46 protein-coding genes and 2 tRNA genes (2 of these 48 cut by a window edge) are annotated in these 56,958 nt (G+C 67.2%); 21 read left to right on the top strand and 27 right to left on the bottom strand.

Annotated elements, in window-relative coordinates; translation table 11 throughout:
• A protein-coding gene (locus tag ACH0AE_RS13775) for an asparagine synthase-related protein (RefSeq protein WP_406875807.1) crosses the window boundary here: on the top strand, positions 1-1,543 show its 3' portion. Its footprint begins 227 nt before the window's first position; 1,543 of the gene's 1,770 nt are visible here — the last part of the coding sequence; its start codon lies off the left edge, out of view; its stop codon occupies positions 1,541-1,543.
• Positions 1,544-1,563: 20 nt separating this feature from the next.
• On the opposite strand, the gene ACH0AE_RS13770 is transcribed toward ACH0AE_RS13775, so the two are convergent.
• The 3 genes from ACH0AE_RS13770 to ACH0AE_RS13760 all read right to left on the bottom strand — a co-directional run bounded on the left by ACH0AE_RS13770 (position 1,564) and on the right by ACH0AE_RS13760 (position 6,975).
• On the bottom strand, positions 1,564-3,579 hold the full coding sequence (locus tag ACH0AE_RS13770; protein ID WP_406875806.1) for an Atxe2 family lasso peptide isopeptidase: 2,016 nt from the start codon (positions 3,577-3,579) through the stop codon (positions 1,564-1,566).
• 92 nt (positions 3,580-3,671) lie between these two features.
• Complete coding sequence (locus ACH0AE_RS13765; RefSeq protein WP_406875805.1) at positions 3,672-6,248, bottom strand: TonB-dependent receptor domain-containing protein; 2,577 nt, start codon at positions 6,246-6,248, stop codon at positions 3,672-3,674.
• A 163-nt stretch (positions 6,249-6,411) separates the two neighbouring features.
• Positions 6,412-6,975: a helix-turn-helix transcriptional regulator gene (locus ACH0AE_RS13760; protein WP_406875804.1), complete on the bottom strand. Its 564-nt coding sequence runs from the start codon at positions 6,973-6,975 to the stop codon at positions 6,412-6,414.
• A 547-nt stretch (positions 6,976-7,522) separates the two neighbouring features.
• Between ACH0AE_RS13760 and ACH0AE_RS13755 the strand changes: the two genes are divergently transcribed.
• Entirely contained in the window at positions 7,523-9,499 is a 1,977-nt protein-coding gene (locus ACH0AE_RS13755) for a hypothetical protein (RefSeq protein WP_294443977.1), read from the top strand.
• Between the two features lie 226 nt (positions 9,500-9,725).
• Entirely contained in the window at positions 9,726-10,028 is a 303-nt protein-coding gene (locus ACH0AE_RS13750; RefSeq protein WP_406875803.1) for an ATP-binding protein, read from the top strand.
• A 51-nt stretch (positions 10,029-10,079) separates the two neighbouring features.
• Here the strand turns inward: ACH0AE_RS13750 and lepA are convergent, their stop codons facing one another.
• Positions 10,080-11,876, bottom strand: coding sequence for a translation elongation factor 4 (lepA, locus tag ACH0AE_RS13745; RefSeq protein WP_294443978.1), 1,797 nt, complete (start codon positions 11,874-11,876; stop codon positions 10,080-10,082).
• A gap of 382 nt (positions 11,877-12,258) precedes the next feature.
• Here lepA and ACH0AE_RS13740 point away from each other — a divergent pair, with 382 nt between their 5' ends.
• Complete coding sequence (locus ACH0AE_RS13740; protein ID WP_294443979.1) at positions 12,259-13,038, top strand: CsgG/HfaB family protein; 780 nt, start codon at positions 12,259-12,261, stop codon at positions 13,036-13,038.
• 39 nt (positions 13,039-13,077) lie between these two features.
• On the opposite strand, the gene ACH0AE_RS13735 is transcribed toward ACH0AE_RS13740, so the two are convergent.
• Together ACH0AE_RS13735 and pnuC are read right to left on the bottom strand one after the other, a co-directional pair.
• A complete protein-coding gene (locus ACH0AE_RS13735) occupies positions 13,078-13,596 on the bottom strand; it encodes an ATP-binding protein (RefSeq protein WP_294443980.1) in 519 nt (172 codons plus the stop codon).
• Positions 13,593-14,156 carry a nicotinamide riboside transporter PnuC gene (gene pnuC, locus ACH0AE_RS13730; protein WP_365928540.1) on the bottom strand — a complete coding sequence of 188 codons (564 nt, stop codon included), beginning with the start codon at positions 14,154-14,156 and terminating at the stop codon, positions 13,593-13,595. The genes ACH0AE_RS13735 and pnuC overlap by 4 nt, the downstream gene beginning before the upstream one ends.
• Positions 14,157-14,232: 76 nt before the next feature.
• Between pnuC and ACH0AE_RS13725 the strand changes: the two genes are divergently transcribed.
• On the top strand, positions 14,233-15,546 hold the full coding sequence (locus ACH0AE_RS13725) for an FAD-dependent oxidoreductase (RefSeq protein WP_294443982.1): 1,314 nt from the start codon (positions 14,233-14,235) through the stop codon (positions 15,544-15,546).
• 66 nt (positions 15,547-15,612) lie between these two features.
• Positions 15,613-15,689, top strand: a tRNA-Pro gene (locus ACH0AE_RS13720).
• 149 nt (positions 15,690-15,838) lie between these two features.
• Here the strand turns inward: ACH0AE_RS13720 and ACH0AE_RS13715 are convergent.
• From ACH0AE_RS13715 to ACH0AE_RS13700, 4 genes are all read right to left on the bottom strand, one after another.
• A complete protein-coding gene (locus ACH0AE_RS13715) occupies positions 15,839-17,149 on the bottom strand; it encodes a c-type cytochrome (RefSeq protein WP_294443983.1) in 1,311 nt (436 codons plus the stop codon).
• Complete coding sequence (locus ACH0AE_RS13710) at positions 17,146-19,473, bottom strand: xanthine dehydrogenase family protein molybdopterin-binding subunit (RefSeq protein ID WP_294443984.1); 2,328 nt, start codon at positions 19,471-19,473, stop codon at positions 17,146-17,148. The genes ACH0AE_RS13715 and ACH0AE_RS13710 overlap by 4 nt, the downstream gene beginning before the upstream one ends.
• Positions 19,473-19,943 (bottom strand): (2Fe-2S)-binding protein, encoded by a 471-nt coding sequence (locus ACH0AE_RS13705; protein WP_294443985.1) that lies wholly within the window; start codon positions 19,941-19,943, stop codon positions 19,473-19,475. The genes ACH0AE_RS13710 and ACH0AE_RS13705 overlap by 1 nt, the downstream gene beginning before the upstream one ends.
• Before the next feature lie 125 nt (positions 19,944-20,068).
• On the bottom strand, positions 20,069-21,511 hold the full coding sequence (locus tag ACH0AE_RS13700) for a M48 family metalloprotease (protein ID WP_294443986.1): 1,443 nt from the start codon (positions 21,509-21,511) through the stop codon (positions 20,069-20,071).
• 315 nt (positions 21,512-21,826) lie between these two features.
• Here ACH0AE_RS13700 and ACH0AE_RS13695 point away from each other — a divergent pair, with 315 nt between their 5' ends.
• On the top strand, positions 21,827-22,894 hold the full coding sequence (locus ACH0AE_RS13695; protein WP_294443989.1) for a fatty acid desaturase: 1,068 nt from the start codon (positions 21,827-21,829) through the stop codon (positions 22,892-22,894).
• A gap of 117 nt (positions 22,895-23,011) precedes the next feature.
• Here the strand turns inward: ACH0AE_RS13695 and ACH0AE_RS13690 are convergent, their stop codons facing one another.
• The 5 genes from ACH0AE_RS13690 to ACH0AE_RS13670 form a co-directional block, all read right to left on the bottom strand.
• Positions 23,012-23,656 (bottom strand): hypothetical protein, encoded by a 645-nt coding sequence (locus tag ACH0AE_RS13690; RefSeq protein WP_406875802.1) that lies wholly within the window; start codon positions 23,654-23,656, stop codon positions 23,012-23,014.
• 259 nt (positions 23,657-23,915) lie between these two features.
• Positions 23,916-25,850 (bottom strand): glycoside hydrolase domain-containing protein, encoded by a 1,935-nt coding sequence (locus ACH0AE_RS13685; RefSeq protein ID WP_294443992.1) that lies wholly within the window; start codon positions 25,848-25,850, stop codon positions 23,916-23,918.
• Between the two features lie 5 nt (positions 25,851-25,855).
• Entirely contained in the window at positions 25,856-27,415 is a 1,560-nt protein-coding gene (locus ACH0AE_RS13680; protein WP_294443993.1) for a sulfatase, read from the bottom strand.
• Entirely contained in the window at positions 27,415-28,839 is a 1,425-nt protein-coding gene (locus tag ACH0AE_RS13675) for a sulfatase (RefSeq protein ID WP_294443994.1), read from the bottom strand. The genes ACH0AE_RS13680 and ACH0AE_RS13675 overlap by 1 nt, the downstream gene beginning before the upstream one ends.
• A 194-nt stretch (positions 28,840-29,033) precedes the next feature.
• Complete coding sequence (locus ACH0AE_RS13670) at positions 29,034-31,517, bottom strand: TonB-dependent receptor (RefSeq protein WP_294443995.1); 2,484 nt, start codon at positions 31,515-31,517, stop codon at positions 29,034-29,036.
• A gap of 164 nt (positions 31,518-31,681) precedes the next feature.
• On the opposite strand from ACH0AE_RS13670, the gene ACH0AE_RS13665 reads away from it, so the two are divergent.
• From ACH0AE_RS13665 to ACH0AE_RS13655, 3 genes are all read left to right on the top strand, one after another.
• Entirely contained in the window at positions 31,682-32,722 is a 1,041-nt protein-coding gene (locus tag ACH0AE_RS13665; RefSeq protein WP_294443996.1) for an alpha/beta hydrolase, read from the top strand.
• A gap of 3 nt (positions 32,723-32,725) precedes the next feature.
• Positions 32,726-34,330 (top strand): alpha,alpha-trehalase TreA, encoded by a 1,605-nt coding sequence (treA, locus tag ACH0AE_RS13660; protein WP_406875801.1) that lies wholly within the window; start codon positions 32,726-32,728, stop codon positions 34,328-34,330.
• Between the two features lie 67 nt (positions 34,331-34,397).
• On the top strand, positions 34,398-35,123 hold the full coding sequence (locus ACH0AE_RS13655; protein ID WP_294445191.1) for an HPP family protein: 726 nt from the start codon (positions 34,398-34,400) through the stop codon (positions 35,121-35,123).
• Between the two features lie 36 nt (positions 35,124-35,159).
• Here the strand turns inward: ACH0AE_RS13655 and ACH0AE_RS13650 are convergent, their stop codons facing one another.
• Positions 35,160-36,794 carry a long-chain-fatty-acid--CoA ligase gene (locus ACH0AE_RS13650; RefSeq protein WP_406875800.1) on the bottom strand — a complete coding sequence of 545 codons (1,635 nt, stop codon included), beginning with the start codon at positions 36,792-36,794 and terminating at the stop codon, positions 35,160-35,162.
• A gap of 119 nt (positions 36,795-36,913) precedes the next feature.
• Positions 36,914-38,071 carry an acyl-CoA dehydrogenase family protein gene (locus ACH0AE_RS13645; protein WP_294444574.1) on the bottom strand — a complete coding sequence of 386 codons (1,158 nt, stop codon included), beginning with the start codon at positions 38,069-38,071 and terminating at the stop codon, positions 36,914-36,916.
• Between the two features lie 141 nt (positions 38,072-38,212).
• Here ACH0AE_RS13645 and ACH0AE_RS13640 point away from each other — a divergent pair, with 141 nt between their 5' ends.
• Positions 38,213-38,554, top strand: coding sequence for a hypothetical protein (locus ACH0AE_RS13640; protein ID WP_294444573.1), 342 nt, complete (start codon positions 38,213-38,215; stop codon positions 38,552-38,554).
• An 8-nt stretch (positions 38,555-38,562) separates the two neighbouring features.
• Here ACH0AE_RS13640 and ACH0AE_RS13635 read toward each other — a convergent pair whose 3' ends face one another.
• Together ACH0AE_RS13635 and galE are read right to left on the bottom strand one after the other, a co-directional pair.
• Entirely contained in the window at positions 38,563-39,399 is an 837-nt protein-coding gene (locus ACH0AE_RS13635) for a CoA ester lyase (protein ID WP_294444572.1), read from the bottom strand.
• A complete protein-coding gene (galE, locus tag ACH0AE_RS13630; RefSeq protein ID WP_406875799.1) occupies positions 39,396-40,409 on the bottom strand; it encodes a UDP-glucose 4-epimerase GalE in 1,014 nt (337 codons plus the stop codon). The genes ACH0AE_RS13635 and galE overlap by 4 nt, the downstream gene beginning before the upstream one ends.
• 65 nt (positions 40,410-40,474) lie before the next feature.
• Here galE and msrA point away from each other — a divergent pair, with 65 nt between their 5' ends.
• Positions 40,475-41,020 (top strand): peptide-methionine (S)-S-oxide reductase MsrA, encoded by a 546-nt coding sequence (gene msrA, locus ACH0AE_RS13625; RefSeq protein WP_046407003.1) that lies wholly within the window; start codon positions 40,475-40,477, stop codon positions 41,018-41,020.
• A 4-nt stretch (positions 41,021-41,024) separates the two neighbouring features.
• Positions 41,025-41,330: a hypothetical protein gene (locus ACH0AE_RS13620; RefSeq protein ID WP_294444569.1), complete on the top strand. Its 306-nt coding sequence runs from the start codon at positions 41,025-41,027 to the stop codon at positions 41,328-41,330.
• 3 nt (positions 41,331-41,333) lie between these two features.
• On the opposite strand, the gene ACH0AE_RS13615 is transcribed toward ACH0AE_RS13620, so the two are convergent.
• Positions 41,334-42,251 carry an L-threonylcarbamoyladenylate synthase gene (locus ACH0AE_RS13615; RefSeq protein WP_294444568.1) on the bottom strand — a complete coding sequence of 306 codons (918 nt, stop codon included), beginning with the start codon at positions 42,249-42,251 and terminating at the stop codon, positions 41,334-41,336.
• Positions 42,252-42,288: 37 nt separating this feature from the next.
• On the opposite strand from ACH0AE_RS13615, the gene ACH0AE_RS13610 reads away from it, so the two are divergent.
• Entirely contained in the window at positions 42,289-43,971 is a 1,683-nt protein-coding gene (locus ACH0AE_RS13610; protein ID WP_294444567.1) for an acyl-CoA dehydrogenase, read from the top strand.
• A complete protein-coding gene (locus tag ACH0AE_RS13605; RefSeq protein ID WP_294444566.1) occupies positions 43,968-44,795 on the top strand; it encodes an arylamine N-acetyltransferase in 828 nt (275 codons plus the stop codon). The genes ACH0AE_RS13610 and ACH0AE_RS13605 overlap by 4 nt, the downstream gene beginning before the upstream one ends.
• Positions 44,796-44,904: 109 nt before the next feature.
• On the opposite strand, the gene ACH0AE_RS13600 is transcribed toward ACH0AE_RS13605, so the two are convergent.
• From ACH0AE_RS13600 to ACH0AE_RS13590, 3 genes are read right to left on the bottom strand one after another with little or no spacing between them, the layout of a single operon-like run.
• Positions 44,905-46,758, bottom strand: a complete 1,854-nt coding sequence (locus ACH0AE_RS13600) for an AMP-binding protein (protein WP_294444565.1) — start codon at positions 46,756-46,758, stop codon at positions 44,905-44,907.
• A 52-nt stretch (positions 46,759-46,810) separates the two neighbouring features.
• Positions 46,811-47,029 (bottom strand): hypothetical protein, encoded by a 219-nt coding sequence (locus ACH0AE_RS13595; RefSeq protein ID WP_294444564.1) that lies wholly within the window; start codon positions 47,027-47,029, stop codon positions 46,811-46,813.
• Between the two features lie 41 nt (positions 47,030-47,070).
• The gene (locus ACH0AE_RS13590) at positions 47,071-47,868 is read right to left on the bottom strand and encodes a PaaX family transcriptional regulator C-terminal domain-containing protein (protein WP_294444563.1); all 798 of its coding nucleotides are present in this window, start codon (positions 47,866-47,868) and stop codon (positions 47,071-47,073) included.
• A 52-nt stretch (positions 47,869-47,920) separates the two neighbouring features.
• On the opposite strand from ACH0AE_RS13590, the gene ACH0AE_RS13585 reads away from it, so the two are divergent.
• From ACH0AE_RS13585 to ACH0AE_RS13565, 5 genes are all read left to right on the top strand, one after another.
• The gene (locus tag ACH0AE_RS13585) at positions 47,921-48,823 is read left to right on the top strand and encodes a fatty acid desaturase family protein (RefSeq protein WP_294444562.1); all 903 of its coding nucleotides are present in this window, start codon (positions 47,921-47,923) and stop codon (positions 48,821-48,823) included.
• Between the two features lie 51 nt (positions 48,824-48,874).
• Complete coding sequence (locus tag ACH0AE_RS13580) at positions 48,875-49,717, top strand: MaoC family dehydratase N-terminal domain-containing protein (protein WP_294444561.1); 843 nt, start codon at positions 48,875-48,877, stop codon at positions 49,715-49,717.
• A 39-nt stretch (positions 49,718-49,756) separates the two neighbouring features.
• Entirely contained in the window at positions 49,757-50,182 is a 426-nt protein-coding gene (locus ACH0AE_RS13575; protein ID WP_294444560.1) for a hypothetical protein, read from the top strand.
• Between the two features lie 91 nt (positions 50,183-50,273).
• A complete protein-coding gene (locus ACH0AE_RS13570) occupies positions 50,274-52,463 on the top strand; it encodes a TonB-dependent siderophore receptor (protein WP_294444559.1) in 2,190 nt (729 codons plus the stop codon).
• A 10-nt stretch (positions 52,464-52,473) separates the two neighbouring features.
• A complete protein-coding gene (locus ACH0AE_RS13565) occupies positions 52,474-53,859 on the top strand; it encodes a PepSY domain-containing protein (protein WP_294444558.1) in 1,386 nt (461 codons plus the stop codon).
• A gap of 63 nt (positions 53,860-53,922) precedes the next feature.
• Here the strand turns inward: ACH0AE_RS13565 and ACH0AE_RS13560 are convergent.
• A tRNA-Val gene (locus tag ACH0AE_RS13560) sits at positions 53,923-53,997 on the bottom strand.
• A 47-nt stretch (positions 53,998-54,044) separates the two neighbouring features.
• Complete coding sequence (cpdR, locus tag ACH0AE_RS13555; RefSeq protein WP_294442104.1) at positions 54,045-54,422, bottom strand: cell cycle two-component system response regulator CpdR; 378 nt, start codon at positions 54,420-54,422, stop codon at positions 54,045-54,047.
• Between the two features lie 119 nt (positions 54,423-54,541).
• On the opposite strand from cpdR, the gene ACH0AE_RS13550 reads away from it, so the two are divergent.
• A complete protein-coding gene (locus ACH0AE_RS13550) occupies positions 54,542-55,375 on the top strand; it encodes an N-formylglutamate amidohydrolase (protein ID WP_294442105.1) in 834 nt (277 codons plus the stop codon).
• Between the two features lie 257 nt (positions 55,376-55,632).
• On the opposite strand, the gene ACH0AE_RS13545 is transcribed toward ACH0AE_RS13550, so the two are convergent.
• Both ACH0AE_RS13545 and ACH0AE_RS13540 read right to left on the bottom strand, forming a co-directional pair.
• Positions 55,633-56,406 (bottom strand): SapC family protein, encoded by a 774-nt coding sequence (locus ACH0AE_RS13545; RefSeq protein WP_294442106.1) that lies wholly within the window; start codon positions 56,404-56,406, stop codon positions 55,633-55,635.
• A 54-nt stretch (positions 56,407-56,460) separates the two neighbouring features.
• On the bottom strand, positions 56,461-56,958 hold the 3' portion of the coding sequence (locus tag ACH0AE_RS13540; protein WP_294442107.1) for an FAD-binding oxidoreductase. Its footprint extends 951 nt past the window's final position; only the last 498 of its 1,449 coding nucleotides appear in the window; its start codon lies off the right edge, out of view — the gene reads right to left on this strand; the stop codon is at positions 56,461-56,463.

The following is a 56,958-nucleotide window of genomic DNA, read 5'->3' as shown; positions in this document are numbered from 1 at the left end:
CGAAGCGGTCGCAGTCGAGCGCGAGGGCGCCAGTGCGTTGCTCCACTCGCTGTGGGGCGGCTATGTGGCGCTGCTCGAGCGAGAGGGTGCGCTCGAAGTGATGCGTGACCCCTCGGGTGCGCTCGCCTGCTACAGGGGGGAGACGCGGGCGGGTACGGTGGTGCTAGCCTCCGACGTCGATCTGCTCCTCGCCGCCGGCGCGCAGATCGGCGGGATCGACTGGAGCGCCCTCGGGCGGATCCTCTATTCGAGCGGCCTTCCGACCCGTGAGACCGCTGTCGACGGCGTGACCGCGCTGCTTCCCGGTATGGCATGGGTGCTCACCCCGGAGGGCGAGCGCCATCTCGTGCGCTGGTCTCCGTGGGAGTTCGTCGAACGGCCCGTGGGCCGCGAGTTCGGCGCGGCCGCCGAGACGTTGCGCCGGGTGGTCGGCCATTCCGTCGCCAGTTGGGCGTCGCGGACGCGCCGGCCGCTGGTCAGCCTGTCCGGTGGGCTCGACTCGTCGATCGTCGCCGCCTGTCTAGCCCGCTCCGCGGCCACGCCCAGTGCGATCACCATGTTCACCGACGACCCCGCTGGCGATGAGCGCGACTTTGCGCAGCAACTCGCCGGGGCACTTCGCATACCCCTCACCGAGAGCCGCTACCGACTGGACATGATCGACATCGAACGGGCACTCGGCGCGCACCTGCCGCGCCCGTTCGGGCGCGTCCAGGCTCAGGCCTATGAAGCGGCGCATCGCGCAGCGGCCGCAGCACAAGGCGCCGACGCCTTCTTCACCGGCAATGGCGGCGACAATGTCTTCGGCTATTCGCAGTCGGCCGCGGCGCTGGCGGACCGGGCGCTCGCCGAGGGCCCGGGAGCCGGTGCCTTCGCGACGCTGCGCGACGTCGGGCGCCAGACCGGCGCCGGCCCGCTTCGCATCACGCGCGCAGCGCTGAGACTCATGCGGCAGCCGCCCGGCTATCGCTGGAAGCCGGATCCGCTGTTCCTGCACCCGGACCTGGTCGCATCGCTCGAAGGCCTGGCAATGGCACATCCTTGGCTCGATGCACCCGAGGGCGCGTTGCCCGGCAAGGCGGCACATATTGCGGGACTGGTCCGCGTCCAGCTGAATCTCGAGCCGGACCGCAGCCGCATGCTGCCGGTGATCAATCCGCTGCTCTCGCAGCCCATCGTCGAGCTCTCTCTGTCGATCCCCAGCTGGCAATGGCGCGAGGGCGGGCGCGATCGCGCGGTTGCACGCGCCGCCTTTGCGGCCGACCTGCCGCCGGCGATCGTCGCGCGGCGTGCGAAGGGGACACCCGATCCGTTCGGCGCTCAGATTGTGGAGCATCTGCGCGCCCCGATTCTCGCTCGACTGCGCGACGGTCAACTTGCGGGCCACGGCCTGCTCGATGTCCCCGCGATCGAGCCCGCTCTCTTGCCCGGGCGGCAGACCACCGGTCTCGAGAATGTGCGCCTGCTCGAGCTGATCAATGTCGAGGCGTGGCTGGAAAGCTGGACGGCGCGCTTGAATGAGGCTCCAGTGCGGTGCGCCTGACAAACACCTCCCCGCCGGTTCTACTGCGGCGGCGAACTCGCGTCCCGGGCAAGCGCCGCACGCAGTGCCTGCCAATGCGCCAGCTCGGCCGGACGTCCGCGAGGCGAGGCGCCGTTCAGCCAGAAGTCGAACCAGTCGATCGCACGGGTATAGACGGCGAGGCGATGCGCCGGCTGCCATTTGACGTGGTGCTCGCCCGGGAAGACGAAGAGGTCGATTGGCCGGTCGAGTTCGCGCAGCACGGTGTAGCTTTGCAACGCGTTGAGATATTCGTCGTCGGGCAGCTGCGCGAGGATGGGCGCGCGGATTCGCGCCGCGTTGGGCGAATAGGCAATCTCACGCCAGAAGGCTCGCGCAGCGGCGCTGTCGTCGCTGAGCCTCGGGTAGCCGACCTGATAGAATGCGGGCGCGGAGCCCGGTCCGACCCGCATCGGAAGCGTTGTGTCGGTGCAGCAGCTGCTCAGCGCAAAGGCCGAGAACAGGTCACTGTGTAGCAGCGCGAAACCGGCGGTCGATGCCCCGTCGCTCAGTCCGGTAATGCCGACCCGGGCGGGGTCTGCGATGCCGCGAGCGATCGCAGTCCGCACCGCGATCTCCACCGAGTCGAGGATACTGCGCCGCTCGGCGAAGTCCTTGAGGTTGATCCGATCGATCTCGGTATAGTCGTTCGAGTACCGCAACCCGATTGCGCTCGGCTTGTCGATGCTCAGCACGGCGAAGCCGCGGTTCGCGAAGCCCTGGATCGGATAGTCGTCGCCGGTACCCCCACGCAGGAAGCCGCGTGACGAATATTGCACCACGACCAGAGGGTAACGCTGGCCCGGACGATAGCCGACCGGCAGCACGATGTCGGCAAAGGATTCGAGTCCGAACCGGTTGCGGGTCAGCAGTCGCTCCACGCGGCCAAGGGTGAGCCGCGCAAATTCCGGATTGGGATCGAACAGGATGTCGCGCCGCCCGCTCGCCGGGTCGAGGCGCTCGAGCCGGCGCGGCTGGAGCGAGCTCTCACGCAGACAGACAAGTGACCCGCCATCAGGAACGCAGCCGAGCAGCAGATCCTCGGTGCGATAGAGTCTCCGGACCCGCGCGGTTCCCGGATTCCACTCGTAGATGGCGGTTTCGCTGTTGGCCCAGCCCTCGCGCCGCAGGAAACGCACCTTGCCCGCCACCCACCACGGGTAGCTCGCATCCGCGCATTCCGCCGCAGGGCAGACCCGGGCGCGACCGTCGGACGTAGCGCTGAGCTGGCCGCGGCCGGCGTAGATCGAGTCCGGCGGTACCGCGATCGTAGCGCGCCGCCCGCCGGCGTCGACCGCCTCGATCCAGCTCCCTTCCCGCATCGCACTCCCGTCGAGCAGCGCCGCCTCCGACTTGCTGGCCGCCCGGGTTGTGCCGCTGGCAAAGTCGAACACGGTGAAGCTTCTTGCGATCGGTGCAGGCGGGAACGGCCGATCGCTCGCAGCCGGAGCGAAGCGATCATCATAGTGAAAACCCGACAGGCCTTCGCGTTCTATTTCAGCGCGCGCTTTTCGGAGTCCCGGACGCGTCGCATAGATGACGCTTCGCCCATCGGCAGTGATGCGGAAATCCTCGATGTCGTCGGCGCTGGCCGTGATCGCCCGGCTGCCGCTGCCGTCTGTCTCGGCCCTCCAGAGCTGCACGCCGCCTCGGTCGCGACGGCGAAAGACGATGAATTTGCCATCGGGCGACCAGCGGGGGGTAATCGGATCGGCAAGGCCCGTTGGAAATCCGGCCTTGCCGCGAAAATCGTAGCGGGCACGGATAAAGTCGCCGCCGCGGTCGACGACGATCGCACGGCCCGGCCTGGCCAGATCGACGACCAGCATCGCGAGGCAATAGCCGTTCGCCTGCGGATCGGCTTGCCGCAGCTGAAAGGCTGCGTGCGTTCCGTCCGGCGAAACGGCGAACAAGCCTGCATATTGCTGCGTCGGGTCCGCCGGGCCGATATCGCGCAGGCGAACGAGGTCCTCCGGAGTCAGCGGGCGAATGGGAGCGCTTGCCGTCGCTTCGGGCATCAGCTGAGCACAGTCAGGCTCGGCGCGCGCAGTGCCCGCGCTCGCCACACAGCCCCAGACTCCGATGACGACAAGCAGTGTGCGGATCGCGCTTACCATTGCCTGGTCACCGAGAAGCTGAGGAAGCGGCCGATCGGCGACTGATTGGTCGAATCGAACGGGATCGCTGCGGGATCGGAAGTGCGGATCGGGTCCGGCGCTTCGTCGAGCAGGTTCTGAACCGTCAGTCGCAATTCGAGGCCGCGAAGCGGGCGAAACGCGCCGCTCAGGTCGATCGTTGTAAAGGACCCGATCCTGTCCAGGGTAGGGAAGCGCTTGTCGAGCGTGCCGCCGGCATAGCTGAGCGACGCCGACAGCTGCACTTCCGGCGTGCTCCAGCTCGCCGAGCCGTGCGCGCGGAAATGCGGAGGCGTGAAGATGAGCCCCGCCCGCTCCTCCGCCGGCTGGGTCGCAACGATCTTGCGGTCGGCGTCCAGATAACTGGCCGAGGCGGCGAGCTGGAGCGTGCTGCCATCCCCCAGCGCAGCGAGATAATCGAGTGCAATATCGACCCCTCGGGCGTGTTCGCGTGCGGTGTTGCGCAGGCTTGAGTCCACGATCGCAGCGACCTGCGACGGATCGTACGTCTGCCCGCTCTGGTTGGAGAGGCCGAGCGGCAGGCCGGCGACGAGTGCCTCAACCTGCGTCGATGTCGGCGCGCGCAGCACGAAGTCGGCAACGAGTGGATTGGCCAGCGCCGAGAGCACACTCGAGACCGGCGACGCGATGCGGTCGCGATAATCGATGTCGAACCAGCTTGCCTCTACGCGAAGGCCGTCGAGGAAGCGCGGCTTGAACTCGACGGTGAAAGTCGAGGCGGTTGCCCGCTCCGCACCAAGATCGGGATTGCCGCCCGCGAGCAGGAGCACTGTCGCGCCAGCTGGCAGGGGCGGCGTTGGCTGCGGCGAGAAGAGGCTGGCGCTGAACAGCACGCCTTCGCGGACCTGGTTGACCTGGTTCAGCGTCGGAATCTTGAACGAGCGGCCCCAGCTGTATTTGAACGTGATGTCCCGAGCGGGCGAATAGACGAGCCCGAGCTTCGGCGTCGCCACCTCGTCGATGCCCTCATAGCGCTCGTAGCGAACGGCTGCGCTGAGTCGCAGCGCATCGATCAACGGCATCCGGTTTGCCGCCCCGACGAGCGGCAGCGACAGCTCGCCATAGCCGAACACGCTTTCGCGATTTTCGGTCGCGTCGCGCGTCACCCGGGTCACACCTGCGACCGTGGTGGAGGTATCGATGTCGAGCGAGAAGCGCCGGTAGCCGCCGCCGATCGCCAGCCGCGCGTCGCCGCCGGGAAGCCGCGCCAGCGGTCCCTCTGCAGACCCTTCGAAGTTGGTCAGCCGGTTGTCGTAGATCAGCCGTCCGGGCGTAACGACGCTGTTGAGGATGCGCCGCGAGCGGATCTCGGTGCGGCTCTCGCCGTCAGTCGCCTCGAGCGTCGCCTCCCACGCACTGCCCAAAGAGAAATGAAGCGACGGAGTGACGGCGTAGGAGCGCACTACCGGGCTGTTGATCATGCCGTTCGCATCGACGCTCGAGGTCACGAAGAAGGCGTTGGCCTTGCGCGACCGACGATCGGCCAACTGGGCATCGAGTTCGAACGTGATGCCGGGCAGGAGCGCCTGGTGGCCGGCGAGCACACCGCTCACCTGCCGGCTCCACGTTGAGAGCATCTGCGAACGATCGAGCGTACGCGTATAGGACCGGTCGCCAGCGTAGATCGGCGTCGCCTTGCTGTAATCGAGCGCGGCCATGAAGCCACCACCGGACCAGCGCGCGCCGCCTGTTGCGTCGATTTGCTGCTGGGCGTTGCCGCCCTCGGTCGATCCGCCGATACGCGCACTGGTCTGCAGGCCGTCGAAGTCGCGCCGCAGCAGGATGTTCGCGACTCCGCCGACCGCATCCGACCCGTAGAGGGCGGATGCGCCATCGGCGATGATCTCGATCCGATCGAGCGCCGCAAGCGGAAGGGTCGAGATGTCGACTCCCTGGTTGAGCGCGTCATAAGGAAGGCGGTGACCATTGATGAGCGTCAGTGTCGCGTCCGGTCCCAACCCCCTGAGGTTGAGCGTCGTCGAGTTGTTGATGTTGTTCTGACCGCCCTGGTCACCGCCCCCCACCACCCCGGGATTCTGCCCGCCGGTGAAATTCTGAGGGATGATCCGCGAAAGAGAAACGAGGTCGGGTACGCCCTGCTCCTCCAGACTCCGACGGGTTATCACCGTGACCGGCGAGGGCCCCGTCGTTCCGCGGATGCGGGTGCCGGTTACCGTGATCTCCGTCTGCGCCAGCTCGCCCTGTTCCTGTTGAGGCCGCACCCGTACAACCAGCGCTCCGGCTTCCTCTGCGACCAACAGCCTGTCGCCGATGGCGAGCCGCACCGCCTGCTCGACCGTATAGTTGCCTCGGATCGCCGCGGACTGCCTGCCGCGGACGTCTGCGTCCGCGAACAGGATCTCCCTGCCTGCCTGTCGCGCAATCGCGCGCAGCGTCGTCGCGAGATCCTGTGCAGGCAGGTCAAAATTGTTCGATGCTGCCTGAGCATAGGCCGGCACGGCAGACAGGCCGGCATAGGATGTCGTTGCCGCGAGCAACGCAGCGCACAATGCTCTTTTCGAGATCATCATTCTTTTCCCTCCCACCGCCGGTGGCCCCGGCGTTGGGTGGATTGACGCGGCGGGCGCCGAACTACGGGGCAGGGCTGCAAAAAAATTTCGGTGGCGCTGCCTCGGCGCCTGTCAGTGTCGCGCGCGCCCCACGGAGGACTGATCGCGCGGCCCGCCCGGACCTCTAACGCCCTCGCCCCTCACGCTTGAGCAAGCGGGCAAGCGCCGCATCGATCTCCTCGCGGCTCCACGATTGCCGGCCTCCCAGCACAACGGGGTCGGGCAGCGTTCCGCGATAGACTTCGCGGATGAATGCCGACTCCGACAGGTCGAGGTAGGCCGCGGCAGTCCGTTGCCGCATCATCTCCGGCCAGTCCGGGAAACGCAGCGCAATTTCCCGGTCCGGAGGCGCTTCTCCGTCCGTGACTGCCAGTCCCACGACACCAGCCACCTTCGCGGCAGCTTCCGCGCCCTTTTCGTTCGGCACCAGGGGCGGAAGCTTCTTCTGTTCAACGCGCCGCGCGGGGGGCGGAGGGGGCGTCCATGGCTCGACATCCGGCGCAGCGCCAATCTGAGCGTCGATCCATGCCTGGATCTCGCTATTCAACCATCCCCGGCATCTCGGGCCCAGGCGGTGTCCCGGCGGGAAAGTCCCTTCTCCGATCTTTCTGTAAAGCGAAGACCTTGAGAGGCCGCTGCGCTGCTGCGCTTCCTTGATCCGGATGAAGTGATCTTGCGGGTTCGACATGGCTGGCTGCTCCGGGCTCGATCATCGGCAAAGCGGTATCGCTTGCCATCCGGAGCCAATGACGCGGGGCAGCGGCCGACTACGGGCAGATTTACGATCGCGGGAACATCGATGCCGCCTGGGACACGCCGTCCATGAGCGGAGACAAGGGGCATCCCAGGCACCATGCTGGCCCAGATCCCGGATGCCGGCTGCGACCCGGCGTGGCAGATCGGGGCAGTTTGAGGTTATACCTCGCTATCTTCTTAATGGATTCTGTTCCGTACAAGTAAATTCCCGTGGACACCGCCATGCCGTGCCAGTATATATAACCTGTCGGAGATGATATCGTTCGAAAAGATGCTGAGGTACTCGAACCGGATTTACCTAGAGATCGACGTGGGCATTTTGCTGGCTCAATATCACGTCGATCTGGATTTGAGAAAATGATCTCAAATCGATAGAGTTATTTATCGGGTTCTCTTCTGGGCACCACCTTCCCCGCAAGGGGTTGAAAATGCGCAAAACCTTCAGAATTCCGTAACTTGCAGCGAGCGAGACGGTACAAATGAAGGTACAAAACGCCGACATGGCCGCGCACCTCCCGCACATCGAGGTCGACAAGAAAACTGGCAGGCTACGCTACAGGCGGGTCTATCGCGAGGCTCTTCGACCCTACATCCAAGGCAAGCCTGTCCAGCTGAAGCGAGCGCTCGGCGCGACGCTCCCTGTGAAAGACCGGGCCGTGATCCAGCGGTACTGGCAGTTCAACGAGGAATGGGAACGCAACGTCCGTCGAGCCCGCAACATCCTGTCGGGTACTGGCGATGCTCTTGGCGAGGACGTCGTCTCATTTCTTGCGGAGAAGTTCGCCCGGGATTGGCACCAGGGCGACGAACGTGCCTTGGTCGAGAAGGGAGGCGCGTGGGTCGAAGGAGCTCCCGACGCGTGGGACACGCATTTGTCCGATTTCATGGAGTGGCGGCTCGACCAGGATGAGCAGGCCATGGTCGAGTTCTGGGGTAGCTCGGCGAAGCGGCTGCTTGCTGATGCCGGTATCGATCATGACCCGAGTGAGTCTCTCGGGTTCGATCGGCTCTGCCGAGCGCTCAACGATAAGGCGATTGAGATCAGCGAGGCCCTCCAGGCCCGTCTACGCGGGAAGATTTTGCCGATCCCGGCGGAGCCGATCCCGCCGACTCGCGTGGAGCCTCAACCCGCGGCAGCGGGGCAATCCTTCGCCTCGATCGTGCGAGAGATGCTCGACAACCCGCGATATGGTGTGGGTGCAAGCACGAAGCAGGCTTGTGGAACAGCCCTCCGGCTATGGACCGAGGTGCACGGCGACGCGACACCTGAGACTATCACCAAGCGCATGGTCACAGATTGGCTGGATATGCTCGCCAAGCGTCCGACCGGTCTCACGCCAACCGAGCAGCGTCTGCCGCTTCCCAAGCTCGTTGAGCGATTTGAGGGACGCGACGTCCCACACATGGCCCTTAAGACCCAGAAGCAGCACCTGAGAATGCTCGCGGCCCGCTGGGTCAAAGGCCAGCAGGAGGGCTATATCTCCGATGACCTCCACAATCCGTTCAAGCCGCCGATGCCGGCTGCGGCTCGGAAGGATGACCCGCCAGAGTTTAGCGTCGCCGAACTGTCGGCGATCTTCCGCCTTCCGGTGTTCACGCTCGGTGAGCGCCCCACGCGCGGCAAGGGAGAGGCCAGCTTCTGGATGCCGCTGATCCTCCTGTGGACCGGTGCTCGACCAGAAGAGGCGGCGCAGCTTACAGTCGCGGACTTCGCCGACGATCCCGAGATCGGTCGCTGGATGATGACGATCACTGATCAGGGCGAGCATCCGATCAAGGGGGATCAGAACCTGAGGACCTCGAAGCGTGGCACCGGGCGTCGTACATTTCCGGTTCCACAGGCGCTCATCGACCTCAACCTCCGCGACGAGGCGGCCGCCGAATGCCCCGTCTGCAAGGCCCGCGCGAACAAGGACCCGCGGCAGGCCGAGGCGACGAAAGAGATGAGCGAGAAGGACAAGGAGGAACTCCTCGTCCACCTCATGCGCACCTATGAGATGAAGGTCGCCGCGGAACGCTGCGCCCGGCTCGACGGAGACATCGTCGCGGCGGACCTCTACATCCGCCAGCTCACCTTCTTCGAGCTGATCCTTGAAGGCTGCGGCAAGGGGATGGACGTCATCGATCTCCACACCCGCCGCCCCCAAACGCCGGGCGAGGGCGACCGGGACGTCAACTGCGGCCCGCTCACCGACATCCTCGACAAGCTCCGCCGCGACGCGTGGAAGGAAGCCGGCGAGCCCGCCGGCCCGTCGATCGACCTGCGCGAATTCCAGCCCGATGGCGCCATGAGTACGTACGGCGACATGAGGCCGGAACGTGAATACGCCCGTAATCAGGCGCAGGCGCGGATCGCAGAGGCGCAGGCCGTGTGGGAAGCCGCGGCGCGGGAGGATACCTGGGCGGCGTTCAAGGAACAGGCGGGCGCGGCGTCGTGGATCGGGCGGTATGATTGAGGCCGCTTCAAGGCGCTAGGCGGAGCCTGGCGACTGGCGCGGAAGCGGCGCCGGGCGTGTCGATCGATGACGCGGCTTTGCCGCGGGAGGTTGAGTGGTCAAATCTCCGTTTTCCGCCCCCTGCTTTTGGTAAGGAGTCAATAAGTTGGCGGGAGTCATCCGCAAACGTCAGCAAGGCGAAACCGATATGTCTTTTGTTGCAGTTCCGAAGGGTTAGCGTCTAGCAATGGTGCTGGGGGGGCAGCACATGAGCGACGACGTTCTGTTTGGCGAAAAGTTTTTGACCCGATATGCGGGTCAGATAATAGCTGACCCGGCAACCGCGATAGTTGAACTCGTGGCAAATGCTTGGGACGCTCATGCGACCCGCGTTGACATTACCTGGCCCGATGGAAAACGGGCGTTTACGATACGTGACAATGCAACGAGGTGGGCCGAGTGTGGATCAATCCTCCCCGCCGCGGCAAAGCCGCGTCGTCGATCGACACGCCCGGTGGACCCGGGCGGCCGTCGGCCGCGCTTGCGCTGATCTTCGCCTAACCCGCCGATCGCTGCGCGATCGACGTGTTAGCCTCGGGCGCTACGCGTCGTCGCCCATCCTCAGCGCCGCGATGAACGCCTCCTGCGGGATGCTCACCGAGCCGTATTCCCGCATGCGCTTCTTGCCTTCCTTCTGCTTCTCCAACAGCTTGCGCTTGCGCGTCGCGTCGCCGCCATAGCATTTCGCGGTCACGTCCTTGCGCAGCGCCGCGATCGTCTCGCGCGCGATCACCTTGCCGCCGATCGCCGCCTGGATCGGGATCTTGAACATGTGGCGCGGGATCAGGTCCTTCAGCCGCTCGCACATGCCGCGCCCGCGCGTCTCCGCGGTGCCGCGGTGGACGATCATGCTCAGCGCATCGACCGGCTCGTTGTTGACGAGGATGCTCATCTTGACGAGGTCGCCCTCGCGATAGCCGATCTGGTGATAGTCGAAGCTCGCATAGCCGCGGCTGATGCTCTTCAGCCGGTCATAAAAATCGAACACCACTTCGTTGAGCGGCAGTTCGTACGTCACCTGCGCGCGCCCGCCGACATACGTCAGGTTCTTCTGGATGCCGCGGCGGTCCTGGCACAGCTTCAGGATGCTGCCGAGATATTCGTCGGGGACGTAGATGGTCGCCTCGATCCACGGCTCGCTGATCATCGCGATCTTGTTGGGATCGGGCATGTCGGCCGGGTTGTGCAGCTCGATCATGCCGCCGTCATGCGTCAGCTCGATCTCGTACACCACGCTCGGCGCGGTGGTGATCAGGTCCAGATCGTATTCGCGCGTCAGCCGCTCCTGGATGATCTCCAGGTGGAGCAGCCCCAGGAAGCCGCAGCGGAAGCCAAAGCCCAGCGCCGCGCTCGTCTCCATCTCGAAACTGAACGATGCGTCGTTCAGCCGCAGCTTGCTGATCGATTCGCGCAATTTCTCGAAATCGTTGGCGTCCACCGGGAACAGCCCGCAGAACACCACCGGCTGCACTTCCTTGAACCCGGGCAGCGGCGCGGCCGCGGGCTTCTTCGCATCGGTCAGCGTGTCGCCGACGCGCGCCTGCGCCACGTCCTTGATCTGCGCGGTGATGAAGCCGATCTCGCCCGGCCCCAGGTCCGCCAATTGCTCGATCTTGGGGCGGAAACATCCGACGCGGTCCACCAGATGCTGCGTGCCCGCCTGCATGAAGGTGACCTGCTGGCCCTTCTTCAGCGTGCCGTCGATCACGCGCACCAGGATGACGACGCCCAGATACGGGTCGTACCAGCTGTCGACCAGCATCGCCTTCAGCGGCGCGTTGGGATCGCCCTTGGGCGCCGGGATCCGCTCGACGATCGCGTCCAGGATCTCCTCGATGCCGATGCCCGACTTGGCGCTGGCGAGGATCGCGTTCGACGCGTCCAGGCCGATGACATCCTCGATCTCCTTGCGCACCTTTTCCGGCTCGGCCGCGGGCAGGTCGATCTTGTTGATGACGGGCACGATCTCATGGTCATGCTCGATCGACTGGTACACGTTGGCCAGCGTCTGCGCCTCGACCCCCTGCGCCGCGTCCACCACCAGCAACGCACCCTCGCACGCGGCCAGGCTGCGCGACACTTCGTAGGCGAAATCGACGTGCCCCGGCGTGTCCATGAGGTTGAGGACATGGCCCTTCCACTCCAGGCGCACCGTCTGCGCCTTGATGGTGATCCCGCGCTCCTTTTCAATCTCCATGTTATCAAGCACTTGCGCCGACATCTCCCGCTCGGAGAGGCCCCCCGTGCGTTGGATCAGCCGGTCGGCCAGCGTCGATTTGCCATGGTCGATATGGGCAATGATCGAGAAGTTACGGATCTTGGAAAGCTCGGTCGCCACGAAATTCTGCCAGCTTGAGTGAGTGCCGCGGCCGTTAGCACCTCCGAAGACAATCCCAAAGCGGCGCTCTGGTCGCATCTTCGTCCCCCCGGTCGCGGGGCGAATGCGCGGTTGCACGAAGGCGCGCAGAAACGACGCATCGGATCAGGAGCCACGTCATCATGAAACGTCACTTCCTCTCGCTCGTCGCAGCCTTCGTCGCCAGCGCCCTCTGCCTCGCGCCCGCCATCGCTGCGGACTTGACGCAGATCAGCACTCACGCAATCGCGTAACCGTCCGCCGGCAAGGCGCGAGGCTAGATGCCAGTCTCGTGCTGCCGGGGTCGCACAATGAAATATCGCCTGCACACCAAGGTGGTGCTGGCGACTTAAGGGGGAATCTCATGCGCATTCCGTTTGTCGCCGCCGCCACCGCCATGCTCATCGCGGCCACACCCACGCTGGCGCAGAACAAGGGCTCTTCCGCCCATCAGGCGCAGCAGAAGGGCGAGGCGCAGATCCCGGTCTGCACCAAGCGCCTCGGCTCGCTCGCGATCGTCGAGCCTGACAACCAGTGGTGGCGCGAGTTCAATCTCGGCAGCCCGGAAGCGATCATCAAGATCTTCGTCCAGAAATCGGGTTGCTTCACCATGGTCAACCGCGGCCGCGCGATGGTGAGCCGCAACATGGAACGCGCCATGGCGGACTCAGGCGAGCTGCAGGCGGGGTCCAACCTCGGCAAGGGCCAGGTGCGCGCGGCGGATTACTTCCTCCAGCCCGATATCGTAACGGCGAACCGCAACTCTGGCGGCGGCGGCCTCGGCGGCGCGATTGGTGGCATCGGCGGGCTGTTCGGCGGCGCTGGCCGGACGATCGGCGCGATCGCCGGCGGCATCAACGTGAAGAAAGGCGAAGCGAAGACGACGCTCAGCCTCGTCAACGCGCGCACCACCGAGGAAGAAGCGATGACCGAGGGCTATGCCCGCAAGTCGGACGTGAGCTTCGGCGCAGGCGGCGGGCTCTTCTCCGGCGGTACCTTCGGCGGCGCGGCCGGCGGCGGCTATCAGGATACCGCGATCGGTCAGATCATCGTGCTGAGCTACCTCGACGCCTACACCAAGCTCGTGAGCCAGCTCGGCGGACTGCCCGACAACGCCGCCGCTGCTGCGCCGCGCGCGCGGTAAGGATGGCGAGGGCGGTGCCGCTCAGTACTGGCGCCGCCCCTAGGCCATGTGACGGCGGATCGCGTCCAGTGCGGTGCGCGTCCGCTGCTCGCCATGGCCGCTGACCAGCGCCCAAGGGACGGCACGGCGATCAAGCTCGCGGCGCGACAGGTCGAAGAACTTCCGCCGCAAATCGGGCGTGCCGAACAGGCGGGTGCCATCCTCCTCCCACGGCAGATCGATGTCGAAGAGGAGATACAGATCCGCGGTGTTGGTCCAGCGGTCGAACCATGGATCGCGCTGGTCGAACAGCATGTCGGCCCAGACCGCCGTCATCAGCGGATCGGTATCCAGGATCACCGGCAGCGGCCCCGCCGCGACCGCCGCGCGGGTTTGATTATCGTGCGTCCGGGCAATCGTCACCAGATCCGCCATGGTGAGATCGGTGCCATTCCGCTCGCAATAGGTGCGGCCATATTCGGCCACCACTACGGAGCCGAACTGCTCCGCGAGGTGGGGCGCGATGGTCGACTTGCCGGTTGATTCCGGGCCGTGGAGGCAGATCGTGCGCAAGGTCATGCCAGTCTCAGTGTGCGGCGCATCACGGCTAGCCAGCTGATGAGGCCAGCAACCGCAAGTGCCAGATAGATGAGATACAGTCCGGCGAAGAGGTAGAGCCCCTTTGCCAGGTAAAGCGGGATGGAGGCGAGGTCCACGGCGATCCACAACCACCAGTTCTCGATCCGCCGCTGTGCCATCAGCAACTGCGCAGCGACGCTGGCGGCCGCGATCGCCGCGTCCCACCACGGATAGGAAGCATCGGTGAAGCGGTGCATCGTCATGGCCCATGAGGCGCCGAGGATGATCGTCACCGCGGCCCAGCGAACTCGCGAGAGCGGCGACATGGTGCCGACAGCCACCTCACCGAGCGTGCTACGGGCACGTTTCCACTGCGCCCAGCCGTAGAGATTGGCGGCAGCGAAGAACCCCTGAAGTGCCGCATCGCTGTACAGCCGAGCTTCGTACACGACGACGCCGAACAGAGTGACAGAGGCGACGCCGGCAGGGAACGTCCACATGCTCCGCCGCGCGGCCAGTGCGACACAGGCGATCCCAAGCGCGGTCGCAAGCCATTCCATCACTGACATGGGGATGGATAAGCATGCTTGCCCTGAAGCGCCAAGCGGTTAGCTTGCGCTGGGAGGAGAGCGAAATATGCGCCACATCGCCGTCATCGGCTCGGGCCCGGCCGGCTATTACACGGCCGAAGGCTGCCAGAAGCAATTTGGCGACGGCGTCCGCGTGGACATCATCGATCGTCTGCCCGTGCCTTATGGCCTCATCCGCACGGGCGTTGCGCCTGATCACCAGTCGATCAAGGCGGTATCGCGCCGCTACGAGACCACGGCGCTCAGCGACAACGTGCGGTTCGTGGGCAATGTGACGGTGGGCCAGGACGTCACCATCCCCCAACTGCTCGAGATGTACGACGCCGTCGTGCTCGCGACCGGCGCCCCCCATGATCGGCCGCTCGGTATCCCGGGTGACGATTTGCCCGGGGTCGTGGGATCAGCAGCGTTCGTCGGGTGGTACAATGGCCACCCTGATTTTGCCGATCTGGCACCTGCTCTCCACGGCCCGGGCGCGGTGGTTGTCGGCGCGGGGAATGTGGCGCTCGACGTGGCACGGATCCTTGCCAAGACAGGCGACGAGTTCGCCGGATCGGACATCGTTGCCCATGCCCTGGATGCGCTGGGGCCGCACACCATCGAGAACGTGACGATCCTCGCCCGTCGCGGACCGCACGAGATTGCGATGACGCCCAAGGAACTGGGCGAACTGGGTCACCTTTCACGCGCGACGCCGATCGTCGACCCCGCCGACCTGCCCCCGGCAGAGGCCGACGCGGTGCTCGATCCGGGGCTGCGCAAGGCGGTCGGCCACCTGCGCGCATTTGCGGTGAATACGCCCACGTCGCCGATCACCGTCACGTTCGACTTCTTCGCCATGCCGGTGGCGATCGAGGGCGAGGGCCATGTGGAGCGCGTGATCGTTGAGCGGACGGCGCTGGATGCCACGGGTCGTGCGGTCGGTACGGGGGAGACATATTCCATTCCCGCCAGCCTCGTCGTCAGCTGCATCGGCTATCGCACGCCGCCGATCGACGGGGTCCCGTATGACGAGGCATTGGGGCGGTTCGCCAATGTCGAGGGGCGGATCGGCGATGGGTTGTACGCCGTGGGCTGGGCACGAAGGGGGCCGACGGGGACGATCGGCACCAACCGGCCGGACGGGTTCATGATCGCCGATCACATCGCGGCGGACACGGCAGACGACAGCGGCAAGCAGGGACGCGCGGCACTTGATGCGCTGCTGGCGGAGCGGGGTGTCGACGTCGTCACGTTCCGTGACTGGCAGAAGATCGACGCGGCCGAGATCGCCGCGGCGCGGGATGGTTCACCACGAGAGAAATTCACCGCCGTACAGGCGATGCTCGCTGCGCGGGATCGGGACGAAATCCTCTCTTGATGCCGTGAGTTTCGCTGATATAAGCCGCCGCCTGTCACCGGCCCCGTGCCGGCCGACAGCCCTGGTCGGGGAATAGCTCAGCCTGGTAGAGCACTGTGTTCGGGACGCAGGGGCCGGAGGTTCGAATCCTCTTTCCCCGACCAACTTCACCATCAGATAGATGATTTACCGCCACCGGCGGGCGCCGAAATGGCGTGCAAAGCCGGTCGTTCGGCGCGCACGCGATGGCGCCGGGCGTTCGCGTATGGCGCGCGACCGGTAGCAGATGGAGCGTAATGGTCGTCGATGGTGGCTATTCGGACTCGGTTCTCGCCTTTTTCACGCGATCCGGCGTCACCGTCGGTCGCTTGTTGCCGAAATGCTGGAGCACGTAGTTCGCCACCGCGGCCACTTCGGCATCGGTGAAGGACGCGCCGAAGCCGGGCATTGCCACATGGCCTTCCGGCGTTTCGATCGACGAGCCGCGCAGGATCACCTGGACCAGGTTGGTCGCGCCGGGATCGTTGACCGTCTGCGAGCCGCGTAGCGCGCCGTACTTCGTCTGCACGCCTTCGCCATTCCAGCCGTGGCAGCTGGCGCAGTGACCCTCGAAGAGGCGCAAGCCCAGGAGATCTTTGCTGCCCGTTTTCGCGCCCGCCGGTGCGTACAGCGTCGAGGCGGCCATGAGCGGCGGATTGGGATCGACCTTCCCGCCACGCTCGCTCTGCTGCGGCGGCAGCGAGCGGATATAGACCGCCATCGCGCGCAGATCCGCGGGCGTCAGGTGCCTGAGGCTGAGGCTGATCGCTTCCGCCATCGAGCCGCTTGCCGGACCCCGGCCGGGTGCATGTCCGGTGCCGAGATACGTCGCGATCTCCTCGACCGACCAGCCGCCCATGCCAGTCTCGCGATCGGAGGTGATGTTATAGGCCTTCCACCCCTGGGTGATCGCGCCGGCATAATTGCGGCTGCGATCGAGGCCGTACATGAAATTGCGCGGCGTATGGCATTCGGCGCAGTGACCGGCGCCTTCGACGAGATAGGCCCCGCGGTTCCATTCGGCCGAACGCGCGGGATCAGGCTGGATGGGATCTCGCGGACCGTTGAACAGCTTCCACGCGCGCATCGCGTAGCGCTGATTGAACGGGAAGCTGAGGCCGTTGGGCTGCACCGCCACCGCGACCGGTGCGAGCGTGTTGAGATACGCGCGGATCGCCAGCACGTCATCGACGCTCATGTTGGCATAAGCGGTGTACGGAAAGGCGGGATAAAGCTCCCGCCCCTCATCATCAACGCCATGGCGCATGGCGCGCACGAACTGGGCATCGCTCCAGGCGCCGATGCCATGCTGACGATCGGGCGTGATGTTCGAGGAATAGATCGTGCCGAACGGCAGCTTGAAGGCAAGGCCGCCGGCATAGGCCTGACCGCCCGGCACTGTGTGGCAGGCGATGCAATCGCTGGCGGTGGCGAGATAGCGGCCCTTCTCGATCAGCGCCGCACCCCTGGGCTGCGCTGCGCTCGCCTGCACCGCCTCCAGCCGGGCAGGCCAGAAGAAGAAGGCGCAGGCACCCAGGAACACCAGCACGGCAAGGCCGAGCGCGATCCGGCCCCAGCGCTTCATGCTGCGTCTCCCTTGCGGCTGAGCATCGCGGCGGCGGCAGCACCCGCCACCATCGCGCCGCCGACCACCGTCTTGCGCGCATCATCCGCCATCAGCAGTTCGCGATCGATCGGCAGCTTGCGCAGCCGGACGCCCGTGGCGGCGAAGATCGCGTTCGTCAGGGCCGGCGCCGCTGACACGGTGCCCGATTCGCCGATACCGCCGGGTTCGTCCTCGCTGTCGACGAGCTTCACCTTGAACGGCGGCACTTCATTGATCCGCATCTGGCGATAATCGTTGAAATTGCCCTGATCGACCTGGCCGTTGGTGAAGGTGATTTCGTTGTAGAGCGCGGCCGACAGGCCGAAGATCGTCCCGCCTTCGATCTGCGCGACGACGCTGTTCGGATTGATGACGACGCCGACGTCAGCCGCGGCGGTGAGCCGGCGCAACTGGACCTCGCCCATCGGGGTCACATGCACCTCGCACACCAGCGCGATGTGGCTGCCGAAACTGTCGTGGAGCGACACGCCCATCCCGGTGCGCGGGCCGAGCGCGCGGCCCCAGCCGGCCTCACGCGCCGCGACCTTCAGCACGTTGCGCGAGCGCGGATTGTTCGCGAGCATCCGCAGCCGGTAGGTCACCGGATCCTGGCCGACCGAATGAGCGCATTCGTCGATGAAGCTTTCGATGACGAAGACATTGTGCGTCGGCCCGACCCCGCGCCACCAGTTGACCTTCACCGGCGCATTCTCGCGCACCCAATCCACCCGCACGGTGGGGATGGCGTATGGCGTCTCCGCCGCGCCTTCGACGGCGTCGGTATCGATCGTGCCGTCGGGAAGCCCGGTCGGCAGATAATCGCCCAGCACCGAGCCGCCCGTCACCCGATCGGTCAGCACCACGGGCAGGCCATCGGCATTGAGGCCGGCGGCGATCCGATCGTGATAGGCGGGCCGGAACAGATCGTGACGGATGTCCTGCTCGCGCGTCTGGATCACCTTCAGCGGGTAGGGCACCTGGCGCGCGAATTGCGCCGCCTGAACGATATATTCGGGCACAAGCCGGCGCCCGAAGCCGCCGCCGAGATACTGATTGTGTACCCGCACCTGCTCGGCCGGCAGGCCAAGCACCTTGGCCACCTGGCCCTGCGCCGCGGTGGGCACTTGCGTCCCGGCCCAGATGTCACAGCCGTCGGGCGTCACATGAACGGTGGCGTTAACTGGCTCCATCGTCGCATGGGCGAGGAAGGGAAGATCGTAGCGCGCCTCGACGCGGGAATGCGCGTCGCGCATTGCGGCGTCGGCATCACCCACCACGCGGCCGACGATCGGCTTGCCGTCATCAGCCGCCTTTACCAGCCGATCGCGTATTCCCGCCGTCCGCACGCCGGCGCGGGGGCCGAGATCCCATTCCACCTCGAGCGCCTGCAGCCCCTTGTGCGCCGCCCAGAAATGATCGCCGACCACCGCGACGGCATTGTCGATGCGCAGCACATCAACGACGCCCGGCACCTGGCGGGCAGCTGCATCGCCGAGCCGCTTCAGCCGGCCGCCCGGGACGGGGCAGATGTCGAGTGCGGCGACCTTCATGTCCGGCAGGCGGATGTCGATCCCGAACACCGCGGAGCCGTTGGTCTTGGAAGGCGTATCGACCCTTGGCGGCGAGCGGCCGATGAGCTTGAACTCGCCCGGCTTCTTGAGCGGCACATCCTGTGGCACCGGACGGTTGGCGACGGCATCGACCAGCGCGCCGTACAGCATCGATTGGCCATTGGTGCGGCAATAGACGCGGCCCTGATCGGCGAAACACTGATCGACCGGCACGCCCCAGCGCTCTGCCGCCGCCCCGATCAGCATCGTGCGCGCTGCAGCGGCGGCCTGGCGCATCGGTTTCCACGCGCCGCGTACCGAGGTTGACCCGCCGGTCGCCTGGCTCTTCAGGATCGGCTGGCTGTAGAGCTTCTCGTCGGGCGGCGCGTGCGCCACCTCGATCTGATCGAGCGACAGTTCCAGTTCCTCCGCCATCAGCATCGCCTCGGCGGTGTAGATGCCCTGCCCCATCTCCACCTGCGGGATGATGAAGGTGATCTTGCCGGTGCGGGGGATGCGGATGAAGCCGCCGGGCGCGAAACCCTGGAAGGCGGCGCCTTCCTCCGGCCCGCCGGGCGTGATGGCGCGCAGCGTCGGCTGTTCGCCTTTTCCCTTCGCCTGGGCCCACGCCTTTCCCGAGGCCGCAAAGCCCATCATCACCGCACCGGCGAGGAGGAAGCGACGGCGGGTCGGCTCGCTGAGGTCGGCCGGCTGGAGGAGGGCATAGGCCGGGCCGTGAGGGCGGGTGGGCATCAGGCCTGCTCCGCCGGGAGGCCGGCGGCGCGCTTGATCGCGGCGCGGATGCGCGGATAGGTGCCGCAGCGGCAGATGTTGCCGGCCATGGCGGCGTCGATCGCGGCATCATCCGGCGCGGGATTGCGGCCGAGAAGCGCGGCGGCCGACATGATCTGGCCCGACTGGCAATAGCCGCACTGGATGACTTCGTTCGCCAGCCACGCCTGCTGCACTGCCTGCCCCTGCGGCGTTTCGCCCACGCCCTCGATCGTCGTGACCGCGCGGTTGCCGACGGCGCTGATCGGCAGCACGCACGAACGCACCGGCTTCCCATCGAGATGGACGGTGCATGCGCCGCATTGCGCGATACCGCAGCCGAACTTGGTGCCCATCAGGCCGACCACGTCGCGCAGCACCCACAGCAGCGGCATATCGTCCGGCACATCCACCGGATGCGGCTCGCCATTGATCTGGAGAATCTGCTGCACACCCCGTCCTTCCCGTAAGCGGCGACCAACGAACGAGATCACATCTTGTTCGGACGGGCCGCCGCCGATGTACGCAACGCAGGTTAGATGCGGAGCTTCCGGAAGGAAGCGGGCGGCGTCAAGCCTCAGTTGCTGCCGGCGAAGGTGACGATCTTGACTGGCTCGCCCGGACGGATCGGCTGATCGGCTGGCCGACCGTTCAACAATTCGAACAAGGCGCGTGGCGCGGGATCGGCGACGCGTCGAACCAGCGATTCCGTCGTGTCACCCTGTCCGGCAATGACGGTTCGTACGAAACGCGGGCGAAGCGCCGCCGCCTCGGCCGGCGTGAGCATGCGGAACGAGCGGAACAGGCTGGCGATCGCAGCGGCTGAACGATCGGCCGGGGGCGAGGCGATGATGAAGTGGTACGCCTGCCCGTCGCCGCCGTCATAAACGGCGATGGCGAGCGGCACGTAGCCGTTCTGCACCGCGACGTTGATCTGCATGATGATCGCGGGAAGGCCGTTGATCACGGTGCGCGTCACATCGGCCACTTCGCCATGCGCGGCACCAACGATGTGCGCGGCCAGGCGCTCGGCATACAAGCCGAGGTTGCCGGCGACGAGCGGCCCGCCGCCGAATTCGCCGGAGATCCCGTCCGGCCCCTGGATGCTGATCGCGTCCGGCGCATTGGTGAGCGAGAAGCCCGGCGGGGCCTCGAACGAGATCCGCATGATCGGATGCGCAAAGCGCCGGCCGAGGACGAAACCCTGTTCGGGATCGTCGCCGTAAAGGAGGCCATCGACTTCCGCGAAATAGCGCGCGGCATTGTCCGGCAGTTCGTTGTCGGCAAGGCCGGTCTTGCGCGCCGCGGCTTCCGCGCGCTCGATGCGGCGCTTCGTCAGCGGGTGGCTCAGCGCCCATTCCGGGACGCCGCGGGCACTGTCCCGCCCCGACGTGGCGGTGAGATATTGTTCCTGTCGCTGGAGCGCCGACAGCATGTCCGCCGCCTCGTAGACGTCATAGCCGGCACGGCGCAGGTAATCGACGCTGAGATCGTCCGCTTCATATTCCTGCGCCCGCGAATAGCGCTGCCCAAGATATTGCGCGGCCTGGTTGGCGAGCCGGGTCAGCCGCTCCGACCCGGTGACGCTTGCCGCGATGACGCCAAGCGTGCGCCAGATCGAGCGGCGTTCCTGGCGCTGCGCGTGGCGGCCGGCGATATGGCCGACCTCATGGCCCAGCACCGAGGCGAGTTCCGCCTCGCTGGTAACGATCGCGAGCAGGCCGCGGGTGACGTAGATGAAGCAGCCGGGGACGGCGAAGGCGTTGGGTACGTCGCTGTTGACGAGGGTGAAGGTGCATTGGCCCGGCAGCCCCGCGGCGGCGGCCACCCGCTCACCCACCGCGGCGACATAGGCCGCTTCCTCGCCCCGATAGGGACCGCCGAACCCCGCCAGAAGCTCCGGATGGACCGCCGCGCCATAGGCGTGTTCCTCCTCGGTAACCTCGGGCGGTGGCTCCGGGCGGCTGCACGCCTGGAGGAGGCAGGCGCTCATGGCCAGCGACAACAGCGCGCGGCGCATCGTCACAGCCAGCCCAGGAGCGCGAGCAGCAACAGCGAAACGCCGGCCGACAACGCGAGCGAGCCGGCACAACCCAGCTTTCGGGAAAAGAGGAAGAACATCACGCCTCCTGAACGCCTGTGCCGAACGGCTGAACGCGAAAGGAGTTCGATGCGTCGTCTCGCTGTCGACTCCCATGCGGGCCGGGCGGCCTTCGCGACAGGCCGTGCCGGGCGCAACGGAAAAACGGTTCGCAAACGGGCCTCCAGCATCTAGAGTATCGTACGCCTTGAATCACGCCGCCCGGCGTACGCCCCTGAGAGTTCCCCCGAATCCATGTATCTGCCGACATCGACCGTTCCCGCGGACGCTTCTCATGCGGGAGCGCCCGGCGCTCCGGCCGAGCTCGCGCTCGATCTGAAGACGATTGCCCGCCAGGTGGCGGCCTTTCGTGAGCCGAACAATGCGCGCGGGGTTGCGGAACTGGCGGTGAGCGCGGCGCCGCTGGCGGTGCTGTGGATCCTGATGTGGCTGTCGCTCGACGTGCATTACGGGCTGACGCTGCTGCTGGCGGTTCCCGCCGCGGGCTTCCTCCTTCGCCTGTTCCTGATCCAGCATGATTGCGGGCACGGCGCCTTCTTCAAGGGGCGGCGCGCGAACGACTGGGTGGGCCGGTGCATCGGCGTGCTGACGCTCAGCCCCTATGATTTCTGGCGCCGCACGCACGCGATGCATCATGCGGGGACGGGCAACCTCGACCGGCGCGGGATCGGCGATGTCGACACGCTGACGGTGCGCGAGTTCGCGTCGCTCACCCGCTGGGGACGGTTCCGCTATCGCCTGTATCGCAGCCCGCTCGTCATGTTCGGGATCGGGCCGGCGTATCTGTTCTTCCTTCGCTATCGCCTGCCGCTCGGTTTGATGCGCGGCGGTTGGCGGCCGTGGGCGAGCACGATGGGCACCAATATCGCGATTGCCGCGCTCGCCACCGCGCTGATCCTGACGGTGGGGATCAAGGCGTTCCTGCTGATCCAGCTGCCGATCACGCTGATCGCGGCGACGGTGGGCGTGTGGCTGTTCTACGTCCAGCACCAGTTCGAGCACACCTATTGGCAGCAGAGCCAGCGCTGGAGCTTCCACGAGGCCGCGCTCTACGGCAGCTCGCATTATGCGCTGCCGCCGGTGCTGCGCTGGTTCACCGCCAACATCGGGCTGCACCAGATTCACCACCTCTGCAGCAACATCCCCTTCTATCGACTGCCCAAGGTGGTTCGCGCGCTACCGGAGCTCGCCCAGATCAACCGCCTGACGGTGAAGCAGAGCCTGAAATCGGTGCGGCTGGTGCTGTGGGACGAGACGGCCGGGCGGCTGGTGTCCTTTACGGAGGCGCGTGCCAAGGCCTGACGCTGCTGCAATCGCGGCGATTTTTGCGCAGCGGGAAATAAGGGTACGCGCCGTATCCTCCGTCGTAAATGCATCGAGAGGCGGATTGGCCGCCCGGCTCATGTGCGACGGCAACAATCAAAGCCCGGCGGGACAAAGCTTCGGGCCGGTCATGGAGCTCGACCAGCTCCTGCATACGGACCGACGTAAAAGCGGAGCGGGCCGCAGTTGACGTCCCGGTCGCCCTCGGCGGGTGTGGAGATCGATGACGTCCATCCCCTTGCCGCAGCCTTCAAGGATCAGCTCGAAGAAGGTGAGCTGGCGGATGTAGAGGTCCGCCGCGACGATGTCTCCGTCGAGCCGGGCGCAGCGTTCCGCGGCGATCTTCATCTCATAGGTGCGCATGAGGTGGACGAGGAATTCCTCCTTGTCCTTCTCGCTCATCTCCTTCGTCGCCTCGGCCTGCCGCGGGTCCTTGTTCGCGCGGGCCTTGCAGACGGGGCATTCGGCGGCCGCCTCGTGGGCGAGCGTATCGGGGTGCTTGGTGCCGGGGCGCAGGGGGGCGTGGCCGTAGCGATCGGGCTGGTGGTGCTTCAGCATGAACATCAGCAAGCGATCATTGTACCAGCGGCGCTCGCCGACCTGCTCGCCCTTGTGGAAGACGGGGATAGGGACGCCCTCCACCGCGCGCTCCATGGCGATATCGGTGAGGCGCTGGACGCCGCTGGCGAGCGCGGCCTCCCACGCGGCGCGGAAGCTGTCGGCGCCGGGGTGCAGGCGCATCTGGTACGCGCCCTCCGTGGTTTTGCCGATGCGGCGGGCGGCGGCCTTTACCGATCCGGTTTCGGCGAGCGCGCGGATGAAGCCGCGCTGCCGCTCCGCCGTCCAGCCGTTGTGCCGCTTCTTGCGGGGGAGGGGGGGTGAAGGCGAGCGGATCGGGGAGATCGGCGGGGATGAGAGCGGGCGGTTCCATGGGGCGGAACGTTGCGCGAACGGCGGCGTGTAGGACAGAGCGCCGCCCGGGAGGATGGGGCGGCGCGGCTCAGGGGTGCGGGGCGGGGACCAGCGGCACGCGCGTGCCGTCGTCGCGGCGCAGGGTGGCGCGGCTGACCAGCGCGGTGGCGGCGACGAGGCGCGGCGTGCCGGGCACGATCGGGTAGAGGCCGAGGCTGCCCCAGACGTACCACGCCGTCATCGCGCCGGCGTCATCATCCATGCCCTCCGCGAAGCCCTGCGGCGCGAGGGCGAAGCTGCGGCCGTGCCAGGGCTGCGGGCGCTTGCCCTCGTTGGCATAAGGGTGATCGACCGGCTGGGTGAGGTAGCGGTGGACGATCGCGCTGGTCGCCGCCGGCCGGCCGAGTGCGGCGTAGAGCCACGGGACGTGGATGTCCGGCTGGTTGGTCATGTTGTAGAGGCCGCGGGCGAAGAAGGTGTCGAGTTCGCGCAGGAAGCGGTCCCGGCCGAGCGTCTCCACCATCCAGTCGAGATCGAACACCGGCGCCCAGCGATATTGCCACAAGGTGCCCTGATAGAGGCCGCGCGCCTTCACCACGTCCGCGTCGGCGCCGAGGTTTTCGAAGGTGGCGCGCCACATCGGGCGGTATGCGAGCGCCTTCGCGCGGAAGCGGGCGGCGGTGGCGGTGTCGCCGAGATCGGCGGCGAGCTCCGCAATGGCCCAGTCGTCATAGGCCGCCTCGATCTGCTGATCGGGCGTGTCGCGCTGGAGCGTGTCGGATTCGCGCACCATGCCGTCGAGCGCGGCGCGGGCGTCGAAGCCGGTGATGCCGCGGCGGCGGAAATCGAGCAGCGCGACGCCGGCATGCTCGGTACGGACGGTGAGGAAGGGCTCGGTTCGCGTCGCCCAGCGCTGCTTGCCCTCGCCGTAGAGCGCGACGAGCGAGCGGGCGATGTCCGCGGCGCGGGCGGGATCGATGAGCGCGATGAGCGGGAGCTGGGTGCGGTAATTGTCCCACAGCGCCCAGCTGGCGTAGCGCGTCTCGCCCGGAAGGGAGCGGTGGATGCGCCCGTCGCTGCCGCGGTGGCGGCCGTCCGGATCCTGGATCGCGACCGGCGTCTGCATGACGCGGTAGAGCGAGGTGTAGAAGAGCGCGCGGCGTTCGCGCGGGGCGGAGACGTCGAGGCGGGAGAGCTCGTGCTGCCAGCGCGCGCGGGTGGCGGCGAGGACGGTGGCGAAGGGGCGGGCGCCGAGCTCGGTATCGCGCACCATTGCCGCGGCGGCGGGATCGACGGTGGAGAGGCCGGTGCGCACCTCCACCACCGCGCCGCGCCTGAGGGTGAGCGGCAGGGTGGCGGCGGCGCCGGTAACGGTGGCGAGGGGGGCCGGTCGGCCGTCGATCGTGACGCGGCTGGCGCTGTGGATGGTGTACGCGCCCTCGTCGCACACGGTGCCCGCGGTCATGCTGGCGCGAAGAACCGCGGTGATGGTCGCGGCGTGGCGGCGGGTATAGGCGTTCGCCGCGTCGAGCCGGAGGAGGTAGCGGCCGGGCTTCGTCACGGTGAAGCGCAGCAGGCCGGCGCCGCGCGTCGCCGTCATCTCTGCGGTGATGCCGTTGGCGTAACTGACGCGGTAGCGGCCGGCGGAGGCGCGCTCGCTTGCCTTGTCGAACGCGGCGAGCGGCGGGGCGCCTTCGGGAAGCAGCGAGACGAGCAAGTCGCCGCCGCCGCCGCCGCAGCCGACGCCGACCGCGCGGGTGTGCGAGAAGCCGCGTAGCTGGCGGGCGGCGAAGTCATAGCCTGCGTGGTTCTTGGGATGCGTGTCCGGGCCCAGCTGCACCATGCCGTAGGGTGCGACGGCGGCGGGGGTGAGCTGGCCGAAATCACCGAGCGTGCCGACGAAGGGATCGACGAGGTCGACTGCCTTCTCCCGCGCGGCCGCGGGCGCGGCGACGAGGAGGGCGGTGGCGGCCGCGAAAGCCGTGCAGACGCGGTGCCATCGCGCGCGGCAAACGAGCATCATCGGTATCACTTGTGCGGCGGACGGAAGAAACTGGCCGGGAATGGCGCCATGGCGGGGCCGTTTGGATCGCGCAGTTCGTTGCGCTCGCCAGCGTCGGCGCTCAGCGGGATCTGCATGCCGTTGGTTTCTTCGAGCAGCCGGAAGAGCTTGGCGCTCATGCGTTCGGCGAGATCCTCATGGCCGGGGCGGGCGAGGAGATTGTCGTTCTCGTGCGGGTCGGCGGCGAGGTCGTAGAGCTCGTCGAGGTCCCAGATGCCATGGAAGTGGATGTACTTGTAACGATCCTCGCGCAGCGCGTGGACGGTCGGCGTCTGCGGGAAATTCCGTTCCCAGTAATATTCGTACATCAGTTCCTTGCGCCACGGCACCTCGGCCGCGCCGCCGCTTGCCGGCGGGACGGTGACCAGCGGGAGCATGTTCGATCCCGCGAGGCCGTCCGGCGCCTCCAGCCCGGCGGCGGCGAGCATGGTGGGGGCGACATCGATGTTGGCGACGACCTGTTCGACGGTGCCGGCGCCGAACAGCGACGGGCAGCGCATCAGCATCGGCACGCGCATCGATTCCTCATAAGCCGCGCGCTTGTCGATCAGGCCGTGTTCGCCGAACATGAAGCCATTGTCGCCCATGTAGAGGATCAGCGTGTCATCGAGTTCGCCGCGCTGGTCGAGCAGATCCATGATCCGCGCGATGCCTTCGTCCACCGCCAGCAGCGTTTCCATGTAGCGCTTGTAATAATCCCCGATGTCGAGCGTGCCGTGGTACGGATAGTCGACGCCGTGCCAGCTGTTGCGCTGGTTCTCAACCCACATCGGGCGGCCGGGAACGCCCGGCTTCATGTTCGCCGGATAGCGGAACGTTTCCTTGTCGTAGCGGCCCTTGTGGCGTTCCGCCGGGATGAATTCGGAATGCACCGCCTTGTGCGCGAGGTGCATCATCCACGGCTTCTTTCCATCGCTCTGGCCGATCCAGTCGAGCGCGTAGTCGGTCAGCTCGTCAGTGATATAGCCCTTCTGCGGGACATGCCGGCCGTTGACGTTGAGCCCGTCGGGGTGCGGCAGATAATAGCCCTGGCCCTTGAAGCTGACCCAGTGATCGAAGCCGGGCTGCGGCGAATCCGTCTCGATCCCCATGTGCCACTTGCCGATGAACGCGGTCTCATAACCCGCGGCTTGGAGATATTCGGGATAGTAAGTGAGGCCGGGCGGGATCGGGTGATTGTTGTCCACCACGCGATGCTGGTGCGCATAGAGGCCGGTGAAGATCGAGGCGCGGCTGGGCGAGCAGAGCGCGGTGGTGACGAAGGCGTTGCGGAAATGAATGCCCTCGCGCGCCAGGCGATCGAGCGTCGGCGTCTCGCCGAAATCCTGCGCCTTCATGAAGCCCATCGCGTCATACCGATGATCGTCGGTGAGGATGACGAGGATGTTCTTGGGCTTCACGCCGGCCTTGCGGTGCAGCTTCAATTGCTTCGTCGCAGGCGCGGCGCCGGCGGCGAAGCTGTAGAGGCCGAAGGCGCCCCCGGTGCCGGCGAGAAGCACGCCGCGGCGGTCGATACCCTTGGTCATCAATGTTGGCCCACGTGGGAGTAAGGATCGGTCTGCCCGGCGAGCCAGGGGTCGCGGGTCTCGCCTCGGATGGCGCGCAGCCGCTCGGCGAGCTGGGCCTTGATCGCGGCATAGGCAGGATCGGCGGCGACGTTCACCAGCTCGTCCGGATCGCGGGTGAGATCGTACAATTCCTCCGCCGGGCGCTGAAGGTACGCCGCCTGGCTGCGCTTGCCGAGCGGGAGGGCGGGATCGGCGCTGATCGCCTTCCACGATGGCGAGCCCGCCACGTCCCCGGCGATCGGGTACGGCAGCTGCCACGCGAGGTTGAGGATGTAATTGTGAGTGCGCGTGCGGATGCTGCGCATCGGATAATATTGGTTGATCTCGTGAAAATCGTGGCTGGCGACCACGGCGTCGCGCGCGGGATCGCCGGCCTTGCCGAGGATCGGCAGCAATGACGTGCCGGACAGCTTGTAGGCGGCAGGCGGGGCGACGCCGGTCCAGTCGAGCACGGTGGGAGCGATGTCCGTCCAGCTGACCATCGCGTCGTTCACCGCCGGGGCGCTGCCCGGCGCGTGGACGATGAGCGGCAGGTGGAGGCCGGCATCGTAGAGGTTGGTTTTCGCACCGGGGAAGGGGCGGCCGTTGTCGCTGAGGAAGATCACCAACGTATCATCGGCGCGGCCGGTGGCGGCGAGATCATCGAGGATCATGCCGACGCCGGCGTCGAGGCGGCTGAGCGATTCATAATATTCTGCGATGTCCTGCCGCACGGCCGGAAGATCGGGCAGATGCGACGGGATCTGCACGCGGCGCGGATCATAGCTTTCCGGCTTCACGCCCGGCCAGGCACGATCGTTGCCGTAGTCCACCGCGGCGCGATGCGGATCGCTGTACGCGATGGTGACGAAGAAGGGCCGCTCGTCCGTCGAGCGGATGAAGCTCGCCGCGGCGATGGCGAGTTCGCGCACGTCGCGGATGCCGCCCCGCTCGGGCACCAGTTCCGCCTCATAGGGAAAGGCGCTGTCCGGCCCGACATGCTTCTTGCCGACGAGCGCGGTGGCATAGCCGGCGCGGCGCAGCATCGCGGGCAGCGTTTCGATCCCCGGCAGCAGCGACTGATGATGCACGTCGTGCTGCAGGCCGTACATGCCGTTCTGATGCGTGTAGAGCCCGGTGTTGATCACCGCGCGGCTAGGGCTGCACGAGGAAACGGCGGCATAGCCGTGGCGGAAGAGCGTGCCGCCGCGCGCGAGGCGATCAAGCCGCGGCGTCTTCACCGCAACGCCATAGCAGCCAAGATCAAGGCCCTGATCGTCGGAGATCAGCAAGAGGACATTGCGCTGCTTCTTCCCCGGCGGGGTGACGGCCTGAGCAAAGGCCGGGGCGGCGCTGGCGGCGGCGATGCCGGCCATGCCCTTCAAGACGTTACGTCGATCCATGATCGCAACGATAGCGGCACAGGCGGCGCGCGCGAAGAAAGGAATGCGGAGACGGGAATGCGGGAGCGGCTGGGCCTGAACGAACGTCACCCCGGGATCGGCGCGGGATCCTGCCTCTCGCGGGTTGGCGAGGAAGCGGGACCCGGGGCCGAGCCCGGGGTGACGAAGGTTCAGGCTAGATCAGTGGTGTTCGATCAGAACTCCACCGCCGCGCTGAAGCGGAACGAGCGGCCGAGGATCGGACGGGCGAGGATCGCCCCCGTGCCCTGGCCACCGATGATCCGCGGATTGCCTTCAGTGAGGCCGATCTCGTCCGTCAGGTTGTTGCCGGTGACCTGCAGGCGGATCCGCTCGTTGAGCAGCACCGAGACGCCGGCATCCAGCTGATAGAAGTGCGGCAGCAGCTGCAGGTTCTCCGGATCGGAGAAGCGATCGCCGGTGTATTGCAGCGTGGCGAACAGCGACGGGCGGATGTTGCCGACGTCGACGTCAACCGCGGGCGTCACGCGCCATGCCCATTTCGGCTGGCGCTGCACCCGGTTGCCGGTGTTGTCGATCGCGCCGTTGCCGGTGAAGAAATCCCGGTACTTCGCGTCGAGATAGGTGCCGGCAGCGGTGATGCTGAACCACGAGGTTGGCCGGATCGCGCCTTCCACTTCGACGCCGGTCGCCTTCGCGCCGCCGTTCGAGCTGGTCGGCACGTTGTTGATCAGCGTGGTGGTGGCGAGGCCCTTGAACCGGTTGTGGAACACGGTTGCGTAGAGATTGGCGATCCCGGTCGAGACCTTCACGCCGCCTTCGTAGGTGTCGACTTCCGCGGTGGCGGCAAGGCCGGTCTTGTCGGCAATGTTGATCGCCGAGGCTTCGCGCAGATTGTCGAACTGCGGGAAGCTGTTGCCGCGGCTGTAGCGGGCGAAGACGCCGATCTCGCGATTGAAATCGTAGTTCGCGCCGGCCGTCCACGACCAGGCATCGTTGCGGTAGCTGACGTAGCGCGGCGCGCCGAGCACGGTGACCGAATTGTCGTACAGCGTCAGCGGATTGCCATCGAGGTTGATGTTGCCGCCCGCGATCGGCGTGCTGATCGTCGCGTCGATCAGGTGGCGCTGCCAGCGCAGGCCGCCGTCGATGCGCAGTTCCGGCGTGATCTGGAACTCGTCGACCGCGTAGAAGGCGTAATCCTCACCCTCGTAGAAGGCGCGGACCTGGAAGGCCGGCCCGCTCGAGAAGCCGTTGAGCGTCGCCGCTCGGCCGCCGTTCAGCGTCATGTTGAGGCGGCGTGCGTTCGGCTCCGCGGCGAGCAGCACCTGGTTGCCGAGCGCCCACTGATCACGCGAGGTGTAGTTCGCGTAATAGAAGCCGCCGGTCAGCTTGTTGTTGCCAGCCGTCCACTCGAACGCCGAATCCGAGACGAAGGACGAGATCTTCTTGCGCACTTCCCAGATGCCGGCGCGCATCACGCGGGCGTCCGCGCCGCCGGCGACCGCGCCGCCGGCCGTGGCATAAGTGAGCGAATCGACCGTCGAGCCGGCGCCGCCCAGCGTCACCGCCATCGCGGCGGCCGTAACCGGCGCCTCGACCGGCACGAGGCCGAAGGTGTTGGCGTTGCCGCCGAGGTAGCTCGTCCGCTCACGCAGGCGAAGGCCGTCGGCCACTTCATATTCGAAGTTGATGCCGGTGTTGATGACGTTCGCGCCGCGGCCCTTCTCCAGATCGACGGTGCGGCCGACGACGTTGGTGGTGACGCGCGTGTCCGGCCCGAGGAGCGTGCCGGTGCCGGCCGGGAAGCCGGGATATTCGGAAATGTCGCCCTGGGCGTTGGAGATGATCGGGATCGGCAGCAGCCACTGGCCGCGATCGTTCAGATAGCGGGCATAGACCTCGACCGAGCCCTTGTCGCCGAAATCATGGTGGATGTTGGCGGTGATCTGGCCGCCCTTTTCGGCGCGGAAGCGCGGATCGCGGATGCCGTTGCCCTGTGCGTAATAGCCGCCGACCATGAAGCCGGTGTCCTCGCCGAGCGGACCCGAGACCCAGGCGTCGCCGCGGATCTCGTCGTAATCGGTGTAGGACAGCTTCGCGAGCGCCTTCAGCTCGTTACCACCGATGCGCGGCACGACGTTGACGGTGAGGCCCGGCTGACCATTGGAGAACAGCGAACCGGTGCCGCCGCGCACGGCCTCGACGCGCTGCACCGTCTCGTCGAGGCGGATCAGCTGCGAGTTCTCGAGGAACGAGAGCGTCGAGGGCGGGAAGACCGGGGTGCCGGCATATTGGAAGGTGACGAACTGCGCGTCGCCGCCCGAGGGATAGCCGCGCACGAAGATGTTCGCGCCGTTCTGGCCGCCCGAGCTTTCGGCCATGACGCCCGGCACGGTGCGCAGGAGATCGGCGGTGCTGTTGGGCGCCGCGCGCTCGATCGCGTCGTTGCTGAGCGAGGTGACGGCGAAGGACGCATCCTGGCGGCGCGTCCCGCCGCCGGCGGTGCCGACGACGATGATGTCCTCGCCCGACGGCTGCGTGGTGTCGACGAGGCCCTGTTCGGGCTCGGCGCGCTGCGCGCTGTTGGCGGCCTGCGTGGCGGCGGGATCGGTCTGCGCGATCGCAGGCGCGGCGGCGAGCAAGGCGCCGCTTGCCGTGCCGATCATCAGACGGCGGAAGGTGATGGTGGAAAGCATATCTGTTCCCCTGAACGGATGTCGGCTGCACTCTCGATCGGGCAGCTCGAAGGCGCGTATTTAGTGCTGGGAGGATGCTTAGTCGATCAAGGAAGGCATGGTTAGCGGTGGAACGGGGCGATCAATCGACTAGTGTAGCCATCCCGCCACAGTTCAGGTTGCCGATGAAACAGCACATCCTTGCCTTCTCCTTGCTTCTTGCTGCGCCGCTCGCCGCGCAGGACGTGACGGTACCTGCGATGACGCTGCCGCCGTCCAGCCTGTTGAGTGCCGAAGCGAAACGCGTGATGATTCGGCAACAGGCGATCAAGCCGCCCGAGTTCGGCAACGACATCGACGCCGCGCGCGCCTTCTGGGGCCGGTACAATGACGAGCGGCTGGCCGAGATACGGCGGCATTTCCGCACCGTGGAGCGGCGCGAGACGATCGGCGGCGTGGCGGTGGACGTGGTGCGGCCGGCGGTGGGCGTCGCCCCGCGCAACCGGAACCGCGTGCTGATCAACGTGCATGGCGGCGCGTTCCTGTGGGGGGCGGGGAGCGGGGCGCTGGTCGAGGCGGTGCCGATCGCGGCCACGATGGGGATCGAGGTGGTGACGGTCGACTATCGCCTGGCGCCCGAACATCGCTTCCCGGCCGCGTCGCAGGACGTGGCGGCGGTCTATGCCGCGCTCCTCAAGCGCTATCGGCCGGAGAATATCGGCATCTACGGCTGTTCGGCGGGCGGGATCATCACCGCGCAGACGGTGGCGTGGCTGCAGCGCGAGAAGCTGCCGCGGCCGGGCGCGATCGGCACCTTCTGCGGCACCGGCGCGGCTTATGCCGGCGACAGCGCATACCTGTCGGATCCGCTGACGGCGGGAAAGCCGATGCGCGAGGGCGCACTGCCAAGCACGCTGCCGACGCCGTATCTCGCCGGCGTGGCGGCGGATGATCCGCTGGCCTATCCCTATGGCGACGACGCGGTGATGGCGGCGTTTCCGCCGGTGCTGCAGCTGGCGGGCAGCCGCGACTTCGCCGCCAGCATCCTCACCGCGCAGCATCGCAAGCTGACCGCGCTTGGCGTGCCGAGCGAGCTGCAGCTGTTCGACGGGCTGGGCCATGCCTTCTTCGTCTGGCCGGACATGCCGGAATCGATCGAGGCATATCGGCTTGTCGCCGGGTTCTTCGATCGGCATCTGGGGACGGCACAAGGCTCGAGGAAGTAGAAGATGATGCGTTCGCATTGGGCGCTGGCCGCCGCGCTGGCCGCCACCGCTCTGGTCGCCGGCCCGCTGCCGGCGCAGCAGGTGCAACAGGCTCAGCAGCAGCAGCAGCAGCAGCAGCAGCGCCCCTCGCCGGCGGACATTTACGGGCCGCTGTTCAGCGCGGTGCAGGTCGGGCGGATCTTCCCCGACGGGAAGACCTTCGTCGATGCAGTGCCCAAGCGCGCGCCGGACGCGATCATGGCGGATTATGCGCGCGTGGCGCCAAGGACGCCCGACGCGCTGCGCGCCTTCGTGCTCGAGAATTTCACGGTGCCCGGCGTCAACGACCGCGGGGCGGATGACCTGCGCAGCCATATCCGCAACCTGTGGCCGATGCTGGTGCGCCAGCCTGCGCCGGTGGCGACCGGCAGCTCCGCGCTGCCGATGACGGCGCCGTACGTGGTGCCCGGCGGCCGCTTCCGCGAGATCTATTACTGGGACAGCTATTTCACGATGCTGGGCCTCGCCGTGGACGGACAGCAGCCGCTGATCGAATCCATGCTGGCCGACTTTACCGACACGATCGAGCGATACGGCCACATCCCGAACGGCATGCGCACCTATTACCTCAGCCGCTCACAGCCGCCGTTCTTCGCGCTGATGCTGGATCTGTCGAAGGACGATGATCCCGCGCTCGCCGCGCGGCGGTTGGCGGCGCTGAAGCGGGAATATGCCTATTGGATGAAGGGCGCCAATTGCCTCGACGCGAGCGGCGCGTGCGAGCGGGTGGTGCGGATGCCCGACGGCACGCTGCTCAACCGCTACTGGGACGATCGCGCACTGCCGCGTGATGAATCCTATGCGGAGGATCTGATCACCGCGAAGGAGGATCCATCGCGCCCGGCAGAGACGCTGTACCGGCACCTGCGCGCGGGCGCGGAAAGCGGCTGGGACTATAGCAGCCGCTGGCTGTCGGACCCGCAGCGGCTGGCCTCGATCCGGACAACGGACATCGTGCCGGTCGACCTGAACAGCCTGATGCTGATCATGGAGGAGGCGATCGCGAAGCGCAGCGCGGCGGCCGGAGACCAGGCGACCGCCGCGGAGTTCACCCGGCTCGCCGCCAAGCGCAAGGCGGCGCTGAACCGCTATTTCTGGGTGGCCAAGGAAGGCCGCTACGCGGATTGGGACCGGACGACGCGCTCGCCGACGCCGCGGGTTTCCGCCGCGATGTTCTATCCGCTGTTCGCCGGCGCCGCGTCGCCGCAGCAGGCGGCGGCAGTTGCCGCGACGACCCGCCGGACGCTGCTGGCACCCGGCGGGGTGCGCACGACGCCGCTGCGCACCGGGCAACAATGGGACGCGCCGAACGGCTGGGCGCCGCTGCAATGGGTGGCGATCGCCGGCTTCGACAAGTCCGGCCAGCCGGACCTGGCGCGCGAGATCGCCAAGCGCTGGATCGACACGGTGGCGACCACCTATGGCGAGACCGGCAAGATGCTGGAGAAATATGACGTCGACGAGCGCAAGCCCGGCGGCGGCGGCGAGTATCCGACGCAGGACGGCTTCGGCTGGACCAACGGCGTCGCCAGCGCAATCCTGGAAAAATATGGCGCGGCGCTGAAATGAAGCGCTTTCGCGCGGCGCGGCGGCGTGTCTAGGGCAGGCACGCTCAGCCATTTTGCGGGGTGCGAGGGTGCCGATCTTCCAGCCATTACTTGCCGGCGCGAACCTTTCCGATCGCGTGATCGCGTGCCTGGGCGCCGCGATCGGCATCGCCGCGACGATCTTCGTCTGCGCCTTCTGGCCCTCCGACCTGGTCGACCTGCCGGTGATCGTCGCGCCGCTTGGCGCATCCGCGGTGCTGGTGTTCGCGGTGCCTGCCAGCCCGCTGGCGCAGCCCTGGCCGGTGGTGGGCGGGAACGTGATTTCCAGCCTGGTGGGCGTTGCGGTGTTCAAGCTGGTGCCGGACGTGATGATCGCGTCCGGCGTGGCGGTGGGACTGGCGATCCTCGTCATGTCATTGCTGCGCTGCCTCCACCCGCCGGGCGGCGCGGCCGCGCTGACCGCGGTGATCGGAAGCAACGGCATTCACGCCGCGGGCTTCGGCTTCGCCTTCGTGCCGGTGGGGATCAATTCGATCGCGCTGGTCCTTCTAGGCATCGCCTATCACCGCGTGACCCGCCGGTCATACCCGCACCAGCCGGTCGCGGCGCCGGCACTGCCGCCGGGCCTTCATCTCGCCGACATCGACGCGGCGCTGGGGGACATGCACGAGAGCTTCGACATCAGCCGAGAGGATCTGGATGCGCTGCTGTCACGCGCCGAGGCGCATGCGGAACGCCGCCGCGGGCGAGCGCCGGCGCCGCCCGGGTCGGTTCAGAAGCCGGTGCCGGCAGGACGAAGCACAAACACAGGCTGATGGCGCTTTGCGCTTCGTCCGCACCCAGCTGGCGATTCAGCGCTCCTGCGCGAACGGCAGCGTGTAATCGGCCATCCGCTGACGGATCAGCTTCTTGTCGATCTTGCCGGTGGCGCCGAGCGGGATCTCCTCCACGAACACGACGTCGTCGGGCATCCACCATTTGGCGATCTTGCCTTCGAGGAAGGTGAGGAGATCATCGCCCGTCGCGACCTCGCCGACCTTGAGCTGGCACAGCAGGATCGGGCGCTTGTCCCACTTGGGGTGCGCAACGCCGATGACGGCGGCGAGCGCGACCGAGGGGTGGCCGAGGGCGATATTCTCGATCTCGATCGAGCTGATCCATTCGCCACCGGACTTCACCACGTCCTTCGCGCGATCGGTGATCTGCATGTAGCCGCGCTGATCGATCGTCGCGACGTCGCCAGTGTCGAAATAGCCTTCCTCGTCGAGGATCTCGCCGCCCTCGCCGCCGAAATAGGAGGAGACGATCGTCGGCCCCTTGATCTTGAGGTGGCCGAAGGTCTCCCCATCGTGCGGCAGGGGATTGCCGTCATCATCGGTCAGCTTGAACTTGAGCCCGCACATCAGGCGGCCCTGCTTGATCGTGTGGGCGACGCGCGCGTCCTCGTCCATCGCCGCGACTTCGGCGCTGGGCGTGGAGAGCGTGGCGAGCGGGGACGTTTCGGTCATCCCCCAGCCTTGCGTCACCTCGACGCCATATTCGTCGCGGAAGGCGCGGACGAGCATCTCGGGCACGGCGGAGCCGCCAATCGTCACGCGCTGCAGTGAATCGATCCGCCGGCCCGAGCTGCGCAGATGTTGCAGCAGCCCCTGCCAGACGGTGGGCACGGCGGCGGAATACGTGACGCCTTCCGCCTCGATCAGGTCACAGATCGACTCGCCGTCCATCCGCGGCCCCGGCAGCACCAGCTTCGCGCCGACGGCGGGGGCGGAATAGACCACGCCCCAGGCGTTGGCATGGTACATCGGGACGACCAGCAGCACCGTGTCGCGCGCCGACAGCGCCAGCGCATCGGCCTGCAGCGTCAGCATGGTGTGGAGGTAATTGGAGCGGTGCGAATAGAGCACGCCCTTGGGGTTACCCGTCGTTCCGCTGGTATAGCAGAGGCCGCAGGCGAGATTCTCGTCGAACCCGCCCCAGGCATATTCCGCCGGCTCGCCAGCGATCCAATCGTCGAAGGCGGTGGCGGCATAGTCGGTCGCCGGCATCGAGGCCGCGTCGCACAGGAAGATCACTCGCTCTATCGAGGGCACCTGCGGCAGCAATTGCGCGACGGTCTCGGCGCAGTTCGGATCGGCGAACAGGATGCGATCGCCGGCGTGATTGGCGATATAGGCGATCTGTTCGAGGAACAGCCGCGGGTTCAGCGTGTGCAGCACCGCGCCCATGTTGGTGGCGCCATACCAGGCGGCGATGTGGCGATGCGTGTTCCAGCCCATGGTGGCGACGCGATCACCCTGGCGAATGCCGGCGCGGGCGAGCGCGGCGGACACCTGCTTCGCCATGTCGCGGATGCTGGCGTAATTGCTGCGCGTGACATGGCCGGCGGCGTCGCGCGACACGATTTCGCGCGTCGGCTGCCACGTGGCGGCATGATCGAGGAAGGTATCGACGGTCAGTTGCCCCGACTGCATCAGGCCCAGCATTACTCACACTCTCCTACATTAGGGGACACCAAGACTGGATCGCCGGCCCCTCAGGCGTTCCAAGGGTTGGAACAGGCGAGCCCCCCGGTCAAGCCCGGGGGGAAGAAGCAGGGCGCGGATCAGCCCTGCGCTGCCTTCCAATCCCGCTTCACCTTCTTCGCGAGGCTCCATTTGTGGACTTCAGTGGGGCCGTCATAGATGCGGAAGGCGCGCACCTCGCGGAACACCTGCTCGACGATTGTGTCGCCGCTGACGCCCGTCGCGCCCATCACCTGGACGCAGCGATCGGCGATGCGCATCAGCGCTTCGGACACGGCGACCTTCGCCATCGAGCTTTCCACCGTGCCGAGCACGCCGGTGTCGAGCACGTCGGCGCACCAGTCGATCATCAGCTCGGCCTGCTTCAGGTCGATGAGGTTCTCGGCCAGCATGAAACCGACACCCTCATGGTCGACCAGCGGCTTGCCGAAGGCGTGGCGGCGGTTGGCATAATCGGTCGCGATCTCATGCGCGCGGGCGCAGGCGCCATGCCAGCGCATGCAGTGCGTCAGCCGCGCGGGCGCCAGGCGGACCTGCGCCAGCTTGAAGCCGTCGCCGGGATCACCCAGCATCTGGTCGGCCGGCACGCGGAGGTTGTCGATCGTGACCACGGAGTGGCCGCCGGGCATCGAGCTGTCGATCGTGTCGAGAACGCGCTCGATGCGGATCGCCGGATCGGGCAGGTCGACGAGGAACATCGACGCGCCCTCATCGGCCTTGGCCATGACGATGCCGACCTTCGCGCCATCGGCGCCGGTGATGAAGGTCTTGCGGCCGTTGATGACCCAGTGATTGCCGTCGCGAACCGCGGTGGTCAGCATCATCGACGGGTCGGAACCGGCGCCGCCATCGGTTGCGGGCTCGGTCATGAAGAAGGCGCTGCGCGCCTCGCCGCTGACGAGCGGCTTGAGGAAGCGTTCCTTGAGTTCCGGGCTCGCTTTCTGGCCGAGGAGGTACATGTTGCCCTCGTCCGGCGCCATCACGTTTACCGCAAGGGGGCCCAGCGGCGACAGGCCCGACGCGCGCAGCACGTCGGCGGTTTCGCGGTGGGTCAGATGGCCGCCATCGGGCAGGATGTGCGGCGTCAGCACGCCGGCCGCGCGCGCCAGCCCGCGCATTTCCTGCACCAGTTCGTCGGACGGCCCGTGCGTGCCGCAGCGCGGATCACGCTCGAACGGCACGATCTTTTCGCGCACGAACGCCTCGACCCTGGCGGCGATCTCCTGGCCTCTCGTCATCCCCATTCCCGCATGATTGTTGTCAGATGGAGGCGCTAATGTCGTGTTTCGTTTCGTGTCGCCAGCCCTATCGGCGCGCAGCGCGCGGTGCGTTCCGTCGGATCACGTGCCGTGATAGGCTGCCTCAGGGGAGACCGGCGCATGATCATGATCATCATTGCGGTTGTGTACGGCGCGGCGATGCTCGGCGTGGCGCGGTGGGCGAACGTGCGGTTCCGACGTGAAGACCGGCTGCCGATGCAATGGCTGCTGAACGAGGACGTGACCTGGTCCGCGCCGCGGCGTGTGGCGCTGGCGTTCATGCCTGCGCTGTCGATCCCGATGCTCGCCGCGTTGACCTTGCTGTTCCTCAACGTGGCGCCGCGACCGGGCCAGGAGCATCTGGTGTTTCCGGTGTTCGTCGGGATCGGCGCATTGTTTGTGGCTTGCCAGTTGCTGCACGTCTGGCTGATCGACAGGACGCTGCGCCGGGCTGGTCGATAGCGCGGCCTTTAATCGACCAGCGCGAGCAGGCGGCGCGCGCTTTTCAGGTGCGGGGCGTCGATCATCTTGCCGTCAAGCTGCAGCGCGCCGGCGCCGGGGTTCGCCTCGAACGCGGCGATGACGGCGCGGGCGTGCGCCAGTTCGGCCTCGCTCGGCGTGAAGGCCTGGTTGATGACGGCGACCTGCGTCGGGTGGATCGCCAGCATGCCGGTGAACCCGTCGCGGCGGCCGCGCGCCGCATAGGCGGCGAGACCGTCGAGGTTACGGAAATCGGGAAACACCGTTTCGATCGCAGGCACCCCGGCGGCGTGCGCGCCGAACAGGGTGAGCGCACGGACCACGCGATAGGGATCGGTGTAGCTGCCGTCCTCCTCACGCGCGCTGGTCGCGCCGATCGCGGCGGGGAGATCCTCCGCGCCCCAGGTGACGCCGGCGAGGCGGCCCGCGACGCTGCCGAAGGTGCCGAGCTGGAACACCGCCGCGGCCGTCTCGCTGGCGACGGGCAGGATCGCGTAATCGCCCGGCAGGCGATCGGTGAGGGTGGCGACCGAGGACGCCCCTTCCGCCTTGGGCAGGACGATGCCGTCGAGCGACAGGCCGGCGAGCGCCTCCAGATCGGCGGCCACATCGTCGCTGTCGATCGGGTTGATGCGCACGAAGATGGCCGGGCCATCCTCGCGCGGGGCCTCGATCCAGGCGCGGACGGCGGCGCGCGCCTCGGGCTTGCGATCAGGGGCGACGGCGTCCTCGAGGTCGAGGATCAGCGCGTCAGCGCCGGTCGCCACTGCCTTGGGGAAGCGTTCCGGCCGGTCACCGGGGACGAACAGGAGCGATCGAAGCTTCATTTACCCATCTCCGCAAGCTTGCGTTCCCAGGCGAGCGCATCGCGCACGATGCCGTCGAGATCGGCGCGCTTCGGCTGCCAGTCGAGCCCGGCGAGGATCGCGCTGTTATCCGCCACCAGCTCCGCCGGGTCGCCCGCGCGGCGGCCCTCGATGCGGCGCTCGATCGTCATGTTGGTGACGCGATCAACCGCGTCGAGCACTTCGAGCACCGAGAAGCCGCGCCCATAGCCGCAATTGAAGGTGAAGCTTTCGGTCGGGGCGGCGATCAGCTGCTTCAAGGCGGCGACATGCGCATCGGCAAGGTCGGAGACGTGGATGTAGTCGCGCACACCGGTGCCGTCGCGGGTGGCGAAATCGGTGCCGAACACGCCGACGGCAGCGCGCTTGCCGGTCGCCGCCTCGACCGCGATCTTGATGAGGTGGGTGGCGCCAATGGTGGACTGGCCGCTGCGCGATTGCGGATCGGCGCCCGCGACGTTGAAGTAGCGGAGCGCGCCATAGTTCATCGGATGCACAGCGGCGACATCGCGCAGCATCGCCTCCGTCATCAGCTTCGACATGCCGTACGGATTGATGGGCAGTTGCGGGTCGGCCTCGGTGATCGGCGACTTCGTCGGGTTGCCGTAGGTCGCCGCGGTCGATGAGAAGATGAAGTGCGGTACGCCCTCGGCCATCGCGCTTTCGATCAGGCTGCGCGTCGCGGCGGTGTTGTTGCGATAATATTTGAGCGGGTTCTCGACCGATTCCGGCACCACGACCGAGCCGGCGAAATGCATGATCGCGCGGACGTTGTGATCGCGGATCACGTCGCGCACGCCCGGATCCTCGACCGCGATGTTGACGAAGGCGGCGCGCGGATCGACCGCCCAGTCGAACCCGGTGACGAGATTGTCGATCACGACGACGTCATGGCCGGAATCGAGCAGCGCCAGCACCGCGTGGCTGCCGATATAGCCGGCCCCGCCCGTCACCATCACCTTGCCGCCCAAAGTTTCGCCGCCAAGCGCCATGTCGATCTCCCTCTTTGCGTGCGACCTAGCGGCTTCCTACATGGGCCGCAAAGGAGACTGCATCCATGACCGAATATGCGACGCTTGCCGGTGGCTGCTTCTGGTGCACCGAGGCCGTGTTCAAGGACGTGATCGGCGTGGAAAGCGTCGAGAGCGGCTATATCGGCGGCACCGTGCCCAACCCGACGTACAAGCAGGTGTGCAGCGGCGATACCGGCCATGCCGAGGCGATCCGCGTCGGTTTCGATCCGCAGCAGATCAGCTATGGCGACCTGCTCGACATCTTCTTCGCGACGCATGATCCGACGCAGCTCAATCGCCAGGGCAATGACGTGGGCACGCAATACCGCTCCGCCATTTTCCCGATGACGGTGATGCAGGAGGAGCAGGCGAACCAGGCGATCGCGCGGGCGCAGGAAGACCATGACAAGCCGATCGTCACCACGATCGAATATGCCGACGAATGGTATCCGGCCGAGGATTACCACCAGGAATATTGGAACGGCGAGGGCCAGCGGAACCCGTACTGCCTGGCGGTGATCCCGCCCAAGCTGCAGAAGCTGCGCAAGAGCTTCGCGGCGCGATCCAAGGCCGCGACCGTCTCCGCCTGACGCGATGGCGTTCGACCTCCGCGCCGCGCTGCTGAAGAAGGCGGAGGTCGAAACCGCGCGGCTGGTGGACTTCGAGTTCCGGCTGCGCGCCCGCACGATGCGGGTGCTGGCGGCGCAGATCGGGGAGGATGCGGATGCGCTGGTCGGGCGCATCGTGCACGCGGACGATGCGGCGATCCTTGACGGGCTGGAGACAGCACGGGGGTTGCCGCCCGGGACGCTCGGAGCGGACTATCGCCGCAGCCTGGCCGAGGCGCGGGCGCAATTGATCGACGAGGTGGGCGATCCGTCGCCCTATCGGCTTGCCTGAGAACTAGCGGTGCGCGGCGCGGCGCAGGCGATCGTTGATCGCGGCGCCGATACCGTCGTCCGGCACGGGGGCGATGGCGATCTTCGCCCGGGGGGCAGTGTCAGCGCGGTGAAGTGCGTCGAACAGGCGGGCGGCGGCCTCTACCGGGTCGCCGGCGGCCGAGAGCGTGTCATCGCCGGCGATATCGCCATAGCCGATCAGCCATTCGTCGCCGTCACGCTCCGTCGCGTTGAGGCGTAGCGGCTTGGCGGGCGCATAGTGCGCGGCGAGCTGGCCGGGGGCAGTCACTTTCTGGCCGGGAACGGCCGCTGCGAGGCCGAGCTGCTCCGCGGTGATCGGGCCCGGGCGAAGGATCGTGCCATTTCCGACGATGGTGGATTCAAGGCCGGCGATCGTCGGGCCATCGTCGATGATCAGCGGCACGCGGGTGCCGAGGCTGGCGGCGACGTGTTCGGCGCGGGTCGGGCTGATCGCGTTGCTGGCGTTGGCGGAGGGGGCGGCGAGCGGGCGGCCGGAGGCGTGCAGCAGCGCCTGCATCGCGCGGTGGGCGGGCACCCGCAGCGCGATCGTGTCGAGGCCAGCGGTCACCAGGCCGGCGATCCCGGCGTCGGGGCGCAGCGGCAGGACGAGGGTCAGGGGCCCCGGCCACCAGCGCTTCGCGAGCGCGCGGGCGGCATCGTCGAACAATGCGATCCGTTCGGCGGCGGCGCGATCGGGCAGGTGGACGATCAGCGGGTTGAAGCTCGGCCGGCCCTTGGCGGCGTAGATCCGCGCGACGGCATCGGCATTGGTTGCGTCAGCGGCGAGCCCATATACCGTTTCCGTCGGCACGGCGACGATCCCGCCCGCGTGGATCAGCGCCGCCGCCTCGGTGATCGCAGCATCACCAAAGGGCAGGATTCGAGGGATTTGAGCCGTCATCGCGTGCCGGTATAGCGGTGCGACACTGGAGAAGAACATGCCTTACACCGCCCCGGTCGCCGAGCAGCGCTTCGTGCTCGAGCATATCGTGCGCATTGCCGAGCTTGCCGCTACGGAACGCTACCATGCCGCCAGCCCCGACGTGATCGAGGCGGTGCTGGAGGGAATCGGGCAGCTGGCCGAGGGCGAATGGGCGCCGCTGGCGCGCGCCGGCGACACCGTCGGGGCGAAGTGGACGCCGGACGGGGTGGTGATGCCCGACGGCTACAAGGCGGCGTACAAAGCCTATGTCGAAGGCGGCTGGGGCACGATCGGCGTGCCGGAGGAATTCGGCGGACAGGGCCTGCCCTTCGCCGTGCAATGCGCGGTGCTGGAGACTTTGGGCAGCGCCAACATGGGATTTGCGCTGGCGCCGATCCTGTCGGTGGGGGCGATCGAGGCGTTGCAGCATCACGGCACGCCCGAGCAGCAGGCGACGTGGCTGCCCAAGCTTGCCACCGGCGAGTGGACCGGCACGATGAACCTGACCGAGCCGCAGGCGGGCAGCGACGTCGGCGCGCTTCGGGCCACTGCCACGCCGCGCGGCGACGGCACCTATTCGATCAAGGGCACCAAGATCTTCATTTCGTTCGGCGACCATGACCTCGCCGACAACATCGTCCATCTGGTGCTCGCGCGCACGCCCGATGCACCCAAGGGAACGAAGGGCATTTCGCTGTTCCTGGTGCCCAAGGTGCGCAGCGACGGCACGCCCAACGACGTTCGCGTCGTGTCGATCGAGCACAAGATGGGGCTCCATGCCTCGCCCACCTGCGTGCTGTCGTTCGGCGACCATGACGAGTGCGTCGGCGAGCTGATCGGGCCGGAGTTCGGGGGCATGCGCGCGATGTTCACGATGATGAACAACGCCCGCCTCAACGTGGGCCTGCAGGGCGTGCAGGTGGCGGAGGCCGCGACACAGAAGGCGGTGGAATATGCCCGCGAGCGCATCCAGGGCGCGCGCGAGGGGCAGCCGGCGGCGATCATCGAGCATCCCGACGTGCGGCGCATGCTGATGCGGATGAAGGCGCAGACGCAGGCCGCGCGCGCGCTGGTCTATTATGCCGCAGGACAGGTGGACCGCGCCAATCTGGGCGATGCTGCGGCGCGTGACCGGCTGGAGATCGCCACGCCGCTTGCCAAGGCGCATGGCACCGACATCGGCAATGAGGTCGCCAGCCTTGGCGTGCAGGTGCACGGCGGCATGGGCTATATCGAGGAAACGGGCGCAGCGCAGTTCTTCCGCGATGCGCGGATCACCCCGATCTATGAAGGCACGAACGGGATCCAGGCGGCGGACCTTGTGGGCCGAAAGCTCTCGCTGTCGAACGGCGCGGCGTTCGCGACGCTGATCGAGGATCTGCGAAGTGCCTCCCATCTCGCGCTGGGCGATCTGGTCGATGCGTGCGACGCGGTCGGCCGGCGGTTGCAGACGGCGGATGCCGATGATCGGCTGGCGGCGAGCTATCCGTTCCTGACGATGCTGTCGGTCGCGACCTGCGGCTGGCTGTTGGAGCGCGAGGCGGCGGAGGCCGGCGACGACGCGTTCGGCAAGGCAAAGAAGGCGGTCGTTGCCTTCTACCTCGACCAGATCGTCCCCGAGGCGCTGGGCTTGCGCGCCGCGGCGGAGGCGCCGGCTGCGCCGCTCTACGCACTCGAGGCGGAGGCGTTTGCCGCATGAGCCTGCCGTTCAACCTGCCCGCCTATCTGGAGCGCATCCGCCTGCCGGCACGCGCGACGGTCGACCATCATGGCCTGTCGGCGGTGCAGCGCGCGCACCGACTGGCAATCCCGTTCGAGAATCTCGACGTGCCGCTGGGACGCGGGATCGACATTTCGTCCGACGCGGTGTTCGGCAAGCTCGTCGTCGCCGGGCGCGGCGGCTATTGTTTCGAGCATAACCGGCTGTTCCTGGATGCGCTGGAAGCGCTGGGGTTCGAGGCGCGGCCGCTGCTGGCGCGGGTGTGGCTGAACGGCGGCGGCGTGCCGCCCAAGACGCATACGCTGAGCCTCGTGACCTTCGGCGACGAGCAGTGGATCGCGGATCCGGGCTTTGGCGGCAGCTACACCCCGGTGATGCCGCTGGTGGATGGCGCCGAGGCGGAGGCGCCCGATGGCGCGACGTTCCGGCTGGTGCGCGATGCGGAGCATGGCTGGATGCTGCTGCGCGATGGGCATAGCGCGACCACCGACGGGCGTGGCGGGGGCGAGGGCTTCCAGCCGCAGTACAGCTTCACCACCGACACGGTGTGGCCGGCGGATCTGGAGATGGCGAACCGCTGGACGTCGACCGCGCCCGACACCCGCTTCACCACGCTGAAGGTGGTGAGCATCGTACTGCCGCACGGCTTGGCGACGCTGACCGACCGGCAGTATCGCCGGCGGGCGGGCGAGGAGGAGACGGCGGCGGTGATCGAGGATCCGCGCGTCTATCGCATGCGGCTGAGCATGATGTTCGGCATCGACCTGTCGAAAGAGGATGTCGCGGCGCTCGGGCTGTTCTGAGCGGGCGCGTCGCGAATAGCCGATACATGAACGCCGCGGTCCTGATGGAGGCCGCGGCGTTGGAGGATATGGGTTCCCGCCTTCGCGGGAATGACGGGTCGGCCGGGCGTTACGCGTCGACCTCGATCACGCCGTCGCTGAGTTCCTCGGTGAACAGCGCCTTCACAACATCGTCGCGCGCCGTCAGCGTCGCGCGCTGGTTGACATAGCCCTTGTCGGTGATCTCGCCGGCGTCGATCGACGGGGGCGTGCGCAGGATGGCGAAGCGGCGGATGCGGCGCGAGGAGCCGCCGGCGGCGGCGTTGAACGCCTCCAGCTTTTCCTTCACCAGCGCCTCAAGCGTCGGGATCGGATCGGCGCCGGGCGATGCCTCCGCCAGCGTCTGAAGCGCGGCCTGCGAGGGCCAGGCGAGGATGGCGATATAGGGCTTGTCCTGACCGGCGATCACCACGTCCTGAATGTACGGCGAGCAGGCGGCGCAGATGTCCGGGCGAAGCGTGCCGACCGAGACCCAGGTGCCGGTCGACAATTTGAAATCCTCGGTCACGCGGCCGTCGAACACAAGGCCGAGCTCGGGCCGCTCGGGATCAATGAACTTGGCCGCGTCGCCGAGCATGTAGAAACCTTCCTCGTCGAAGGCTGCGGCGGTCTTTTCCGGGTCATTGTGATAGCCTCTCGTGACGGTCGGACCCTTCACGCGAACTTCCAGCTTGGCGCCGTTGGGCACGAGCTTGAGCGTCGAGCCCGGCAGCGGCAGGCCGATCAGGCCGACGCGTTCCGATGCCCAGTGAACGACGGTGACGCCCAAGGTTTCCGTCGCGCCGTACATGGTGGTGAAGGGCATGCGCTCACCCGTCTCGGCGATCGCCAGCGCCTGCATGCGATCGTAGAGATCGTCGGACAGCGTCGCGCCGCCATAGCCCATGCCGCGCAGGTTCTTGAAAAACGCCTGGCGGAGTGTGGAATCGCGCTCCATCGCGTCGGCCAGCATGGCAAAGGCGACAGGGGCCGAACCGAAGCTCATTGGGGAGACTTCGCGCAGGTTCGCGATCGTCGTCTCGAACATGCCGGGGATCGGCTTGCCCTCATCGATGTAGAGCGTGCCGCCGCCGGCGATATTGGCGTTGAAGTGGATCGTGCCGGCGGAGATGTGGTTCCACGGCATCCAGTCGAGCGAGATCGGGTGATCGACCGGATCGGGATCGTCGCGCAGCCCCTCGGACGCGGCGATCAGGTTCACGAACATGCCCTGATGCTGCGGCACGCCCTTGGGCATGCCGGTCGAGCCAGAGGTGAAGAGATATTTGCCGACCGTCTCGTGCGTCAGCGCCTCGCGCGCTTCGTCCACCTTCTGGGTAGCGACGGTGTCGGTCAGCTCGGCAAAGGGGATGGTGCCGGCGCTGCCGTCCATGGTGACGAAGGTGAGGGAGGGATCGAGGCTGCGCAGCGTGGCGAAGGCGCGTTCAAACTGCGCGGCATTTTCGGCAAAGACGATGCGCGGGCGGACGGTGTTGAAGCAATGCTTCAGCTTGGCGTGATCGGTCGAGATCAGGCTGTACGCGGGACTCAAGGGTGCGATCGGCACGCCGGCGGTGAAGCAGCCGAGCATCAGGATGCCGTGCGCGACCGAATTGCCGCTGATGCACATCACCGCGTCGTTCGCGCCAAGGCCGCGATCGAGCAGCCATTGCGCGACGCTGTCTGCGGCGGCCTTGCCTTGCGCATAGGTGACGCCCTGCCATGGGCCGTGGTTGGGCGCACGCTGCATCAGCCAGGGGCGATCCGGGTGGAGCGCGGCCTTCTCCGCCATGAGGTGCGGGATGGAGCGCGGCGGCCTGCCCATGGCGTGGTTCGAGCTGATCAGAATCGTGCCGTCCGGACGATGCTCGACCGAAATGTCCGGCCCCTTCTGCGGGAGGCGCTTGAACGGCGGCTGGCTGGGCATGGCGGGGGCGGTTGCCATCGGGGTCTCTCCTGGATTTTGCCCCGATATAAGCCAGGTGTATTAGTTTCGCCTAGCGCTGAATCGCCTTCGCCTTGCCGCCTTCGCGTATCGACACGCCGACGAGGACCGCGGTGGAGAGGAGGATCGAGGAGACGAGCGCACCGACCGCCAGCAGGCCCTCACTCGTCATTTCGACACGGGCGCAAAGACGCGCGCGCTTGCCGAGGCGCAGGGTGAGCTTCGCGCGCTGGCTCTGGTGGTGCGGCAGGGGAACAAGATCATAGGCCATGGCGCATCAACGCCTTGGGCTGGGCGCGCGGTTCCGCCGTTTCAGATCCTCGCCCAGCACGCCTTGCCGACCGCATCGTAGCGGCGCATCGCCGCGACCTGCTCGGCGCGCAGGCCGGTATCCACCAAGGCGGCCGGCAGCAGCGGATCGCGGTTGATCGCGCGGATCACGGCCTGCCCGAGCAACAGCGTCTCGCGCGCCGCTTCCTCATCGGACATTGTGGGCAGGCGATCGAGGCTGACGGCCATCTCGTCGATCCAGTGGCGATAGCCCCGTTCGAGCGCCGCGGCGGGCCACAGGGTGCGCCAAGTCTCGTCCTCGGCCGGCAAGGTGGCGGCGTCGCCGATGACCGTCGCGTCGGGGTCTAGGCCGATCGCGGTAAGGTTCGCAGCGAGGTCGGGCAGCGGATCGGCGAGGTTGTCGGGACGCAGCCACGCGCCCGATGCCGTGCGGGCAAAGCCGTAGAGCAATAGCGCGCGCTCGCGCAGCCGGAGGCGGCGGCGGTCGGTGCGGCCGAGATGATCGGCGAGCACCATCACCCAGCGGCCGTTCCACTCGCGCACGCGTGCTTCCGCATCGGCCCAACTGCGGGCGCGTCGATCGAGCGCCACGCCTGCCGGGCCGATCGCGTAGAGCCCGCGCTCCACCTGTTCGACGATCCCCTCACGGCAAAGCCGGCCGAGCGCCACCCGCATTGCGGCGCCATCGACCTGCATGATCGCGGCACGGCGGACGAGATCGGCAACCCGCATCGGCTCGTGCGACGACGACAGGAAGCCCAGAGCCAGCACGCGCGCGGGGATCGGGCGGCGCCAGTCTTGTAACGCAAATTGACTCATGCCGCGCTCATGCGTTATATTTTCCACTGCGTCACTGGTAGGATCCATCGTCATGAAGCCTGCGCCGCTTACCGATTATATCTCGAAGGAAGAACTGGCCGTGCTGATGCGGCCGTCGAATGCGCGCGGCTGGTGGGTGGTGGCGGCCAACTGGGCGATCATTGCCGGCGCGTTCGCGCTCGCGATTGCCTGGCCCAATCCGCTGACGATCGTGCTGGCGGTGCTGTTGATCGCGGGACGGCAGCTGGGGCTTGGCATCATCGTCCATGATTGCGCGCATCACGCGCTGTTCGCCTCGCGCACGCTGAACGAGCGGGTGGGGCAATGGCTGGCGGGCAATCCGATGAACACGTCGCTGGCGAAATATCGCAGCTATCACCTGAAGCATCATCGGTTCGCGGGCACGCCGCAGGACCCGGACATCATCTTCGTCCACGCTTATCCGATCACGCGTGACTCGCTGAAGCGCAAGTTCGCGCGTGATCTGACGGGGCGGACGGGCTTTCGCGACCTGATGCGGGAACTGCGCCAGTTCCGCTTTGCGGCCCAGTGGCCATGGCTTGCCTTCCACGTCGGGCTGTTCACGGCGCTAACGCTGGCGGGGGGCTGGTGGGCCTATGGCCTGTGGTGGGTGGCGCAATTGTTCGTCTATCCCGCGATCGTGCGACTGCGGCAGATCGGCGAGCATGGCGTGGCGGCGGAGCGCAGTGACCTTGATCCGCGCCGCAATACCTCGACGACGGTGGCGCGCTGGTGGGAGAGGCTGTTCGTCGCGCCGAACCATGTGCATTATCATCTGGAGCATCACCTGGCCGCCGGCGTGCCGCCCTATCGCCTCGCCGCGATGCACCGCCTGCTCGTCTCGCGCGGCTATTATGACGGCTACACCTGCGTATCGAACGGGTACGCCGATGTCATTCGCCGCGCGGTGAAGCCGATGCCGGCGGTTGCCTGACGCGCCCGCCGCACTTAGCCGCTCCGAGGAACGGCCAAGTGGAGAGGGTTGATGCAGGAGTTCGACGGCTGGACGCCAACGGTGAGCGAGCAGCAGGACGATCTGGTCGCGGCGCCGCTGCGTCGGCTGGCGGCGCTGTTCGATCATGACGGGGCGCACTGGCCAGCGGGCGAGCTGCCGCCGCTCGCGCACTGGATGTATTTTCTGCCCGAGGCGCCGCAATCGACCATCGGCGTCGATGGCCATCCGGCGCGGGGCGCCGCGCTGCCGCCGATCGAGGCGCCGCGGCGGATGTGGGCCGGCGGCCGCCTGACGTTCCACGCGCCGCTGCCGATCGGTGCCAGCGCGACACGGCGAAGCATCGTCACCGACGTGAAGGTGAAGGATGGGCGATCTGGCCGGCTGACCTTCGTCACGGTGCGGCACGACATCATGATCGATGGCGCGGCAGCAGTGGTGGAGGAACAGGATCTGGTGTTCCGCGGTGACGGCAACGGCACACCGCCCGCCGCCCCCGCGGACCCGCGCGAGGCGAGCGCGCGGCGCGCCATTGCCCCCGATGCGACGGCGCTGTTCCGCTTCTCCGCGCTGACCTTCAACGCGCATCGCATCCATTACGACCGGCAATATGCCGTCGAGCAGGAGCGTTATCCCGATCTTGTCGTCCACGGTCCGTATCAGGCGATGCTGCTGGCGGACCATTTGCTGCGCACCCGGCCGGGCGAGCGCCTGACCCGTTTCTCGTTCCGCGGGGTGCGCCCGCTGTTCGTGAACCAGCCGGCGGCGCTCAATCTCGCCGGCGAGGGCAAGGTGGCGCTGTGGACCACTGACCAGGACGGCTGTGCCTGCATGGAGGCCGAGGCGGAAATCCAGGCCACGCCTGGGACACAATGACCAAGTGACGCGGCTGGCGCCGACCGCTAATCCGGCGGCGTGACTGCGCTTCGCCGCCTCCTGGCGCAACGCCATCTGGCGGTGCTGATCCTTGCCGCGGCGCTGGCGATGAAGCTGCTCATCCCGGGTGGTTACATGCTCTCCGTGGAGCATGGCCGGATGGCGATCACGCTTTGCCCCGGCACGGTGCCGGTGCCCAAGCCCAATCCGATGCCGATGGCCGGCATGCACGGCGATGGTGCCGGGCATCATGACGACAAGCCGGTGCATGCGCAGGCGGAGATGCCCTGCGCCTTTGCCGGCCTGTCGCATCAGGCGCTGGGCGCGATCGACCCGATCCTGATCGCAGGCCTGATCGCCTTCATCATGGCGCTGGGCGCCGCCCCTTCGCCCCCGCTTTCGGTGGCGCAGGCGCGCCGCTTGCGGCCGCCGCTGCGCGGCCCGCCCCTTCTTCCTCTGACCTGATCCCCAGCGACAGGCGCCGCGCCGCGCCGCGCGCGCCTGTGCCCCATCACGCCTCCGTGCCGCCGGCGCGGGGCGACCAGAGGTATTGTCGATGTTCCGCGTTTCCATGTTGCTCGGCGCAGTGGCGCCGGGCCTGTTGCTTGTGCCTGTGTCGGCCCATGCCGAAGCCCCTGATCCAGCCGACCGCGACCTCGCCACTCGCGACATCGTCGTCACCGCCGAGCGGGAGCACCGCCACCTGGATACGCCGTCCGATGTCGGCAGCCGCCTTGGTCTGACGCTGCGCGAAACGCCGGCCACCGTCGATGTGGTCACGCAGGAAGCGTTGCAGGCGAAGGGCCTGCGCACCGCGGTGGAGGCGTATGGCAGCGTGCCGGGCGTGGTCGCGGGGCTGCTGCCGGGGGAGCCGGCGAGCGCCAGCATCCGCGGCTTTTCGACCGGCGCGGTATCCTATCTGTTCGACGGGATGCGGATCGCGGATTCGACGATCCTCAACCGCAATTACGACAGCTTCAACTTCGCGCGGGTCGAGGTGCTGAAGGGCCCTGCCTCGATCCTCTATGGCGAAGGTGCGCTGGCCGGCACGATCAACCTAGTGCCCAAGAAGCCGAGCTTCGACGCGCAGGCGATCGACATGCTGGCAAGCTACGGCAGCTTCGACAGCGCGCGGATCGGGCTGGGGATCAACCAGCCGCTGGTCCGGAACGTGGCGCTGCGCAGCGACCTGTCGGTGGCGCGCAGCGACGGTTACGCCGACGACACCGGTACGCGCACCATCCAGTCGACATCGAGCCTTGCCTGGCAGGCGAGCGAGCGGCTGTCGGTTTCGCTGGCGTTTGACTATTTCCAGGATCGCGCACGCACGCCCTATCAGGGCACGCCGCTGGTGCCGGCGAGCGTGGCGCGTGACCCGAGCGGGATCGTGACGGCGCCGGGCGGTTATGTGCTCGATCGCGCAATGCGGAACCGCAACTACAATGTCGCCGACGGGCGAATGGATTCGGACAGTTACTGGGGCCGGGCGCGGATCGCTTATGATCTGGGCGGTGGCTGGACGCTGACCGACGAGGCGAGCCTGTATCGCGGGAATCGCGAATGGGAGAATTCGGAGGATTTCACCTTCGACGAGGGCTCACGCCTGCTCGATCGCGGCACCACGCGGATCGCACATGATCACGATTTCTGGTCGAACCGCGCCTATCTTGGCGGCGACTTCGCGCTCGCTGGCATGCGCCACCGCATCAACATCGGCGTGGAATATGGCGGGACTCGCTTTGGTACGCAGCGGCGCTTCGGCACCGCGGCACCCGTCGATCCTTTCAACCCGGCGCGCGGCGTATTTCCGGCGGACACGGCGGCGAACTTCCCGGGGCCAGGCAATCGCGCCGATTTCACCTCCCGGGTGAAGAGCTGGGCGCTGTTTGCGGATGACGCGGTGAACGTTGCGGATCGCTGGCTGCTGCTGGGCGGGCTGCGCTTCGACCGCATCACGCTCGACCGGCGGATCGACGATCTGAACCTTGGGACGACGCAGCGGTTCGGGCGCAGCTACAGCGCGCTGTCGGGCCGGATCGGCAGCGTCTATGACGTGGCGCCGAGGACGCAGCTCTATGCGCAATACAGCCATGCCGTGGCACCGGTCGGCTCGCTGCTCCTGTCGAACGTGCTGCGCGCGAGTGTCGACCTGACCAAGGGCAATTCGATCGAGGGCGGGATCAAGACGAGCCTGTTCGGCGACCGGATGACGCTGACCGCCGCGGGATACTGGATCCGGCAGGACGGGATCATCACGCGAGATCCAATGCGGCCGAGCGTGCAGGTGCAGGGCGGGGCGCAATCCTCGCGCGGCGTGGAAGTGTCGCTGTCGGGCGCGATCACGCGGCACCTGTCGATCGACGCCAATGGCGCGCTGCTGAAGGCGCGATACGACGATCTGACCGGCGCGGGGGGCGTCGACCTCAGCGGCAACCGGCCGGTCAACGTACCGCAGCGGCTGGCGAACCTGACGCTTTATTATGAGCTGCCGGGCACGCCGCTGACCGCGAGCGGGGCGGTACGGCACGTCGGCAATCTCTACACGGGGACAGACAATGCGATCCGCGTGGATGGCTATACGATCCTCGATGCGGCGCTGACCTATCGCGCCGACTGGGGGAGCGTCACCGTGCGCGGACGCAACCTTGCCAACCGTTTCTACGGCTATTGGTCCGGCTATAGCCCGAGCCAGATCTATGTCGGTGCGCCGCGCAGCGTCGACGTGACGCTTGCGACGCGATTTTGAGGGGGCGGGGATGAGCGACGCACTTGCCACGTCCCGAGCCTATCGGGCGATCTGGCGATGGCATTTCTATGCCGGGCTGATCGTGGCGCCGTTCCTGCTGATCCTGTCGGTGACCGGCGCGATCTACCTGTTCAACGACGAGCTGAACGCGGCGCTCAGCCCTCAGCTGTACCGCGTCGCGCCGCATGCGAAGAGCGCGCCGCCGTCACGGATGGTGGAAGCGGCGCTGCACGTGCATCCGGGCACCGTCACGCGCATCGACCTCCCGGAGCGGACGGATCGATCGGCCATCGTCTTCATCACGCCGGCGAACGGGGAGCCGGTGCGGGTGGCGGTCGACCCGGGAAGCGGGCGTGTGCTCGGCTCGTTCGTCTATGTGCGCACATTGGTGGGCTTTGCCGATACGATGCACGGATCGCTGATGATGGGCACGACTGGGGAGCTGATCGTCGAGCTAGCCGCCTGCTGGGCGCTCGTCCTCATCGCGACCGGGCTGTACTTGTGGTGGCCGCGCGGATCACGGCGGTTCGGCGGCGTGCTGTTCCCGCGGCTGCGCGCGCGGGGGCGGCTGTTCTGGCGCGACCTGCATGCGACGACAGGCGTGTGGGGGATCGCGCTGATCGCCTTCCTGCTGCTGACCGGGCTTCCCTGGGCATTGGTGCAAGGCGAGGTGATGCAGCGCGGCGCGGGGGCGCTCGGCCTCGGTTATCCGGCGGCGCATCGCACCTACAGCGTGCCGAACAGCCCGACAATGAAGGGCGCGCTGGGCGAAGCGGCATGGACGATGGAGAAGGCGCCGATGCCGGCGTCCCAGGCGCATGCGGCGCCGGGTCATGCCGGGCACGCCCCGGCGAGCGGCGGCACGGATCACACGGCAGTGGCCGGGCTGGATGCGATCGCGGCCAAGCTCGCGCGGGAGCATGGACTGGCCGGCGGATACCGGCTGTTTCCGCCGACCGACCCCACCGGCGTCTATACCGCGTACAGCTATCCCGATCGGCCGCAGGGGCAGCGCACGCTCTATTTCGATCGCTACAATCACCACCTCATCGGCGAGGTGGGGTTCGCCGACTACGGGGTGGTCGCGAAAACGATCGAGCTCGGCGTGCAGCTGCACATGGGCAATTATTTCGGGCTGGTGAACCAGCTGGTGATGCTGGCGACGTGCGTCGCGATCATCCTGCTGGTGGTGAGCGGCGCGGTGATGTGGTGGCGCAGGCGACCGCAGGGCACATTGGCCGCGCCGCCGCGCGTTCCGCAGGCGCGGATCGTGGGCGCGATGGTGATGCTGACGGTGGCGGGCGTACTGTTCCCGCTGCTGGGCGCGTCGCTGATCGTGGTGGCGGCGATCGAGTGGATCGTCGGCGTGGTCGCGCGGCGGCCGTCGCCGGCCTGAGCGCGCGCCGGAACGCGGACATCAAAAAACCCGCCAAGCCGATGGCCTGGCGGGTTTTTTAAATGGTGGGCGTGGCAAGGATTGAACTTGCGACCCCTGCGATGTCAACACAGTGCTCTACCACTGAGCTACACGCCCCCCGGGAGCGGGGCCATTAGCCGGACGTGGCGGCCGGCGCAAGCCCGTCAATTCAATCCGGCAAATTCGCCCACTTCGAACATGCGATCGACCTCCAGCACGAGATCGCGCAGGTGGAACGGCTTGGAGAGGACGCGCGCCTGCGGCATCGTCTTGCCCGCCTTCAGCGTGACGGCGGCAAAGCCGGTGATGAACATGACGCGCAGGTGCGGGCGAAGCTCGCTGGCCTTTTGCGCCAGTTCGATGCCGTCCATCTCCGGCATGACGATATCGGTGAGCAGAAGGTCGAACTCCTCCTCCTCGACCAGCGGGAGCGCGGCGGTGCCGCGATCGACGGCGGTTACGGCGTAGCCGGACTTCTCCAGGGCGCGGGCGAGATACTCGCGCATCACCTGGTCATCCTCGGCCAACAGAATTCGGATCATCAAACGGTTCCTGCCCTTCGATGGCCGAGTATGCGGAAACGTCTTAACATTTCCAGACGATTGGCCTTCGGAGTGTCCCGGATTGCGGCACTTCCACTTGTTCCATAGGCTGAGCCGCAATGCGCCCTTCCTACGATCTGATCGGCGAGGTTCCGCCGGCAAGCCCGGTGATCCTTTCCGTGCCGCATGCGGGGCGCGACTATCCACCGACGGTGCAATCCTTCGCCCGCGTACCGTTGGCGGCGCTCACGGGGCTGGAGGACCGGCATGTCGACGCGGTCGCGCTGGCGGCGCGGGGCGTGGAGACGATGATCGTGCAGCGCGTCGCGCGCGCCTGGATCGACCTTAACCGGGCCGAGCATGACCGCGATCCGCGAATCGACGACGGCGCACCGGCCGGCCATTTGAGCGCCAAGGTGCGCAGTGGGCTCGGGCTGGTGCCGCGGCGGACCAGCGCCGCCGGGGAATTGTGGCGGCGCAGGCTGAGCGGCGACGAGGTGGTGGCGCGGATCGAGAGCACGCATCGGCCCTATCATGCGGCGCTGGAGGCAGCGCTAAAGGCGGCGCAGGCGCGGTTCGGCGTCGCGGTGCTGCTGGACATCCATTCGATGCCCCCGATCGCGGGCAGCGGTGCGCGGATCGTGATCGGCGATCGCTTGGGCCGAGCGGCGGCGAGCCGCTTCGTCGGCCGCATTAGAGACGAACTGGTCGGCTGGGGCATCGAATATGCAGTGAATGCGCCTTACGCCGGCGGGCATATCCTGGAGCGGCATGGCCGCCCCGGTGCGCAGATCCACGCCGTGCAGCTGGAGATCGACCGGACGCTCTATCTCGATTCGCGGCTCGACCAGCCCGGCGCGGGGTTCGACCAGGTAGTGCAGCTGGTGCGGGGGATTATCGACGTGCTGGCGGACGAGGCGATCGCCCTGCCTTCATCGCTGGCCGCGGAATAAAAAAACCACCTCGGGCGAGGCCCGAGGTGGCCAAGGTTCAGGGAGGAGACACACCCGAAGGCGTGTCATACGGTTCCGCGAAAGGGGGGACACGGAAACCGTACCTCAATAACTTAGGAAGCCGGCATTTGGTTTCAAGCTGATTCGCGAGCCACTCGTCGCAACGGCAGAACGGCGGAGACGCTGTTCGCGGCCCCGGCGTTCAGTCATCGCAATTCCGCCGGCGGCCGGACGGATCCGGCGCCGCCGAGCCGCTATCAGACCAGCGGGTTCGGCGCCGGGATCTTGCCCAGATTCACCTGGCGCGCGAACACGTCACGCATCAGCGACAGCGAGAAGAGGTGCGCGTACAGCAGCGGGAGCATGCCGTTCTTGGTCATCTTGCGCAGCTGATCGCCGCGCAGGTCCGCGAGCTTCTCTTCGTTCACCATCTGGAAGCCGCGATAGACGAATGGCTGCGGATTGCTCTCGTGCTGGATCGAGACCTCGCCGTCCATCAGCAGCTCGGCCTCGCGAAGGTCGTTCATGAACGCCGAGGTGCGGGCGCCGGCCTGCTCGAACTGCTCGTTGAACTGCAGGATGTTCTTGGTCGCTTCGCTCGGCTGGCCATCGACGAACAGCGGCTCGCCTTCGTCGAAGCGGCCGATCGTGTCCGAGGTGGGATCGAAACAGAGCGACAGCTCCTCCGCATCCGGGCGCAGCCGGGCGAGGAGGTACGGATAGCGGCGGACGTAAGCGGGCACGTAGAAATTCTCGTCGCGCAGCTTGCCTTCGTCATCGACGAAGACGTTGACGCCCTCGTTCAGGCCCATCAGCGCGATCGGGATCGCATCGTCACCTGCCGAGAAGACGATCGGCATGAAACGCTGCACCAAAGTGAATTCGTCCACCGTCACCGGCACGGCATGCTGCGTCGCGAGGAACGCCGCCGAGGTTGCGGGACGGACGCGGTAATCGGCGTGCAGCTCGCTCGAGAGCGGCTCCAGGCCGTTGTAGAAGAGCGGAAGTGGCGGCTGCGGCGCGGTGGCCATTGAATCTCTCCGGATACTGGGCGGGCGGCCCCAGCCACCCGGATGAACCGCGCCCTATTCGCCCCCTGCGCGCGGCGCAAGCGTGACAAGCTTCCCGGGATTGAACAGTTCATTCGGATCGAAGGCGGCCTTGATCGCGCGCAGGGCAGCCATACGGGCCGGGGATGAGAGCCGTTCAAGCTCGCTAACTTTCATCTGGCCGATGCCGTGCTCCGCCGAAATCGAGCCGCCGGCGGCCACCACCAGATCATCGACGAAGCGGGTGACGACCGGCGCTTCCTCCGCCAGCCAGCGGGCACGATCCGCGCCCTTGGGTGCGCGCACGTGGAAATGGACGTTGCCGTCACCGAGATGCCCGAAGCCGCTGGCGCGCGTGCCGGGGAAGCGCGCCTCGCACGCCGCCGACGCCTCGATCATGAAGCGCGGCATGGTTTCGACCGGGACGGAGATGTCGTGCTGTGCCGCCGGACCCGTGGCGCGCTCCGCGTCGGAGATCGAATCGCGGATGCGCCAGAACGCCTCCGCCTGTGCCTCGCTGGCGGCGATCGTCGC

Source organism: Sphingomonas sp. 179-A 2A2 NHS (assembly GCF_045371305.1).
Taxonomy (GTDB): domain Bacteria; phylum Pseudomonadota; class Alphaproteobacteria; order Sphingomonadales; family Sphingomonadaceae; genus Sphingomonas.
The sequence above is the reverse complement of the archived record's forward strand: the minus strand, read 5'-3'. Positions and strand labels throughout refer to the sequence as shown.

What these genes read in the sequence shown, in the direction of transcription:
- ACH0AE_RS13770 (WP_406875806.1), bottom strand. Translation starts at nt 3,579, where the DNA reads ATGCCCGAAGCGACGGCAAGCGCTCCCATTCGCCCGCTGACTCCGGAG.
- ACH0AE_RS13765 (WP_406875805.1), bottom strand. Translation starts at nt 6,248, where the DNA reads ATGATGATCTCGAAAAGAGCATTGTGCGCTGCGTTGCTCGCGGCAACG.
- ACH0AE_RS13760 (WP_406875804.1), bottom strand. Translation starts at nt 6,975, where the DNA reads ATGTCGAACCCGCAAGATCACTTCATCCGGATCAAGGAAGCGCAGCAG.
- ACH0AE_RS13755 (WP_294443977.1), top strand. Translation starts at nt 7,523, where the DNA reads ATGAAGGTACAAAACGCCGACATGGCCGCGCACCTCCCGCACATCGAG.
- ACH0AE_RS13750 (WP_406875803.1), top strand. Translation starts at nt 9,726, where the DNA reads ATGGTGCTGGGGGGGCAGCACATGAGCGACGACGTTCTGTTTGGCGAA.
- ACH0AE_RS13740 (WP_294443979.1), top strand. Translation starts at nt 12,259, where the DNA reads ATGCGCATTCCGTTTGTCGCCGCCGCCACCGCCATGCTCATCGCGGCC.
- ACH0AE_RS13735 (WP_294443980.1), bottom strand. Translation starts at nt 13,596, where the DNA reads ATGACCTTGCGCACGATCTGCCTCCACGGCCCGGAATCAACCGGCAAG.
- pnuC (WP_365928540.1), bottom strand. Translation starts at nt 14,156, where the DNA reads ATGGAATGGCTTGCGACCGCGCTTGGGATCGCCTGTGTCGCACTGGCC.
- ACH0AE_RS13725 (WP_294443982.1), top strand. Translation starts at nt 14,233, where the DNA reads ATGCGCCACATCGCCGTCATCGGCTCGGGCCCGGCCGGCTATTACACG.
- ACH0AE_RS13715 (WP_294443983.1), bottom strand. Translation starts at nt 17,149, where the DNA reads ATGAAGCGCTGGGGCCGGATCGCGCTCGGCCTTGCCGTGCTGGTGTTC.
- ACH0AE_RS13710 (WP_294443984.1), bottom strand. Translation starts at nt 19,473, where the DNA reads ATGCCCACCCGCCCTCACGGCCCGGCCTATGCCCTCCTCCAGCCGGCC.
- ACH0AE_RS13700 (WP_294443986.1), bottom strand. Translation starts at nt 21,511, where the DNA reads ATGCGCCGCGCGCTGTTGTCGCTGGCCATGAGCGCCTGCCTCCTCCAG.
- ACH0AE_RS13695 (WP_294443989.1), top strand. Translation starts at nt 21,827, where the DNA reads ATGTATCTGCCGACATCGACCGTTCCCGCGGACGCTTCTCATGCGGGA.
- ACH0AE_RS13690 (WP_406875802.1), bottom strand. Translation starts at nt 23,656, where the DNA reads ATGCGCCTGCACCCCGGCGCCGACAGCTTCCGCGCCGCGTGGGAGGCC.
- ACH0AE_RS13685 (WP_294443992.1), bottom strand. Translation starts at nt 25,850, where the DNA reads ATGATGCTCGTTTGCCGCGCGCGATGGCACCGCGTCTGCACGGCTTTC.
- ACH0AE_RS13680 (WP_294443993.1), bottom strand. Translation starts at nt 27,415, where the DNA reads ATGACCAAGGGTATCGACCGCCGCGGCGTGCTTCTCGCCGGCACCGGG.
- ACH0AE_RS13675 (WP_294443994.1), bottom strand. Translation starts at nt 28,839, where the DNA reads ATGGATCGACGTAACGTCTTGAAGGGCATGGCCGGCATCGCCGCCGCC.
- ACH0AE_RS13670 (WP_294443995.1), bottom strand. Translation starts at nt 31,517, where the DNA reads ATGCTTTCCACCATCACCTTCCGCCGTCTGATGATCGGCACGGCAAGC.
- ACH0AE_RS13665 (WP_294443996.1), top strand. Translation starts at nt 31,682, where the DNA reads ATGAAACAGCACATCCTTGCCTTCTCCTTGCTTCTTGCTGCGCCGCTC.
- treA (WP_406875801.1), top strand. Translation starts at nt 32,726, where the DNA reads ATGATGCGTTCGCATTGGGCGCTGGCCGCCGCGCTGGCCGCCACCGCT.
- ACH0AE_RS13650 (WP_406875800.1), bottom strand. Translation starts at nt 36,794, where the DNA reads ATGCTGGGCCTGATGCAGTCGGGGCAACTGACCGTCGATACCTTCCTC.
- ACH0AE_RS13645 (WP_294444574.1), bottom strand. Translation starts at nt 38,071, where the DNA reads ATGACGAGAGGCCAGGAGATCGCCGCCAGGGTCGAGGCGTTCGTGCGC.
- ACH0AE_RS13640 (WP_294444573.1), top strand. Translation starts at nt 38,213, where the DNA reads ATGATCATGATCATCATTGCGGTTGTGTACGGCGCGGCGATGCTCGGC.
- ACH0AE_RS13635 (WP_294444572.1), bottom strand. Translation starts at nt 39,399, where the DNA reads ATGAAGCTTCGATCGCTCCTGTTCGTCCCCGGTGACCGGCCGGAACGC.
- galE (WP_406875799.1), bottom strand. Translation starts at nt 40,409, where the DNA reads ATGGCGCTTGGCGGCGAAACTTTGGGCGGCAAGGTGATGGTGACGGGC.
- msrA (WP_046407003.1), top strand. Translation starts at nt 40,475, where the DNA reads ATGACCGAATATGCGACGCTTGCCGGTGGCTGCTTCTGGTGCACCGAG.
- ACH0AE_RS13620 (WP_294444569.1), top strand. Translation starts at nt 41,025, where the DNA reads ATGGCGTTCGACCTCCGCGCCGCGCTGCTGAAGAAGGCGGAGGTCGAA.
- ACH0AE_RS13615 (WP_294444568.1), bottom strand. Translation starts at nt 42,251, where the DNA reads ATGACGGCTCAAATCCCTCGAATCCTGCCCTTTGGTGATGCTGCGATC.
- ACH0AE_RS13610 (WP_294444567.1), top strand. Translation starts at nt 42,289, where the DNA reads ATGCCTTACACCGCCCCGGTCGCCGAGCAGCGCTTCGTGCTCGAGCAT.
- ACH0AE_RS13605 (WP_294444566.1), top strand. Translation starts at nt 43,968, where the DNA reads ATGAGCCTGCCGTTCAACCTGCCCGCCTATCTGGAGCGCATCCGCCTG.
- ACH0AE_RS13600 (WP_294444565.1), bottom strand. Translation starts at nt 46,758, where the DNA reads ATGGCAACCGCCCCCGCCATGCCCAGCCAGCCGCCGTTCAAGCGCCTC.
- ACH0AE_RS13595 (WP_294444564.1), bottom strand. Translation starts at nt 47,029, where the DNA reads ATGGCCTATGATCTTGTTCCCCTGCCGCACCACCAGAGCCAGCGCGCG.
- ACH0AE_RS13590 (WP_294444563.1), bottom strand. Translation starts at nt 47,868, where the DNA reads ATGAGTCAATTTGCGTTACAAGACTGGCGCCGCCCGATCCCCGCGCGC.
- ACH0AE_RS13585 (WP_294444562.1), top strand. Translation starts at nt 47,921, where the DNA reads ATGAAGCCTGCGCCGCTTACCGATTATATCTCGAAGGAAGAACTGGCC.
- ACH0AE_RS13580 (WP_294444561.1), top strand. Translation starts at nt 48,875, where the DNA reads ATGCAGGAGTTCGACGGCTGGACGCCAACGGTGAGCGAGCAGCAGGAC.
- ACH0AE_RS13570 (WP_294444559.1), top strand. Translation starts at nt 50,274, where the DNA reads ATGTTCCGCGTTTCCATGTTGCTCGGCGCAGTGGCGCCGGGCCTGTTG.
- ACH0AE_RS13565 (WP_294444558.1), top strand. Translation starts at nt 52,474, where the DNA reads ATGAGCGACGCACTTGCCACGTCCCGAGCCTATCGGGCGATCTGGCGA.
- cpdR (WP_294442104.1), bottom strand. Translation starts at nt 54,422, where the DNA reads ATGATCCGAATTCTGTTGGCCGAGGATGACCAGGTGATGCGCGAGTAT.
- ACH0AE_RS13550 (WP_294442105.1), top strand. Translation starts at nt 54,542, where the DNA reads ATGCGCCCTTCCTACGATCTGATCGGCGAGGTTCCGCCGGCAAGCCCG.
- ACH0AE_RS13545 (WP_294442106.1), bottom strand. Translation starts at nt 56,406, where the DNA reads ATGGCCACCGCGCCGCAGCCGCCACTTCCGCTCTTCTACAACGGCCTG.